This is a genomic window from Neobacillus sp. MER 74 (assembly GCF_023714155.1).
Map to the genome: position 1 here is coordinate 1 of NZ_JAMAUV010000026.1, position 50,861 is coordinate 50,861.

Genomic DNA, 50,861 nt, shown 5'->3' on the forward strand with positions numbered 1-50,861 from the left:
TCAAACTCTCCAATAAGATGAGACTTCCATCGTGGGGTGTTTTCCCCCGCGATGGTTAGTCGAATCGATCGGGTATTTACGGGCAGTTTATCCGTTAGGATATTACTGCTCGTTAATAAGCGAGAAATTTGATTAGCTCATTTGTTACGTTGGCTCATGTTTCACTATATAATAGTAGAAACACGATTGTTATTATTTGTTTGCACGATTTTGTTTGTTTAGTTTTCAAAGAACAAGCTCACTTCAGTAAAAAGCGACAAAAAATATTATACTATAAATCTCACAAACAAGTCAACTTCTATTTTTAAAATTAAATAGTTAATTGTTCGAAGGTGTTTACCTGCCCGAAGAGAACTTTTATATAGTACCATGTTAGTTACTCAAAGTTCAATGATAAATTTTTCCAATTAACTAAAAAGGGCTGTGATTCGCAAACCACAACAGCCCTTTTGTTCCCCTTTTGTTATTATTTTAAGTCTATCTTTTTCCATTCCTCATATAAAGATGGGTTTAACTCCTTCACATGTCTTAAAAACTCATCTAAATAGCCAAGTTTTTTTAATCCAGTGAATAATTTGGTCGGGACAGACCTTTCGGTAGTCATTGCCCTCTTGTGATCAATCACTTTTATTTCTCCCAGCTCATTAAAAAAAATGTGCCGAACCTCGGTGTCAAGTCTAGCAAAACCAACTTTTTTTAATTCTGTTAGCATGAATAATATTTTCATTGCAATTAGTTTGGGTAGTTGCTTCTCCTTTTTTAAGTAGGCTTTTAGATTACCTCCATTCACCAATTCCATTACAATATAATTGGATCCATATTCATAGAGACGGGGGATAACGGAACTTGATTGTCCTATTTGTAGAGCATTTAACTCCTTTTTTTGATTGTCTTCATTAACATATACTTTGACACACTTCTCAGGTGACAATTGAAAAACGGATCCATCTGCACCTTTCCCAAGCATTGGAAAGCCGTTCAAATCTTGTAACGTTATTTTGCCATTATTTTTGGCTGCTATTTTATTAAAATCATTCATCTATTATCTCCTTTAATTTCATTCGTATTTCAATTTCCCTTTATAATAGTTTAAGGTTTCAGTTAATCCTGTTTGCAAATCAAAGTTAGGTTTCCACGACAAAAGATTCACCGCTTCGGTATTGTCCAATTGACTATAACGAATATCCCCTTCGCGTTCAGGCATAGGGATAGGTAATAAATTACTATTAGTTAGGGAAGTGATTATATTAAATAGTTGATTAATGCTTGTTTTAGAATTAGTACCGATATTGAAAATACCATTTGTCCCCTTTTCAATGGATAATAGATTGGCACGCGCGACATCTTTCACATACACAAAATCTCTTGTTTGTTCTCCGTCTCCTGATATACATGGGGCTTCACCATTGAGCACTTTCTTCAAAAAGATGGAGATGACCCCGCCTTCTCCATTAGAAGATTGGCGCGGTCCATAAACATTCGCATATCTAAGAATCGTGTAAGGAAGTTGAAAAAGTTGATGAAAGGCCTGAATGTATTGTTCTGAAGTATATTTGCTAATTCCATAAAAGGATAGAGGTTGAACGGGGAATGTTTCCTTTATACTACAGTCATCTTTTTCCCCGTATACAGCACAAGACGAAGAAAATATGAATTTTTTTACGTTAAACTTGTAGGAGCAGGCCAATAATCGAATCGTTCCAAGAATATTTTGGTTAGCATCCTCGACTGGATTTTTTACCGAGTAGGCAACATCTACTTGAGCCGCCAAGTGGATCACCACATCCGGTTTTTCTCTGGCAAAAACAGACTCTATTCGGGGCGAAGCGATGTCCATTTTAATGAATTGAACGTTGGGAGGGACAAATTCTCTTTTACCTGTACGTAAATTATCTACTACGATTGGTTCATAGCCAGATTGAATTAATAAATCGACAACATGCGAACCAATGAATCCAGCTCCCCCTGTTACGAGCACCTTCATCCAGACTCACTACTCTCTTTTATTAAGCTAAAAGATGATCGTCTAATCTTATCCATTCAACAATCTCCTTTCATATCTAAATACTTTTTTAATTCTTGAGCTGTTCACTAATATAACCCCAGTTCTTTGCCCCAAACCTCTATTTTCTCGAGATATCTCTTGAGGAGAGTGCTCTTACCTCCATCCAACACCTTTTGCAAATGACTAGAGAGCTTTTTTTCAAGCGTTCTTTGTAAATAGGCTTTTTTAAGAAGATTTAATGGATCTTCATTAAAGGTTATTCCATATTTTAACATCTCTTCACAATAAACTTGCACGCAATTTCTTCGAATCTCTTCTTCACTCTGCTGCCAATCTGAGCGAAAATCTATTAATAATTCAACTAAAACGACTAAATCATACCAGCATGGATAATGTTTCGCAGACTCCCAATCAATTAAAGTAATTTTCCAATTCTCTACATCATTGGCATTTTCACAGCAAATATTATGGACATGGAGGTCGCCATGGATGAGACATTGTCCGGATTCAGTAATTTCAGGAAAAAAAACGGGACCTTTTTTTAATATTTTTTTGATTATTTTATACCTTGGTGCTATCAATTCTGTTAAATTAGGATCTTTCATTGCCCGTTCTAGGTTTTCCTTTGCCTTTTTGATTCCTTTCGTCCTTTCCTTAACCTTTTCCTCGGAATCAAAGAAGGGAAGTGAGGAGTCAAATAGGTCCGCATGCTGTAAAAATCGTTTATCATATGTTATGGCATGAAATTTTGCCACCGTGGGGATAATTTGTTCCAAATGCTTGGGGGCTAATTTTATTTGTCCACGTAACGGCTGTAAGCATTCAGTAAACATCCATGTTTCATCGCCATTAACGTTCGGTTCCAACCAATACAATTTCGGCATAAACTCTTGATAAATGTTATAGGCTTTTTGATACATATTGATTTCCAACCGATGATTTTCTTTCAGCGGCTGTTTGTATATCTTTAGTACGATGGGAATGAACTCCCGTCCATCTGTTAGAATCAACTTCCAAATACTAGTCTTTTCACGAGTATTTTTAAGGCATTCTATTTTTTCATTTACTAATTTTACTTTTTTATTCAGGACTTTTTTTAGCTTTACTTCCCAATCATATTGTTTCCAACAGCTTAAAACTTCTTCTAAACTATTCAAAAAGAATGTTCCCTCCTTCATTTATTATTTATAACTGTCTTCCCCATAAATTTCGCAAATGGGAAACAAAACTTCGAACAAATGGAAGTGGGTCATTCCAAGCAAAAAGAGCCTCAACTTTTTTACCAGATAAGCTCTTTATCCACTCAAAGAATTTCATTTCCCCTTTTTTGTGTTTTTGGCGAAAGGATAGAAAATCCCGAACAAAGTAAACCCATTTGACCCCTTCTTTCTGCTGTGTCACTGGTGTGGGATTTTGCCCGGTAAGGGATAAATAATACAAGTGAGCCAAATTAACCCCACAAGCAATTGATAAGGCTTGAGTTAAACCGATTCTTGAATTGATTTCAATAAATTTCAGTTTTCCATCTCTTGGGTCCCGTTTAAATTCGGCAATAGCTAAGCCTTTGAATTCAATATCTTTCAGAAATGTCGTAGCGAGTTGAATGACTTCTTCGTCCCTAATACTAAGGGCAAGGGCTGTTGATCCAAAATGTGGAGGAAATTGATGTAATTTTTGATTCATCCACAAGCCAACTAAATTCATTTTCTCATCAAAAAATGTTTTGACAGAATAAATGCAATCCTCATTACCAGGGATGACTTCCTGAATCATGAGTTCCCCGAATGGGCGATAAAAAAGGTACTCTTCTCTCAATTTAGAAGGCTCTTCAACAACGATTGCTTTCTTATAGAGTCTATGATCGATATTTGTGCGAAAATGGGAGGAATAAACTGGTTTTAAAATGCATGGGAAGGTAACTTGATCAATAATTTCTTCGAACTGCTCTTCGTTATTAATAGCAAATGTTTTTGGGCATGGCACATTTGATTTAAGCGCCAATTCGTATGTTAGTCTTTTATCCAATACCGCTTCTACCAGGGTGTGTTTTGGTAATAGAAACCTATAATAGTGGGAAAGGACAAATCTGTTTTTTGAAATAAACTGAACAAAGTCATCGGAACCTGCGTACAGGACTGCCTTTTGTCCTACTTTTTGTGCCAGCCTGGTAAGAAATAAAATTAATGCAGGTCCTTCACTAACTGGATTCGGACAAATTCCACTAGTGGCTAATCGAGTTTTACCAATTTCATATTTTCCTTTTGTATCAAAGGCATATACCTTTATTCCGGTTTGCGCTAAACTTCTTACAATTCCTATACCTGTTGCACTAAGATCAAGTACAACAGCAGGAACATCGTGTCGCATGTTGTTCTCCTCCTTTCATAATAATGATTGATAAACTTCTTCAATTTTCCGAACCATTTTATTAACGGTTAAATGTCGTTGTGCATATGCATAGGCATTTTGTGCTAATTCTTCCCTTAATGATTTTTTTTGTAAGAGGAGAAATAACTTGTCTGCAAGTTGCTTGTAGTTAGCAGGTTCAACGATAATTCCTGAATAGTTATCTTCAATAATCTCTGGAATCCCCCCGCAATTGGTTGTAAGGATTGCCTGATTGCTAAACATTGCTTCGATAATGGAGAGCGGCAGTGTATCACTAGTTGTTGGGAGTACAAAAATGTCTGATTCGCTTAACAACTTGGGTATGTCATTTCTGCTCCCTAAAAAAGTAATATTTTTTAATCTCAACTGTTTTACCTGCTTCTCAAGATCCTTTCTCATTTCGCCATCGCCGACAATCCTCACTTCTACATTTTTCAGTTTGTTTTTTATTAGAGCTAACGCTTCAAATAAATACTTATGTCCTTTACGAGGACGAAGCCGTGCGATACAAGTTATGACCGTTTTATTCCTGCTTTTCTTCTGAAAATTCCCTACACCAAAATCAATCCCTGTATGAACAGTAGTTATTTTATTATCAGCTGCACCTAAATTTCCTAGAATTGGACGGAAGATATCGCAAAGGACGATTACTTGATTGGCATTTTTTATGGCATGGCTATCAATCGCCCAAAAATAGTTTTGCTCAACCGAACCTTCCTCTATCAAGTTAAACTTTAATCTGTTTTGGGTCATAAATCCGTGAGGTGTAAAAAGAAGAGGTTTTTGAAAGGATTGGTTAAGCATTCCCAGTACATTAGCTGTATATCGATCTTGTGCGTGGATAATATCGTATTGAGACAGATCAAAATTTTTTAACATCATATAATAACTGGATAATTTGCTGATATTGTGTAGAATTTTTTCATTAAAACTGCCATAACGATTAAGAAAAAATTGTTTAAATTCCTCAGAAAAGTGATTGCGTAATTTCTTCATTTCCTCTGGCGAAAAAGAGTTTAATGCTATTACATCGACACTATGTCCTAAATTTTCCAAGCCAATTTTAAGGGTATTGATATATTTCTGCAAGCCGCCTATCAATGGATATTCCCAAAATGTTGTGATTAAAATTTTTAATTTTTTGTTTTGAATTTTTGTTGTATGGAAGTGCTCCCTTTTTGTTGCTAGTTCATGTTCAATAGGTTGATCGATTCCATAATATTGATCCAATGTAGAGATTAAATATGGAAAAATGGCCGGCATAAAAGGTTGGGCATTTTCGATCATTTCCATACCCTCCTAATGATTTCAAATGCTTCCCCGTATTCGACCCCAACCGTCATACCTCTGATACGTGCCAAATATCTCACACCATCATAGGAACGTGGATGTGGGAATGGTCTCATTTCTACATCATAATATTGAAGAGATTTGATTTTATCTTCTATGGTATCTGTAATATCCACAAAATAATTAGGTTTGAATTCTTTGTCATTTGTATGCTGACTCCATTCACTCGACGAAACCGTTTCAAAACAAAGAATTTCAACCGGATCTTTTCCAGGCAACGGCCGTGCTGCTGTTAACACTGCCTGAAATAATATTTGGTGGTCACGGTTGGTATCACCATAATGATGGGTGAAAATCATGTCAGGAGTATATTTGTACAGCAGGTTCTCAATCGATTTGTTAATTTCAACCAACGGGATTGTTTCCAGTAATAAATTTGGGAATTCCAGAAATAGAACCTCATCTACACCTAAGTGTTTATTTGCCTTCAGCATAAATTCTGGTATATGATGCTCCTCTTCCTTCCGCCCCTTAGCAGCAATCACAGTAATGACTTTATAGCCATGATTAATTAATTTCTTAATGGTACCTCCACTTCCAAGAATCTCATCATCAGGATGAGCGGCAATCACAAGCACATTCTTACTCATTAGAAAACCTCAACTCCTGTTAAAATAGTTTTCTTGTAATTATATGTTAATAAGAAGAAGGCGATATGGACAAATATGGTAATAAAGAAAAATAGGCATTTTTAGGAATTATTGGCTATTTCCTTCTACACTCGATTTTCAATAAAAAAACATATGCATTCCGCATATGTTCTCTAGAGCAGTATAATTTTTCAAGTATATTTTCTAAAAAGCAATCCCTTCTTATTAGAACCTCGTTAACCTTTTCATGATGTCTGTTTTCCTTTCCCTATCTTTAATTCTGGTTAAATCTAGCGCATACTCATGTCCTTTATTTTTCGATTTTAAGATTTCTCTTATTGCATTTTTTACACTTTCTTCATCATCTATAACCATAATCACCTTACGCAGCATTCTTCCCCACCTCTACATTTCATTTATTTTTCTATAAAAGTTTCAAAGCATGCCCTTTTCCAAAAAAGGGTATGAAAACCATCTAGCGGCATCCATAAAACACTGCACAAGATAAAGTATGCAATAATCGTTTCCGGTACAACCGAAAACGGTTCAAATAAAGTTTTTATGTTGTTGTAAATGCGATTGTTCCCAGGAACAATAAAAACCGTTCTCATCATTTGAGAACGGTTTTTATTGTATTAATTTATCTTGAATTATTTAGAAGCCTTCTTTTGTTGTTTATCACAGCAAGTGCATTGTCCGTACAAAGTTGATACTTTCTCATTCTCAAATTGCTCAATTGTGTTATTGCAATTTTGGCATATGATAGTTCCCATTAGAAAAACCCCTTTGTTTGAATTTTATTAGATAGACAATTTTAACCTCTTAAAATGTAAGCGGTTTTTACTTGTTGATATTATAATAGTATATCACATTTAGATTGTCAATCGTAAATTGTATAACACATTTAAAGGAATAATCTCGATTGTTAGGAAACTATAAATTTAAGGTTCTGGTGCACAAATTTCAGATAACTTGAAAAGTATATAACCACAAAGAATAATTTACATCTGTCCCTAGTATCGGCCCCACCTACGCCAGATACCTTGACGGCCACGCATGCCATCCAACCCATTATCTATTATAATAGAAAACGCTTACATTTTCAAATTTTAATTGAATTTTCAGAAAGAAAAACAAATCTAGAATTTATCATTTCCTACACAACGAAGAAAATGGCACCACATTATGGCACCATTCCTATTTTTCTTGTAAACTGCCAAGTTTAATATCACTTTATGCAATCTATCTGACACCTTACCCCACATACTTAATCATTGCGACTTCATCACAACAATCTAACTTAGGACAATTCATACAATCCACCCACACTTTTTCAGGCAAAGTCTCCCTAGCTACGATCTTAAAGCCACATTTTTTGAAAAACTCTGTTTCGTATGTGAAAGACATTACACGGCTAATTCCAAGTTTCGGTGCATCACTTATAATACGATTAACTAATTTGCGACCAATACCTTTTCCAGCATAATCGGGAGAAACAACCAAAGATCGTATCTCTGCCAGGTCTTGTCCTAAAACATGTAATCCTGCAACCCCTAGTATATTATTATCCTCTTTCATAACATACAAACATTGTATATGTTGATAAAGGGATAAATACGTACGAGGCAATACGGTTCCTTTTTCAGCAAAAATTTGGATTAAATCATAAATATCTTTAACATCACTTGTCACTGCATGGTAAATATCCATTCTGTATCTCCTTTTGTAACATTTATTTATAAATATACAACAATATGTATTTTCATTCAATCGTTTTAAGGAATTACCCTTCAATGATCTTAAGAAAGTGAATGCAACTGCAGCTGACTTTACCTTACAAAGAGATTGAACCGAATAGCAAAAAAAGGGTGTCAGGCACCGTTAGGTGCCTGACACCCTTTTCTAACACCTATTTATTCCTATTGGAGTAGTTTATAATCCCATCTGAAATGTTGGTGACTAAGTTGGTAAGATAGCCGGTGTCGGACAGGTTCTTGTCTTCGCTAGGATTGCTCATAAAGCCCATTTCAATTAACGTACTAGGCACTTTCGACCAATTAAAGCCTGATAGGTCACTGCGAAACGATATCCCATTTACTTTTACAGCTGGATTTTTTTTAGTTTCATCAAGTATAAGCTGGGAAGCCTTTAGACTATCTTCATAAATAGCCTTTGTATATGGATCATCATCTGAGGGAGTTAAGACAGAAAGCCCTTTAACACTCCGATTGGTTGATCCATCCGCATGAATCCGCACAAATAAGTCGGCGTGATTTTGATTAGCGATTTCGGCTCTTTCTTTGTTACTCATATTCACATCATGGCTTGTTCGGGTATAAATGACTTTTACTCCTCTTTTTTCAAGCAATTTTCCTAAAATTAGCGAGGCCTCTAACGTTAATTTGTACTCTGGCTTCCCTGTAGCAACTCCAGCCGTTCCACCCGTTACTTTAATTTTATTTTCTAACGCACCCGGTCCTACAGGCTCCTGTCCCAGGTTAGCAGAACGTTGGTGTCCAGGATCAATGACGACTAAAAAGTCCTTTTGCCCTTCCTCTTTTTCTTTTTCTTCTTCATCTGAAGTTTTGATTGTTTCTTGATTTTCTTTACTAAATTCCTGTTTTACAGGTTCTTCGTTCATTTCTGCTGCTGGGTTATCTTGGCCTTCTGAAGCAAGTTCATTCGTATCAGTTGTTTCTTCCTTAGTTTTTATCGCTGCGATTTTAGCAACTTCTTGTTCCAACTTCACATTCTTCGTTTTTGGGTCATTTCCTCCCTCTTCGATTGGTTGATTGAAGAGAAAGTACACAGGAATCACTGCTAGAAGGATTATGATTGTGATTCCTATTTTTACTGTCTTTGACATTACTACAGAAACTCCTTTCGGCTATTGATCAAATTCATATTGTCTTTTCCAACAATATTTAATGGGCCACAATCATATTATGGGGCCGAGCCATCTTTAATAACATATTATTGAGTAAAATTCCGAATAATTACAGATAGTATTATATTTCGACAAACTCTTTATGAAATCCTACATTTCTAACTTTGAACCACGATAAAAATAACCACCTAGCAAGTAGATGGCTCCTTTTCCTCTCAACACTTCAATTTAGCGCTGCTAATTTCCTGGATAAGTATTTTCTTCTTTCCTCGATATATTTCGTGATGACCGATAATTCCTGGTCGAATTTATCCATATCTTGTTTTTTATATGGGTCCTCTAAGACATAAGGACGAATCAATTGTGAGAGTTTTTCCACCTTCGGAATCATATGTCCTACTGTAAATTGCTGCTCCATTATCTCCTTTAGGAGCTGTTGATATTGCTTTCTAAAGGTATCCACATATAATAATCGTGCAGTTAATGTATTAAAACCATCAATCGGAACATAATCAGACTCCAACGGTTTCCCATTGACATCCCGGCCCCATGTTGCATCATAGTCCCACGGAATAATCTCAAAAAGGCGTGTTTCACCATTCCTATAAAGGGCATAGTTATGAACAAACCCATCATAGTTTGATGTAAAAATAACACCAGCCACCCAACGGAGATATTTATCAATATCTACAAATTTATGAATTTCTTTTTCAAATTCACTTTTTGAAAATGTATTGATATTAAAGATAAATTCCTGTAAGTAAAAATCATCTTCTGGCGCACCAAATTTTCTTTCATAGCCTAATCGGAGGGATTTTTTTGTTTCTTTGTCCAAATCGCTCATTAGTGAGAAGTTGGCGTCCCCATCAACGGCATAAAAGATACTCCCTTTCGGTAAGTCCCTTCTTGTTAAAAAATTCTCATCCACACTCTCAATTTCCAAATAGACCCCTTCAGCTTTCCCATTCAGATTCAAAAAGATATGATGCGATTGAGGTGATAAAACACCTAGCTCCGCAAAGAAATCAAATGATAGTTTGTTTCTAATAAATGAAGGATCCTTAAATTCCGCATTCAAATGAATATGTTTGGAACCTCTGTAGGTTTTTGGTTTGTAGAAGGAAACCTGGTATGACTTTTTTGAAAAATCACGGATATGAGATCCTCGATAGGCAATATCAATGTCGAGCCGTTTCCCTTCAATTGTTAACTGGGCTGGTATTGGGTCATCAATCCAAATGTCTCTTCTTAGTTCCCGCAGGTCGATGGGTCTAATAAATAGTTTGTATTGCGGTAGTAGTGCTGTCTCGTCCATTATTTTATTCCTCCCTCCTATATTCGTATGAGAATTGTAGGAAGGAGGTCCCCGGTTGGACAGCTTTTTTTTCATTGATAGGCCTTTTTCTCACTCAATTGTACCTGTACACACGTAATTTATTAGAAGAAGAGAGAGTTTCTTGGACAAATTTGTCAATCAGATATGTACTCCCTTTTCAAGCTTAAAGGAGGTGCTAAGTTACTATGAGCGATTTTTCAGCTGAAGATATTGAAAGAGCGGCAGATGAAGTAAGACAAGGCGAATTTTGGGACTTTATGTTCCGTGACCCTAGTCAAGACCGTCGCACTACACGAAGAAGGACATCTAGACGTAGAACATCCAGACAGCAAATGACATCACGGATGAACACATCTAGACGTAATACATCAAGAAACCGGAATACTTCTAGAAATCGTAACACTTCAAGAAACCGAAATACTTCCAGAAGGTGTACCTCAAGACGAAGAACTTCTAGATGCTGCAGATGGACAGGATGGCGTCGGGGTTATAGATGCAATTCTATCATCAATCGTTGTTGGAAGGATGGCAACATGTGGAATTTAAGAGTCCGCAATCGCTAATATGGTCTTTATAAAATAAAATGGGAAAGGAAACTTGTCTTCCTTTCCCATCCTTATTTATGAAACAATCTCTACTTTTTCTCTGGAATAACACAATTGCCATCCGCACAACTAACATCTTCCTCGGTTGAAAGATCTTGCAGAACTGGAACCGGAGACTCTTCTTCCCAAACTTTTTGCAACGCTCCGATAAAGGTTTCTGTAGGTTGGGCACCTGAAATTGCATATTTTTGATTAATGACGAAGTACGGTACCCCGCGAACACCATACTGCTGGGCAAGGGATTCATCATTGCGGACATCAACCGCAAACGCATTTTTATCATTTAAGACATTCAATACTTCTTGTCGATTTAAACCTGCTGCTTCAGCAATATCTGCAAGTGTTTCAATTTCCCCAATATGCTTCGACTCTGTAAAATAGGCACGAAGAAGTTTTTCTGAGACGAGCGCTTCTTTTCCTTGTGTTTCTGCAAATTTGGCCAAACGGTGGGCATCAAATGTATTCGTTGGCTTCATTTCATCAAAATTAAACGTCAAGCCAACAGTGGCTGCCTGCTGACCGACCCCCTGATTCGCTTGTTTCGCTTGCTCCAAACTCATCCCGTATTTATGTGCCAACACCTCATGAATACTTTGATCAATCTTTTTAGGCGAATTTGGGTCAAGCTCAAAACTTTTGAATTCTACTTCTACTTGATCCTTGTGAGGAAATTGATCCAAAGCTAATTCTAATCGGCGTTTTCCTATATAACAAAACGGACATACATAATCAGACCAAACTTCAATTTTCATTTCGGCACCTCCATTTCTTCTGATAAGTTATATAGTACCACAAGGAGAGTGAAATCCAATTCATGATGCTCACTGAAATAGTTTGGGGATTGTTAAATGGGTCACTTTAGGATATGCAAAAAATAATGCCTCAAGTAGTTGATCATCAACCGGTTAAAGGGACAATGTAGCAAGCGACAAAATCGTCGTTCCATTTTGTGAAAGAGAGTAAAAGCAGTGGCTGAAGAAGAATATACATTCAAATTATAAGAAAAGAATAAATCGTTCAAATTTGGTAATAATAACCTCGGGTTAACATAGAAAGGATGGGATGTTTGATGTCGTTAGAATGGTTTGACAGAGTATGTGGAGAACTGCAAGAACACCTGGAATCTATTTGTGAAGAATATGATCAGGTTGGTCAAATGACCGTTGAAAGAGCTGCCAAACATCCGAGGATTGAGTTTTATGTCGATACCGCAGATGTTGATACGGAAGAGTTGGAGCGTGATTATTTCTGCTCATTGTTCTTTGATCCTCAAAACGAGGAATTTTACATCGATACCTTCGATGTGGACACCGGACATACGGCGAAGGTCATCCTTTCAGATATAGAGGACATCATCGAGGAAGTTCACGCCAGTCTGCATGATTATATGAACGGCGATGACCATTATACAGATGATGGGGTCTATCTTCAGACTTCCGAGGTCTATGATGAGGATGATGGTGAGATTGAAACCGTTTATGTGGATGATGACGACGAAGAAGAGTATTACGAAGCGGAACAAGTCAACAGTGACGACATCTTTGAGGAAATTGATGTAGATTGGTCTACACCGGAGGTAACAGCCTTTAAACATGAAGATGAAGTCGAAGTCACCTATCAATTCGGATTGGTTCAAGCCACTGGTGACGGTGTCCTCAAACGTGTTAATCGAATCTGGACAACTGATGATGAATTAATTAAAGATGAATCCCATTTTATTTTTAGCAAAGAAGAAGCAACCACCATCATCGCCATGATTGCCTCGCATATGGATCAATTAAGTGAGTTTGAATTTTAAACAAATAATCCAAAAGATATAAAAGGAGCATACCATATGGATGCTCCTTTTCTCATTCTACCGTGTAATCGATTTGAATTAGATCCCAAAGAGTGATCATGCCAAGAGGAGTCTCGTCCTCTTTCCCATTTTCAGTGACGATGACAGCTTCGATTTTACGCTTTTTCTTATGTGCCTTTTCAAAAAGATTTTCAACCTCAAATATATTAATCTCTTTTGAGACGATTTCAATCGGATATTCTTTCTCGTAATTCATGATTTCCGCCACATGGATATCAGCTAAATTGACAAGGCTGCTTTCCATATTTTGCGCCATCCACTTCACAATGGAACTCGATGTAAGTAACCCCACACATTTTTTATTTTTATAGACGGGAAACTTCGAATAACCGTAGAGCTTAATGGCGTCAGTTACTTTTAAGATACTGTCGTGATAATCAAAGAACACCACTTTCTTCGTAGCAATCGATAGTGAATAATTAGGTCGGTTAAACACATTAGCGATTTTTTCAATATGAGAAACGACCTTTGCATTGGGCTCCGCAATATAAAAGCCAATTTCCATTTTCTCGTGCACAATGGCGTTCCGAAGCCGAGCATATTGCTCTAAGTCTTTTTTATACGTTTCAATCATTTGATATTTTTTTGCGCCAACCTTCACGAGGACGACGAATCTATCATCATTTATTTGAACGATATCCCGCAACGCATCATGTACTTGGTTAAAAGCTACTTCAAAACGTTCAGAAAGAAGCTGTCCTTGTTTTTTATTCATATTTATTTGCTCTCCCACGGAATTACTATTTATCATTATATTTATAGTAAAATTAATACTTCAAATTTTCAAGAAATTATTACCCCCACTTTTGCTTGAGCATTTCAATTTCTTCTCTATGAGTCATACCTTCATCATCAGGAGTTTCTAGGACTAAGGGGATTCCCTTAAAAACAGGTGATGTAATTAGTTCCATTAATTGATGGGCTTGGATCAGGCCATTCGTGTGGAAAATGTTTGCGTGCCGATCTTTCTTTGAGCCTGTTGGGTATTTTGAGTTATTTAAATGAATGGCCTTTAACTCGGCATAGTATCCTAAACTTTCCCCATTTTCGAGCAGATCACCTGAATTTCCCCCTGTCCAAAGGCCGCTCGCAAAGGCATGACAGGTATCGAGGCAAAAACCAATCTTTTCCGGATAATCACATAGATTTCTAATTTGAACCAGTTCCTCAAAGGTTGTTCCTAAAGCTCCTTTTGTACCAGCATTATTCTCTAACAGTATCAAACAGTCTCCATCCCACTGACTGAGTACTCCATTTAACATCGCAAGCATTAAATGATAACTTGCTAGTGGATCAGTTTGGCTAATTTGGCTTCCATAATGGACCACGACCCCAATGGACCCACAGGCATTGGCAATTTCTAAATCATTTAAAAGGGAAGCGATTGTTAATTTCCGCTTGTCCTCGGAAGGTGTTAAACTTGTGGAATATGGTGTATGAGCAATCGATTGAAGTTGATGCTGTTTGCAAAATTGTTTACAGTTTTTCGCATCTTCTCGGTCGAAATCCTTAATGGAAAGGCTTCTCGGGTTTTTCGGAAAATATTGAAAAGCGGATGCATCGTTTGCAACCGCTTGTTTTGCTGCTCCTAAATATCCGTTTCTAATGCTAACATGACTGCCATAGATCATCATTGAGTCTCCATCCATACTTTTTACATATAAGGTTTGTTGAGCATGACTATTCTATTCGAATTAGGTTAATTATTGATTGGCTATTATAGTTAGGATACGATCCTCTACCTTTTTCCCTTTAGTATCTTCAAGTAAATTATTTAATAGAATCGAAAAGATTAAGGTTTGTCCACTTTTCGTTTTTATGTATCCTGATATAGAACTCACCGTAGAGATGGTTCCTGTTTTTGCCTTTACCCTTCCTCGGACAAGAGGATCTTTTAAGCGATTTCTTAAGGTCCCGCCTTCCATCTTTCCAGGTGCCCCAGCGACTGGTAATGACTGAAGATAGCTCGAAAACCACTTTTCTTTCTGCACGGCAAACAACAGTTGTGTTAGTTGGTTTGCTGGAATCAGATTGACATGCGAAACACCGGACCCATCTCGAAGCACCATTGTTTTGGGGTTAACCCCAAATTTGACTAATTCGGAATTTAATACTTTCAATCCGTTTTCCCAACTCCCTTTCCCCTTCACAACCTTGCCCATTTCCTTCATTAAAATTTCTGCATGGACGTTGTTGCTCAGTTTCATAAAAGGAACCATTAGTTCAGATAATGGTATCGAATGATAGGTTGTAAACATTTTTGCGGTGTCAGGCACCATTCCTGTTTTTAGTTTTCCAGTCACTTGAATTCCGTGTTCTGTTAACGATTGTTTTAATAGGGACATGGCATATTTTGTTGGATCCCAGACACCAATCCAGTCCTGTTCCGGTTTTGCCTTGATTGGGATTGTTCCTTTGATGGTGATGGCATTTTTTGCGTGTACCCGCTCGACCGTGATATTCTTTTTACCTTCCTCTGCACCGGTGACGGCGTGATTGACGATTTTTAGATAATTGGTTTTCGGGGTCAGTTTTATGATTGGCTTGTCACCTTTTTTCGTTGCAGGTTGGACGACAACTTTGACCGATCCAGCATCAAAGTCTTGGGTTGGTGATGCTGTTAGTGCCGAAATCTGTGCCCCATAATGGGTGGTTTCATCGCTCCAGGGCAGGTCGAGTGAATAGCGGACACCATCATACCAGGTATCATCTCCGACGATATTTCCGTTTATTTTTTTGATGCCGTGTTTTTTGATTTCAACAGCTATTTGATCAAAATCGGATTTCAATAATGTTGGGTCGCCCTTCCCTTTTAAATAGAGATTTCCGTTGAGAGTTTTCTTTTTCAAGGCGCCATCTGTATATATCTCCGTCGTGAACGTGTAATCTTCGCCAAGGATATGCAGGGCGGCAGCAGCAGTTAATAGCTTCATGTTCGAAGCGGGTCTTAAGCGGACATCGCCTTGATGGGAATAGATGATTTTTCCATCTTCAGCAGAACGGATACTAACCCCAGCAATGGCCCCCTTTAATGCTGGCTCGTTATTGATTAGTTGATCCATCTGTTGGACCATTTTTTCGTGACTATACATGGCATTTACTTTTATTGAAGATGGAATCATCAATATTAAAATAAGAATGTAATATTTAAATCTTTTGCTCAAGCTTTGCTTCCAGCCTTTCCTTTTTCCTAAAAGTTTGTCCGAAAAAAACAAATAATATCATCAATGCCCTTTTTAATAGGACAACCATTAGATTTCCAGAATATGTCTAATTGTACTAAACCCTTTGAAAATGGTACAAAACATTCAATTTTTTGTACAAAAGGCAGTAAAATTTCCACAAAACTATCCCAAAATTGTACAAAACCACCTTAAAATTATACAAAAGCAAATTCCCTCACCAATCGCAGTGTAATTTTACACCATTCTCCTCACCACATTAAAATTTTTTCTAAGATATGCCCAATTCTGAGGTGCCGGTAAGCTAATTTGCCAAAAAGTCGTGCCCGCTAATCGATAAATACCCATTAAGTTATACTTTTCTATATAACTGCGAATATCTTCAAACCAAACGATATGTTCCTTCCCACCAGGCCAGTAGCGATACCATGGTGCTTTCGCTGTAGCATCAAATTCAATCGGTTCGCCAACAGCAATCGCTTGATTTTGTGCAGCATTTACAGATAGGGCACGTGTTTGATTCGTCCCAACAACCTTGTCATACCCATACAACGCCAACGCGATTTGTAACTTACGAGGATTAATCTGCGTAAGTGAGTATTGAATGACTTGCTCCAGCCACGGAATCGGGGCAATTGGATCAGGAGGTCCTCCAGGGTAACCATAATCCATTGTCATCACGGCAATTAAATCAACTACATTACCAATCCCAGCATAATCGTATGCACCGATAATTCGATTTGTCGGTATATCAGCTGTTTTCGCATGAACATTTACATGTAATATCAATTGTCCTAAACTCCTTTTTAATGCCGTAAGAAACAATATAAAGTCATTCCGTCGTGCAGGAGGAATAAATTCAAAGTCAATACTAACGCCGCCAAACCCACGTTGTTTCGTTAAATTCACAATACTTGCCACTAAATTGGCACGATATGTTGGATTTTCGAGCACCCTTCCAGCCAACTCCGCACTAAAATCAGTTCCCACCAAATTTCTAATCATCATCAATGGGACGACCTTCAATTGATTGCTTCTAGCAACTATGGCTGAATCCTCGACCATATTAAAGGCATATCCCTCCTTTGTAAAAGAATAAGCGACCACTGCCAAATAAGTAAGTTGCCCCGCAATAGAATTCAAGGTTGCCAGATTTGCAGCTACGGAGGAAGGTACTAAAAATCCAAGTGTCGTAAGATCCGATTTCATCGGAGATGGCACATTGATGATTTGACCTATTAACAATTGAGTTGGATTCAAACCGGGATTTGCGGCCAGAATGTCTGCCGGATGACTGTTAAATTGCTTAGCTATTTTCCAGATATGATCGCCGGCTTTAATTCGATACGCGTGAAGTGGAGGCAGATGATCCGGGAGATATAATGCAAGTCCTGGAGTGAGTGCATTAGATGATGGCAATCCATTCAGTGCGACAATCGTTTGGGTCGCAACACCATACTTTGTGGAAATCTTCCATAAATTTTCACCAGCAGCCACAATATGAACAGCCATGTTCTCACACTCCTTTTTTACTATCATATGGGCATGAGATGTTAAGTTATTACATAGAAAAAGCGAACTTGCAATAGACAAGTTCGCCCTTTTGTACCTATAATCGTGGATCAATTGGATCCGATTCCAACGCTAGAACTCCAAACACACATTCATGGTAACGCTCCAATGACTCCCTCCCAACAAAGCGCTTGACTGCTTCCACACCTAAGGAAAATTCCTTTAAGGCATTGCGTTGTTTCTTACCAGCATTTCGCTGCTTTAGCCGGGACAGATTCTCTGGTTGTAAGTAATCGATGCCGTAGATAATATGCAAATACTTGCGGCCTCTGACTTTAATAGCCGGTTGTACCAGCTTACCTTTATGACGGGCCACAAAGACTTTCGGTTTAACAACAAAGCCTTCATGACCCGCTTCCGTCATTTCTTCCCACCAAGCAATCGCAGCTTTCAAGGAGTCCTTATCATTCACCAGCCGATATTCCGTTTCCATAAACAAATCAGAAAGGACACTGAATTCTTTATTTTTCTCCATATGCCAGGTGTGTGGTTTATCGAAAAATGTTTCATTGCTATGGGCTAGTGTGTGAAAAGGAGCAATTTGGATTCCCGCTAACCCTTCTGTGTCCCAGCAATACCTTGGATACACATCGTTAAACACTTTTGCATTGTGAATCTTTTCATCCGTTTCCGAGAGCCAACTGGCCACATCCTTGCCGTTAGCAGCGGCTTTCTCCAGTTGTTCCTTTAATTTATTGCGATCGAGCAACGCCATTTCGCCCACATGTGCATATTGATTCACGATTAGTTCTTTTGCTTTTAGATTCCAAGGCAGAATCTCAGCATCCATCAGGACAAAATCTGTGTTGTATGTTTCAAAATAACTTTTTAAATCGGCATGCAGAGTTTGTAAAATTTGTGCCTCCAGCTCTTTTTTGAAAAAGGCCCGGCCAGTCCGCGTATAAATCGAACCTAATGTTTCTCTGCCGATATACTCTTTGGCTGCTTCCTTATGTTTAAAAAGAAGCAAAATGCCGCGGCTGCCCATATGTTTTTTCTCCACAATCATCGTATCAATGCCATTTGCCTGATAGTAGTCAAACGCTTCTTGCGGGTGCTCTAAGTATCCCGCTAAATTCGAAGGTTTCGGAGTTGGGCTCATTGTCGGCGGTAAATAGACAATCTCCTCAAGCGGCAGGGTGTAATGAGAAAAGTCGTCCAAGGCGGATTTGGCCACATCCTTATGAATAGCGATCTCCCCATACTGTTCGGTTAACACCGAGAACCCATTAATTAACTTACCTAAATTAGGAGGGGCAAGCCGCATTTGTTCCCATTCCTTAATTGGGTTGTCAGGAACATTAGCATAATCCTGTTTAGCGACCACAGAAACAAACTGTTTTTCTGGAAAACGATAGGCGGTTAGCCTCCCGCCAAATACCACTCCTTGGTCAATGTTAAGTGTGTTATTTACCAATAGTGGCTGCGGCTTTGGATCATGACCCCAAATAATTAATTCTTGTGATCTGTGATCAATGGTCCAGTCTTTTCGCCGCGGCTTGCCATTTTCATCAATCCCCTCTGAATCTCCGTACCGGCAAAAATCAGAAATGCGCTGCGATTGTTTGCCAATATACCCATCTCTTATGCCTGCATGTGTTGCGACCGCCACGTTTACACCATTTTTTTGGATAACCAAATGCGATTTCGAAGCAAGGAGAAGTTCCTTTAAATCTGCTCTTAATTGCTCAGTAGCTTCTTTACCTAATTCGCGCTCATACTCAAGAAATTCAGCTTCGACTTTCTCATCACCATGTGCCAGGTTCACCTTTCGTCCATCCAGCCAGCGGGCAATTTTCCAGCCATGGTTACTATCTATCATGTAGGCAATTCCAGCATCTACATGTTTTTTGAAAAATTGCATAGTTTCCAGCGACCTTGGTCCACGGCTCATTACATCACCAAGTGAAAGGATTCTCCTTCCCTCAGGATGATGGAACAAGCCCTCCTCGTTTTCCTCATAGCCCAGCTTAGTTATCAATTCGATAAACTCTTCAAAACAGCCATGAATATCCCCAATAAAATCAATGCCATGACCCACATCGATGAATAAAGGATTCGCAAGTCGCCCTATATCCAAAGCCTCAAGTTCCGGTTCATCTAAAATATAGGTCCGGTGGAAGCCTTCCTTCTTAATAAACCTAAGCGTTCGCTTGAAGTGCTGGTATTGTTGTTTGAGCCGATTCTTCCCGCGTGGAAAATCCCGCTCCTTATCACGAGAAAGGATTTCTTTTTCCGTTACATTTAACACAATCGCGATGACGGGGACATGATATTTCTTACCTAGACGAAGATAACGCTCACGATCCTCTTCTTTTAAGTGTGTCGCATCAATTATCGTTAGTTTATTTAAACGGCACCGCTTCCCAATTAAATATTCCATCGCATCAAATGCTTCATTTGAAATCCGGTAGTATTCATCAAATAAGGCATCCGCTTCATCCTTTGGACGCTGATTCCAGGTGATAAATTCTACATCACTGACGAGCACCCGGAATTGATCAGAACTGACAACTTCCGAAGCTAGAATCTTCTTTTCATGGACCAGTCGGTTTAATAACGTGGTTTTGCCGCTATTCGAAGGTCCGACAAAAAGGACAATGCCTGCATAGGGTAAGTGGATTTTGGTCATGATTGCCCCTCCTCTCTTGAAAAAATAGCCATCTGGGTCGGTTGACCAAAAGTCGGATGTTCTTCTCCAATCCCATGAAAATGTACTTGATAAGGATAGGAACTTGCCCAAGTTTCACATTTCCCCTTAAACTCTGCCCTTGTCCATTCAAAGCGGTGATCATGATGTCTCATTGCCTCATCCATATCATAAACCTCATTATATTCTTGATTTGGTGTGGTCACGATCAACACTTCTGGTCGATAGTCTTTAAATATCGTGTCAAATACCCTTGGTAACCGATATTCATCAATATGTTCAATCACTTCACAAAGAATCATGACATCTTTGTTGAGAAGGTGTTCATCATAATAAAATAGCGAACCTGCTAATAACTGAGGCTCCACAAATCCACGTTTTTCTTTTGCTTGATCAAATCGGTCTAATGCCTTTAACCGCGCTCGATTCGATGGCTCGACTGAAAGAACTTCCTGCACCCCTTCAATAAATCCTAACTTGACTGATAACTTTCCTTCCCCAGCACCTAAGTCAACAATGGTTTGTTTTTTGGTCAGAGCTTCGACATATTTAATAATCGCTTCATAGCGAAGATCATTTAAACGTATTTTCGGTGGCTCGTTTCCCTCCTCTTTTTTCGTTTCTTTTTCATAGAACTTTGACTGTGAAATCATCTTTTGGAACCGTAAAGAACGATTTAATATCAACGACTTATGTGGGTGGTTCTCTAACCAGCCTTCACCGTATCGGTCAAATTTCTCTAGTTCTCGTTCGTCAATAAAATAATGTTTATAGTTATCGATAACCGGAATCAGAATCGAAAGTTGTTTGAGTGTATTCTGAAGGGTTTGTTTCCCTGAAAGGGTGATAAACCTTGCTGAGCTTTTTTCACGGATAAAACTTTCCCCATATTCAATCTTGACTGCATAACCCATTGGTGCAAATAACGCTTCCAGCTCACGGTTGCTTAAATCCGTGGCCACCGGACCAAAAGATAATTCCATGTCAAATGGATGTTCGACCCATGAGGAATATTCCTCCTTCGGTTTCCCATTTAAGGCAGTCCCCAATGCTTTTCGAATCGAAGTAACAAAAATACTGCTAGCCGCAAACTCGCGGTCGTTTATGTAATGGGTAATATCAAATAAATCAGGAGAGTTCTTGACTAAGTCAATCGGGTCTGTTTTTACAAAAATGATGAACTGTACTTCTTCGCTAGAAAAAGTCGGATAAACCAGGCGGACGGTTAAACCTTTTTCTCCACGTTCATAGGGATTGTCTGGATTCTTGGCCAAAAGGTAAGAAACAAATTCAGCCCCTGGGCCTCTAACCGTTATCGATAGCTGCAATTTTCACACCACTTTCATGGTTCTATATTTTTAAGTCATATTTTATCACAATTTCCCAAAAGTGGAATTAAGGGAAAAATTAAAACCCGAGTTCCAAAAGAACCCGGGCTGACTTTTACTTACTAGATTCATTAAAGTTATAGAAGAATTTTGCTGTAATTGAGCCATCCTTGTTTACTTTAATATCAGTTACATGGATGCCGGAATCGGCAGGTGTCGAGCTGTAGCCTTTCCAGAAATAGTAGGAACCAGTATGAACATTCCCGGAAACAGGAGTAAGATTGCTGCCTGTCTTAAAGAAGTCACCGGCATTTCCACGGTTCACATTCTTTTCAAGCTCATACTTACCATCCGCTTGTAGGATAGATAATCCGTAGTGTGTTACAACATCGCCATTGCTCGCTGTTTGTGATTGATTAAACTGGAAGCGCTTATTCATCCAGTTTTCCACATTATTAGGACGGAAGCCAGCAGTTTGATAGAGTGATAGAACATTTTCATCGACATGCCAAGCTACTAGTCCATGAGCGTCTGCACCCTCACGAATTAACCCTTTGTTAAATCCTTGTTGCTGTACATTTTCAAATAAGAAATATTCTGTACCGTTTGATCCAGGTACTTCCATTTTCACAATTCCATTTGTGGAGCTTGCAGCATTGACTGGAGGCAATGTAATCGTTTGAACACCATCAACAGGCGTTACTTCTTTTGGTGTAGCCCAGCCAAGGAAGATTTTTGAATATGGATCAAAGTGGACTGGAGAGTTACCAGAATATGCAGCGGCATCTGGATATCTCATCCAAGAACCGCCTGCCATCATCGAGTAGTTACCAACACCCTCAGATGTGTAAACCGTATCATAGAAATCTGGAAGACCTAAGGCATGTCCAAATTCATGGGCAAATACACCAGGCTGTCCAGGGAATGGCCCTGTTTTCGATGCTTCGTCATAACCGCCGGTTGCTTCATTGTATCCGGCAACGTTTCCACCGATTTCCGGCTGGATATTGTAATTATCTACATAAACACCGTCAAAAGTGTGGTCTTTAACAAACTTTGAATACCAAGTAGTCCACTCTTCATCGGTTTCAACGCCATCTTGGTTTAAATCAGCTGCAGGTTTCCCTGTTTCATAATACTTTCCATAATATGAAGCACTTAGCGCATTCCATTTATGCGACCAAATTTGGGCAGGGTCTGCACTAAATTCTGCTCCTGTTCCTTCATGAACGATAAATACGTTTGGAACTTCTCCATCAACAGCATATTTTGAAAAATCTACTACACTATCAGCCGCTTTAAATACGTCTGTCACTAATTCACCATTATGGGCGTCACCATTTACGTTACCATATTTATAGGCACCATTTTCAGCGTACTTACCTTCTTGATCTAGATAGTAGGAAGCCCCTTTTGGAAGTTCGACCCAAACAAGATCGGTATTATCTTTCTTTACTAGTTTTACCTTTCCATAACTAGATTCCCTATAAATATTTTGCATGGTGCTATCTGTTGGCGCATTGATGCCATTAAATTTAGCGTACTGCTTAAATTCATCTAATTGGTATGGATCATAGTGATCACCAAAAATTAAATCCTCAAAATAATGTGCCGGTACTTGTCCAGGCACATCACCCTTTGGCTCATCACCTTCTTTGAACTTTGCCAAAATAACAAGAACTGGTACATCTCCAGTTGCTGGTTGTTTCACGACATGATTATTGCCTGCCTGTTGGAATTTCGTCCCCTTATTGTTTGCAACTTTCTCAGCTGGATCCACTTTTGATAGATCTTTCCCTAATTCCTTTGCCTTAGCTGCTAATTCGGGGGATGCCCCAATATAATGAGCTAGACTTAAATCATATGTACTTTGAGCTTTAGTTACCTTAGGCTGCAAATCGGTAGATTGATAGCCAGTTAGAGTAAGACTACCAGCTAACGCTAAGGCAAATGCAGATTTCGAGAGAACCTTTAACAAGAACAACCACCCCTTTGTTTTTATAGAATTCAAATTTATCAGAATAATCAGCAAACTAAAAGCTGCGATATACCTGCTTTTCAAAAAATTTAGAGAGTCGAAATATAGTTTGTTCTCCCTATTTATCGTTATATCAAATCCGCCTTTCGACACGATTTTTGCCTTTCTCATCCTAAACAAAAAAGGCTTGTCAGGCCTTTTTTACTAACTAATATTCATCACCATATCGATATCTTCTGTTTTTTGCTGCAAAGCACGCTTCACAGGTTGGAAATGAGTGATCCCACGGCAGTTTTTTGCCACAGTTTTTGCACTTTTTTACGAACTTTTTAATATCTGTTTTCAGGCGATCTTGAACTTTATCGCTGACCTCTTCTCTCAGTCGTTCCCAATAGATGGCTGTAGTTCCCTCTCCTAATCGATATAAAAATAAAAGATGGAGACCGATTGCCTTGTAACTTAATTCTAATTCCTCCAAGCTGCGTTCCTTCACAATCGGTTCAGGGAGTTCACGTCCCTGGATAATTGCATACATGGTATCTTCCCATTGCCTGGTTAAGATCGGCTCATTTTTTGAAAACGGCAGATGTAAAAAACCATAAAGGTCCGTTAAAGAGAGCCTTGCTTCAATTTCCGTCCCTGCGATTATTTGATAAAGCGACTTTTCCTCTGCCAGCGATGCCTTCTTCGTCCCTTTAGGACTTTCAAATTTCCCCCAAAGTTCAAAAAAGGTACCTAAATCGTGATAATAGCGTTGAAAGCGTTCAAAAACGGAATTGGTTGGTGCAATCGCAAAGGTATGCACTGGTTCATCTTCCCGCAAAAGCAAGTTCCGCATTTTTCTGATATCACTCGTAAATGCCACTTTCCCAATATTATAAATGCCCTTTCGCCCAGCGCGGCCAGCAATTTGCTTCACTTCTTGTGAAGTCAGCAATCGGCGTCGTGTTCCATCAAACTTATCATTTTCTAAAAAAACAATCCGGCGAATTGGCAGGTTTAAACCCATACCTATCGCATCTGTTGCAACAATAACTTTTGTCTTGCCAGAATTAAATTGCTGAATCTGCTTTTTCCTTGTTTCTGGAGGCATACTCCCGTAGATCATACTGACGGTATGGCCGTCATTTTGCAGTCTTGAGGCCGTTTCAAGCACGCGCCGACGTGAAAAACAAATCAACGCATCTCCTTTTTTAACGTGTTTAATATGAAATTCTTTTGTTTCTACCTCGAGTGGGGTATCGCGTGTGTATTCATGTATCTCAATATTTGATTCACCCAAAAGCTGCAACAGCATCGTTTTTGAATTCCTGCTTCCAATGATATGTACCTCTTCTGCATTGGCTTTCGTAATTGCCTTATACCAGGAAAAACCACGGTCTTTGTCGGTAATCATTTGCGCTTCATCTATTACCACTACCTCATAGAACTCTTTTTCATGAAACATTTCCACGGTGCAGGATGTATGATTAGCCCCGTGGGTCACTTTTTCTTCTTCACCCGTTTTTAAAGAACACGGCGTCCCCTCAGCGTTTAACTTATCATAAACTTCAAGGGCCAAAAGGCGAAGCGGAGCTAAATATAAGCCGGTATAGGCTTCTTTCATCCTTTCAAGGGCATGATGTGTTTTTCCTGTATTAGTTTCACCGATATGAAGGACATAGCGGATCTGTCGCTGGAGCGAAGGGTCGTATTCGGTTGCAAATATGTCCTTCATCATCCGCTCTTCTGCTTCTCTTTTTCGCTTTAGTTCTTCTTCAGCTTCCTTTTGTTTCCGCTCGCGCTCTTGGAGGTCTTTTTCAAAAATTTCCTTGTGCAGCTTTTCCTCAAAGGGAATTTCAGCCAATCTGATTAAATCTGCAAGGTATTCAGCTTGAATATCCTCAATAAAATATCCCTCAACATCATAAAGCACCTGTGCAATACTGCCTTTTACAAAAGAAGCCGATAGTTTTTCATGAAAGGTTTGAAAGAAATCAGCCTTCAGTTGATCTGGTAACTGCTCTAAAACTTTTTCCGGAATAAGGTCGGACAGAAAATCACCAATTAAGCTTTCATAAACAAAGAAATAGGTTTGATATTCATATAAACTTCTGCCCCAGTTCATCGTTTTATGAATATCACCAGTTAGTTCTTCAAAAAAGCTGGCAACCGTGGTGTAGGCCGAGGAATTAAAATGACCTTCATCAATTAATTTTTCTTCTAACGCAAAGGTATCGACAGATTGGAATTTCACGTTATTTTGTAAATCTGCCACTAGTTGTTTTGCCACGAAGTAACGTAATGATAAATAGAACCCTTCATATTGTTCTTCTAAAATCGCAACTGCGTTATCCTCAATTTCACTTCTAATGAGTTGCTTTTGTTCTTCCAGTTGTTTTTGTTCTTCGCGCTTGATAAAATTGTCCTTCGCATCCTGATACAGTTTCTGCCACACATCTGGTTTTCCTGAAAATGTTTCCTTAATCCATCCCATCGCATCAAATGGTTGATACATGCGCATTTCATCTCTAAACAATTTGTTGATCAATTTACGGTCGATTCCCTGTACCTCAAAGCCTTTTTCACTTAATAATTGCTTTTTTTCATTCCGCGGGACATCATTCGTCGATTTATTGAGCCAAACATTAATCCAAATTTGTTCGACATAATCCTTGCGGTCAGTTAGATATTGTTCAAAGGAAGGCAGTGTTTCCTTCGTTTCGAAATAATGGTTAATATCTTCATATATTTTCATTTTTGTATGTTCAATCGCTTGAGGGTATATGGTCGTTAATTTGTTCATCAAATTCCCTCCTTTTCTAAAAAGTGGTTACTATATATATAATAACACAAAAATAAAAACCGAACGAATATTCGGTTCTATAACTGATGTTCATTGCAATATTGATCCACTAAGTCTTCGATTTGGTCCAATTCAGGAAACTTTCCTGAAAACTGAAATTTAATTTCTTCAATAAAGTTTTCTTGATGGTACACATGTATTGCTCCATTCTGTTGAATGACACTAAATTCTGGTACAAATCGATATCCGCTGCGTTCAATTGCCCCCATTGGTATGAGTCCCCTTTTTCTGTTTTTTATAGTATAAGCAGAATATAGCCTACTAATCCCATATAGGTTCGCAATACCATCGGGAAAATAAAAAGGATGGTGCACTTTGCACACATCCCTTTCCTTGTTTTATGCTGTTGTATATACTTCTGCTTTGTTTAATTCATGGCGGATCGTGGCCTGTGCTGCTGCCAATCGTGCTAGTGGGACACGGTATGGCGAACAGCTGACGTAATCTAAGCCCATTTTGTAACAGAAATCAATGGATGTCTTTTCTCCGCCATGTTCACCGCATATTCCTGTTTTTAAGGAAGGCTTTGTTCCACGGCCCAACTTGACGCCTGTTTCCACAAGCTTTCCTACACCCTCTTGATCGAGAACCGCAAATGGATTTTCCGGAAGAACTTTATTTTCGATATAAGCTTGCAAGAACTTTCCTTCGGCATCATCACGGCTGTAGCCGAATGTTGTCTGCGTTAAATCATTGGTACCAAAGGAGAAGAAATCTGCTTCCTCGGCAATCTTATCAGCAGTCAAAGCGGCACGAGGAATTTCAATCATGGTTCCGATTGTGTACTCGAAGTTCTTTCCTGTTTCTTCTTGCACGAGTATTGCCGAATCAATTACTAATTTACGCATATCCTTTAACTCATTCACATGACCAACCAAAGGAATCATAATTTCCGGCTGTACATCAATACCTTTGTCTAAGAGCGTTGCCGCTGCATAGAAAATGGCTTTCGCTTGCATTTCATAAATCTCTGGATAAATCATTCCCAGACGGCAGCCACGGTGGCCAAGCATCGGGTTAAACTCATCTAATTGACGAACTTTTTTCAGCAACTGCTCTTTCGCTTTTAATTCTGGTGATTGAGGATCTAAGATTTGAAGTTTCGTCACTTCCACCAACAAATCCTCTTTATTTGGTAAAAATTCATGCAACGGCGGATCTAGTAACCGAATAGTGACAGGTAATCCTTTCATTTCTTCAAAGATTCCTTCAAAATCTCCTTGCTGCATTGGTAAAAGCTGATTTAACGCTTCCATTCTCTCATTATAATTTTCAGCAAGAATCATTTTTTGGACAATTGGAATCCTTTTCAAGTCCATAAACATATGTTCCGTACGGCATAATCCAATTCCACCTGCTCCGAATTCGAATGCCTTTCTTGCATCTTCAGGATTATCTGCATTGGCACGGACCCCTAGTTTACGCTCTTGGTCTGCCCATGCTAGCAACAACTGGAATTCATCCGATAGTTCTGGGTCAATCATTGGAATTTCTCCCAGCATTACTTCACCAGTGGAGCCATCAATCGTAATGATATCTCCATAACTAACGACTTGATCGCCAATCGTAAACTGTTTAGCCTTTAAGTCAATCTTTAAGGCTTCGCAACCGCAGATACAGGCTTTCCCCATTCCGCGTGCAACAACGGCAGCGTGGCTCGTCATTCCTCCTCGGCTTGTCAAGATAGCTTGAGATGCAACGATACCGTGGATATCATCTGGTGTTGTTTCGGGACGAACAAGGATTACTTTTTTACCATCAATGCTTAATTGCTCCGCTTCATCTGCATCAAAAACAACTTGACCAGTCGCTGCTCCAGGTGAAGCCGGTAAGCCTTTCGCTACCACCGTTTTCTGAAATTTATCGTCAATCCGGCGATGTAAGAGTTGATTAAGTTGGTCAGGGTCGACACGAAGCAAGGCGGTCTTTTTATCGATGATTCCTTCCTCGACCATTTCCACTGCAATGCGGATAGCCGCCTGTGCGGTCCTTTTACCATGACGAGTTTGCAGGATAAAAAGCTTGCCGCGTTCAACCGTGAACTCGATGTCCTGCATTTCTTCATAATGGGACTCGAGTTTCTTACAAGTTTCAGTGAATTGCTTGTATACTCCAGGCATCTCGTCTTTTAATGTTGCGATCGGCTGTGGAGTACGAATCCCTGCAACCACATCTTCTCCCTGGGCGTTAATTAAGTATTCACCATAAAGGACATGCTCACCAGTCGAAGGGTTTCTAGTAAAGGCCACACCAGTGCCTGAATCATTACCCATATTTCCGAACACCATACTTTGAATGTTTACGGCTGTTCCTAAATGGTCCGCAATTTTATTCAGGCGGCGGTAGACAATCGCCCGCTGATTATTCCAAGAATTAAACACAGCATGAATAGCAAGGAATAATTGCTCTTTTGGATCTTGTGGGAAATTCTTTCTAGTATGTTTTTTGACGATTTCTTTATAGCCAATAATGACTTCTTTCCAGTCTTCCGCACTCATTTCCGGGTCAGAAGAATAGCCTTTTTCTTCACGAATCTCTTCTAATAATTGTTCGAAAAAGTAGGTATCAATATTAAGGACGACATTACTAAACATTTGAATGAAGCGGCGGTAAGAATCATAGGCAAAACGCGGATTATTCGTTAAGTTTGCCATTCCTACCACGGTTTCATCATTCATCCCTAGGTTCAAAATGGTATCCATCATACCAGGCATGGAGAAAACAGAACCAGATCGTACAGAAACTAGTAAAGGATTCTCCGGATCGCCGAGCTTTTTCCCCATTTTCTCCTCAAGACGCGCGAGGGCTTCTAACGTTTGAACTTCAACAATGGTAGGAATCGTTTTGCTAGCTTCATAGAATGCATTGCATGCCTGTGTAGAGATCGTAAAACCATAAGGCACCGGCAGTCCAATTCGCGTCATTTCCGCTAGGTTCGCACCTTTCCCCCCGAGCAAACCTTTCATATTGCCATTTCCTTCATGAAATAAATAAACGAATTTCTCCATATTATAAACCCCTCTCCTTTTTTAACACGTCTAAGATTAAACCTGCTGTTTCTTCTACGGCTTTATTTGAGACATCAATGACTGGACAGCCAACACGCTTCATTACTTTTTCAGCATGATCAAGCTCTTCAAGTATTCGCTTAAAGCTAGCATAGTTCGCCTGTGAGGCTAACCCCATTGCTTTTAGACGTTCTTTGCGAATTTCATTCAACTTATCTGGTGAAATAATTAATCCAATACAATTTTTGCGCGGTATATTGAACAATTCTTCTGGAGGTGCCACCTCTGGTACTAGCGGTACATTAGCCACTTTAAAGCGTTTGTGAGCTAAGTACATAGACAAGGGAGTTTTCGATGTACGTGACACACCAATTAGTACAATATCAGCCTTTGTAATCCCTCTTGGATCACGGCCGTCATCATATTTGACAGCAAATTCGATGGCTTCAATTTTCCGGAAATATTCCTCATCTAATTTTCTCATTAAACCTGGACGATGGTGCGGCTGTTTATGGAAGCTCGTTTCAAACGCATTCATTAATGGACTCAATAGATCAACTGCCAAAATTCCTTCTTCTTCGGCACGGTGATCTAAATAATTTTTTAATGCCGGTACAACGATTGTATAGGCTATAATAGAAGGGCTTTTTTTCGCCAATAAAATCATATCCTCAATATCTTCGAAGTCATCCACATAGGAATTCCGCCGAATTTCAACCTGCCCGCCATTAAACTGTGTTGCTACTGCTTTGACAACAAACTCAGCGGTTTCTCCTACTGAATCGGATACAACATAGACTACTTCTTTATGTACCAAAAGACAGCCACTCTCCTTCGCTTCATTTATTTTCCATCATTTCTAAATATGCTCGTGTAATCGTTGTTTTAGTGATCCGGCCAAGAAGTAAATATGTATTTTTTTGGCCATCTACTTCTTTTACAACTGGTAAGGAGTCAATGTGATTATGAATCATCTTTTTAGCTGCCTCGAGCAAGGTTTCTTCAGGATTAATCGTCATAATATTTGGCATTCTCGTCATGATCACACTAACAGGCAATTCATGGAGATTTTGATTTCCTAGTGATGCTCTGAGCAAATCCTTTCGAGATACAACCCCAGCTAAATGGCCTTTAGAATCAACAATATAGAGTGTTCCAACATCCTCTAGGAATAGTTGAACAATTGAATCATAGACGGAAGTAGATTTTTCAACCACGATCGGAAGGGCCTTATAATCTGTTACCTTTTGATGGATGAATTTCTTCGCTTGTTGCTTTGATTCATAGCTTTCATTAAAAAAATAACCCACCCGAGGCCTTGCTTCTAAGTTTCCAGACATCGTTAATATAGCGAGGTCGGGTCTTAATGCAGCTCTTGTTAATGAAAGTTTCTCTGCGATGTCTTTCCCTGTGATCGGTCCATTTTGTTTAACAATCTCAAGGATTTCGTCCTGGCGTTTAGATAATTTAATCATTACCACCCCCTTAATCACATTAAATACGTTATATTCATTAGGTTTATTATAAATGTGTTATACTTATTTGTATATAGTATATTACATTAGGACGAAAATCGAAACAATAAGTTTTATTTTTTTTAACAAAATAACAAAGTTTAATTTTTCAAAAAAAATCTCGCCGCATTCGACGAGATTCTGTAAACTATGTTTGACAAATAGGGCAATAAAAGGTTTTCCTTGATGATATTTTTTCCATTTTGATAATAGACCCGCATCTATTACATTTTTCACCCTCACGATGATACACCTGATACAACGCATTAAACCCTCCTGTTAATTTATCATCCTTAAAGAGCGGATTATCCATGTAACCGCCATGTTGGATGCCTTTTTGGAGGATTGTTTTTATCGATTGATACAATTTCTTTCGAACCGTTCGTTTTGGCTTATCTGCTTCAGTCCCATAATATATCCAACCTCCAAGCATTAAATGGAGTAAAAGAGTTTGACCATTTTGCAAGTGAAAAAGTAAATGCTTTCCCCTTCTGTTGATATCAATTATTTTTTGATGGTGACACGTTTTAATAAATAGGACAGGGTTTAAATTGATTGACTTTTCTCGATTTATTTGTACTTCTGTTATCGTTTGACCTGCAATTTTTTGATTTAATAGGATTTTATAGTTTTCCATCTCAGGAAGCTCTGGCATCAAATGACTCCTTTCATATTAAGTATGTGTTTAATACAATTCCCCATTTAGTAAAAAAGAAGCCTCTTAGTTATAAAGAAAATCCTGCCCTAGTAAAAAAAAAGAGCAACCCCGCGGGATGCTCTACTAATTAGTACTCATGCATATTTCAAATTTTTCGAATGTTTATCATCAATTTTCGTCTCAATTCTTTCGATTGCTTTAAAATCACTTTCTATTTCCTGTTTATTATCCTTCACTAATTCCTTAAAGCTAAGATTACGTTTTCTCATTCATTCCTCCACCTTTCTTTGTTTCTATTATACCCAAATCAGAAACCTCAGAATCATCACAAATATTACAATTGTTTGAACATTAGTAACCTTTTAAATATTTATTATGATAAAAACAAAAAAGATCAATGCTTTGAACATTACAAAGCATTGACCTATAAGGACTATAACTTTTATTGATACCGATAATCGAGGGACCAATAGGCCTTTCTCTATCAGTTTCTACCTAACTGTGCAAAACCTTATTCATACTTCCACTCTTATAGCCAATGAGATCCATCGTAACATAGGTGTATCCAAATTCTTGAAGTTTTACTGTAATTTCATGATGATGTTCCAATAAACGTTGCATCTCATGCGGTTCTACTTCAATTCTAGCAATCTCACCATGGGTACGTACCCTTAATTGCCGAATTCCAAAAGCTCGAATAGCTTGTTCTGATTTATCTATTTTTTTCAGTTTTTCTATGGTAATATGCTCTCCATAAGCTATCCTTGACGATAGGCAAGCAAAGGAAGGCTTATCCCATGTTGGTAGACCCATTTGTTGTGATAGCTCACGAATTTCACTTTTATATAGATCAGCTTCCTGGAGCGGGCCCCTTACATTATATTCTCTCGCTGCCTTTGTACCTGGCCTATGCTCCCCAAGATCATCTGCGATAAGGCCGAAAGCAACATTATTGTAATTATGTTCTTTCATAATCGGTACAAGATGCTCGAACAAGCTTTTTTTACAAAAATAGCATCGGTTTGATGTGTTCTCAGAATAACCTGGAATATTTAATTCCGATGTCTGAATCACTTCATATCTTGCTCCAAGCTGTTCGGCGAGATGAATTGCTTCTTGCAATTCATCAAACGGATATGTTTCACTATCAGCTGTAACAGCCAATACATTTTCCCGTCCTAGAGTGTCGAGTGAAGCCTTCAATAAAAACGTACTATCTACGCCGCCCGAAAAGGCGATGACTACTGTTTTCATTTCCCTTAAAATTTCTTGAAGTTTGTTATATTTCAATTCTAGCATCCTATCACCCTCTTCAAATGTTTTGGGAACATTTCAACTGTTTGTCTAATCGACTCAACTAATCTTTTTCAAAGGATATAATTTTCATTTCTACGCCTCCAAATTTAAATAAGGTTCTCCCCCAAACATTGAGGAGAACCAATCATGCTTAACCTTTTACGAAAACAGTTTTTATAGAAGTAAAGAACTCTATAGCCGCCTGCCCCTGTTCACGTGAGTGTGAGCTTGATTGCTTCATTCCTCCAAATGGAGCCTGAAGCTCAACACCGGCTGTTTCAGCATTTACCCTTACAAGGCCTGCTTCAATATCATTGATGAATGCAAGGATATTTGAAATATCTTTTGTATAAATAGAAGCACTTAAGCCGTATTCTGTATCATTAGCCAATTCAATCGCTTCTTCAAAAGAATTGACCCGGATTAAGGCTAGTACAGGACCGAAAATTTCTTCCCTGGCAATGGCCATATTATTGTTAACATTATCAAAAATAGTTGGCTCAACATAAAAACCATTTTCAAGGCCATTACCTGTTACTTTGTTTCCTCCAAATAAAAGTTCCGCACCTTCTGCCTTTCCTTTTTCAATATATGAAAGAACTGTATTTAACTGGCTTTCACTAGCACAAGGACCCATCCAGGATTCACTTTCGAGTCCATGGCCAACCTTAATCTCTTTCACTTTGGAAACTAGTTTTTCCCTAAAAGTTTCATAGACTTCATTGTCGACAAAAACCCTGCTGGTTGCCGTACATTTCTGCCCAGTAGATTTTAGACCGCCACTAATGGTTCCTTCGACAGCCAAATCCAAATCTGCATCCTTAGAAATGATAACAGGGTTCTTCCCGCCCATTTCAAGCTGATATTTTGCACCTCTTGCAAAAGCTGCAGCACCGACTCTTTTTCCTGTATAGTCTGAACCGGTAAATGTAACCCCGTTTACATCCGGATGTTCAACAAGGCCTTGCCCAATCACGGAGCCTGAACCAGTTACAAAATTAACAACACCAGCCGGGAACCCTGCTTCATGGAAGCATTCAATTACCTTAGCAGCTGTAACTGCAGTTTCTGTAGCCGGTTTTATAACAATAGTGTTTCCATATATCAAGGCCGGCGCCATTTTCCAAATTGGAATGGCAACAGGGAAATTCCATGGGGAAATGACCCCAACGACACCAAGCGGCGTCCTTGTTGTAAACATGAGAGCTTCATTATCAGAAGAAGGGATGACATCCCCGATTTTTCTCATTCCTTCGCCAGCATAGTAACGGAGAATAGCAATACCTCTCGCTGTTTCCCCTTTGGCCTCGGGCAATGTTTTTCCCATTTCGCGTGTCATTGTTTCTGCAATTTCATCTAAACGACTTTCAAGGACATTGGCTGCTTTGTAAAGGAAATCGCCTCTTGCAGCACCAGAAAGCTTGCGCCAGTTAGTTTTGGCACTCTTTGCTGCAGCAACAGCCTGATCAAGGTCTTCTTTTCCAGAAAGGTATACATAACCCACAATTTCATTCCTGTCTGCTGGATTGACGCTTTTTACTGTCTTATTTTCTATAGAAGAAACCCATTCTCCATTAATATAGTTTTTATATGTTTTGGCTTGTGTTTGTGTAGTCATTTGGTTCTCCTTCTTATTTGAAATAGATTAAAAAGTAGGGCCAATTCGCCAAATTCCAAAATCATGCTGTTTTAAAATTTCAGCTTTGGTCAGTTTTCCTGAGCTCACTTGGCCAATTTCTTGAAAGATTCTTTTGCCGACTTCATCGACGGATTCTTCGCCATCAATGATGGTTCCAGCATTCATATCAATGTTTTCACTCATCTTATTAAAAATAGGTGTATTCGTAGAAATCTTAATAACTGGAACAATAGGAGATCCGGTTGGTGTCCCTCTTCCGCTTGTAAAAAGAACAACCTGGGCTCCGCCAGCAGCCATCCCTGTCAATTGTTCAATATCGTGGCCCGGGGTATCCATCCATACAAGCCCCTTTTGAGTAGGCGTCTGGGCGTAATCAACGATTTCGGTTAAAGGGCTGGTGCCGGATTTCGCTGAAGCACCAAGGGACTTTTCTTCCAGGGAACTTAATCCGCCCTCTATATTACCCGGGCTTGGGTTTCCTGTTCGAATGTCGACACCCATTAAAATTGCTCTTTTTTCCATCATGTCAATGATTTCATAAGCTCGTTTTGCTACTCTGTCATTCGTTGCCCGTTTGGCCAACAGATGCTCGGCACCGATAAGTTCAGTTGTTTCAGCAAGAATTGCCGTCCCTCCTGCCTCGACAATCATATCGCTTACAACGCCAACTGCAGGGTTTGCTGAAATTCCTGAACAAGCATCCGAACCCCCGCATTCCGTACCTATAGTCAGTTCGCTGAAATAGCAAACCTCCCGCATTTGTGCAGAAGCTTCCTGGACCATTCTAGCCGCCGCTTTGGATCCTTCTGCAATGGCCATCAATGTTCCACCGCTATCTTGAATGGAAATAACTTCTACAGGCTTGCCGCTTTTGGCTATTTCTCCTGCAACACTTCTTGCCTGGTGTGTTTCACACCCTAAGCCAAGCACTACTACCCCATAGACATTTGGGTTAAGCCCCATACCAACATATGTCCTGAAAGTTTGTTCATAATCAACTCCCACCTGTGCACAACCATGCTGGTGAATAAAACTGACTGTTCCATGGACAAGCTGGGTAATCTGGTGTGCAGCCTGAGTCGCACAAGTAATCGTTGGCAAAATTAATACATGATTCCTGACCCCTACTTTACCATCAGGCCTTCTGTATCCCATGAAGGTTAAGTTTTGATCAAGTGGCAACCTTATCTCCCCTTCCCCTTATCCCTTCCAGGTTATGAACATGAACATGTTCACCCGCAAGGATTTTTTTAGTGGCGAGACCGATAACTTCGCCGTATTTTAATATTTCTTCTCCCTGCTCCATATCAATCACTGCAAACTTGTGGCCAAATTTTATTTCTTCTGAAATCATTACTTTAAATGTTTTGTCCTGGCACGTTACTTCCACTTCCGAATCGGGTGGGATGGCCATTAAAGCAATGGCCACCTTATCGATTGGTTTCATCATTACCGTTTTTAAATTGCTTGCCATGATTACACCACCAAACACAGAATAAGTAGAATTGTAAGTTTACTTCGCTTCCCTCGTAAAATACCACTTATTCTATTATTTTACAGCCTCTTTACTTCGCTGCTGTTCTTTTACTGGATTGGACAGTACACCAATAGTTGATACTTCAATTTCAATTTGGTCATTGTCTTGAAGAGTGAACTCATTTGGAGGAACAATGCATGTTCCTGTCATAAGAACCGTTCCATCAAAAATGTCATTATCTTTTTCAAGGAAAGAAACGAGTTCGTCGAATTTTCTCTTTAACTGTGATGTATTGGCTGTTCCTTCAACAACCAATTTATTATTTCTATAAATACGGCAAGTTATTTGAAAATTATATGGATCATCGACTGTTTCAGCCAGGCGGATTGCAGGCCCAACCGAACAGGAATGTTTCCAGATTTTCGCCTGAGGCAAATAAAGAGGATTTTCCCCTTCAATATCGCGGCTGCTCATATCATTGCCAGCAGTATAACCGACAATTTTACCTGACTTTGAAATGACCAAAGCTACTTCAGGTTCTGGAATTTGCCAATTGGAATCACTTCTTAAGTACACAGGCGTGTTTGGCCCGACTGTCCTTGCAGCCGTAGATTTAAAAAAGATTTCTGGCCTTTCTGCATCATAGACTTTGTCATAACAAGTTTCGACATCGACTTTTCCACCCGTAGCTTCATAGTTTCTTGCATCCCTGCTTTTCTCATATGTTACGCCGGAGGCCCAAACTTCAGGAGCTTCAATAGGTACGATAAGTTGAAGATCTTCGACCCTTTCTTTAAGCGCGGTAACGCCGGAAATGGAAGTTTCAACAAGTTTTAGTGTTGAAATTCCAGATTTTTCAGCTAAATTAACCAACTCCATAAAATCCTTAAAAGGAATTGGGTAAACCTCTTCCTGATCGGTTAAGGCCGCAAGTACAATTTGTGAATTATTGTCAAGGAAACGAATGATTCTCATTTTAAAACCCTCCTGTTTTATATTATAAAACCACGTTTTACTTTCATGTCATACTCTGCCCTTTTGAGCAGAATTATTTAAACGGGTAGAAAGAGATTTTATCTCCTCACTTCTACTCCCTGTTTTGGAACTCCCAGGCCAATGGCTCCTTTTTTAGAGGTTCTCAAATGCGGTGCATATCGTTTGATCATATCTAACCCGATCTTCGCTCTTCTTAACCGTTCTCTTGAAAGAGCAACTGCAGTCTTTTCAAGATGTGTGCCTGAAGGGTAAATATTTGGTGCATTCTTCAGCCCGAATTTAATATAAACAGGGGCTGCAACACGGATGATTTCAGGAATTTCATAGTGCCTGATAAAACCGCCGATATCATCCGGAACTTCTACATAAATATCAATAGGGATATCAATTGCCTGCCTGATTGCAGCGAGACGGGCAAGAGTTAAATCAGTAGGAACATTGAAAGTAGAAGCTCCAATATCTTCCATCAACTTAATGGATACAGGGTTCGCCTGCCCCATTTGTACGGAAATTTTAACAACAAGGTCCTCAGGAAGCTCTCCTTTTTTCTTAAACTCATTTACCAGCCAAAGCAATCCTTCATCAGCAACCAGTATGCTTCTGATTCCAAAATCACAGGCCCTCTTAATATCCTCAATAGAATATACGAGCTGGTCCATACTTTCGACCCTGAGCCCGATCACCTTACCAGCGCTTGCCCAGGACATCGGTGTAACATCCCAAGTCCCTCTTGGACCGACAAATAAACTAACTTCAAGGTTGTTATCCTGTCCTAGTTCAGCCATTTCTTTCAACTCGTCATCTGTTAAGAGCATGATTCCGCTTCCCTGTGAAATTCTGTGAATTTCTACATCATAATCCTGGGATGCTTGAATGACTTCCCTGAAGGCAGCAGGTCCCTCGACACTTGGAATTTCGATTCTATATTGAGCCCCATCTGGAAAAGTTTTCTGTGAATCTGGCAGGCTGTTAAGATCTCCACTTGGGAATCCAAGACTTTCAATGAACTTTCGTGTTTTTTCCATAGTTACTCTCTCCCATCGATATACTTTTCTTATGCCAATTCTTCCTTTACAGGGAATAGGACGTCATTTTTATAATCAAAAACAGCATCTTCCGCTACAGCAAGTGGTACTACACCGTTTGCTGCATCCGTATGCCCTGCCATCCTATTGCTTGCTGCTACAAGTCTCTGACGCTCGCGAATATTAAGAAGCCTCTGCTCTCCAAGCGCCTGTCTTGCATTCTTTGTATCTTCAAAATTGAAAGATAATCTTCCATTCTGGAATTCTGTTTCATCCAAAAACTCTATTTTCTTGCTTCGGAGTTCAAGATAAAGAACATCGCCAGTTTGCAAATAAAGGATACCTCCGCCATTCTTGGCTTCTGGCGTCATATGCCCGATAGCTGCGCCATATGTAACACCAGAATATCTTCCATCACTTATAAGAGTTGCAATTCGTTTAAGTTTTCTGTTGGCATTAATATGCTGCATAGGTGTAAACATTTCAGGCATACCAAACGCTTCCGGCCCTTGCCCGGACACAATAATCGATATTTTCAAAGTGCCCTCCTCAACCATCTTTTCAAATAGCTGATCATATTCCAGCGCCTTATATTTATCGTACTTTTCAAGGGCATTTTGCTTTAGCATTGCAAGCATAGAATCATAGCTGAATTCTTTGTTTTTCTTAATCTTATCCAATAGATTTTCATCCAACAGGCTTTCATTGGCAGTTTCTTCATTATCATAGAAAAGAACGAATGATGCTTTTTTGTCGAAAGTATCGAGTTGATCTGTTGTCATCCCGCTAATTTTTACCACAGCACTCTCAAAAAAATTGCCTTTAATGACATCAACTCCGCTAAACAGCCTTCTTGGCTTTGATAAAATGATTGGATTCTCTTTTACTCCTAAAGCGGACAATTTATGCTTTTCTGATAGCCTTTCTGCCCAGGTTGAGCCTGTAACAGTTGGCGCATCCAAATTCATGGGAACGCCATTTTGAATAAGTTCATAGAACAAAGTCTCCATCCCTTTGATTTGGCCGCTGCAGCATTGCATCGCAAGGGCAAAAATGTCCCGCCCTTCGGTAAGGCTGTAATTGAACAAATCTGGAATAGGAATTTCGTGGTGTATCTGGTCGTAATCCCATAAATCAAATTTATAGCCGCCATAAAGCATCCCAGCAACTATATGCATCATTAAGTTCGTGGAACCTCCTGAAGCACTGTGAATTCTAATCGCGTTCTTTATATTGGCTGCCATGATGTTGGCAACACCAAATATAGGATTATTTATCATAAGCGCAAGTGAGTCAACCGCTTGGTTTACTTCAAACTGCGTAGGCGGAGCAGTCAAAAGCTCCAATGCCGGGTGGACAAGCCCCATTCCAGCAACAAGATGCCTTGAACTGTTTCCGGTCCCATTGAATGCACACACACCGCCTTGGCCATCGCAAGTTGCAACTGCAAGCCTTTTCTCATAATCTTCATGCTGCTCTTTGGAAATAATGCCTCTTTCCCTTGCTCTCTCTAATACTCCCTGAAATGCCGTGTTAGAAGAACATTGGAGTATGTACGCTAATGCATCCCTTAAATCATAGGCAATATCCTCTGCGCCGGAAGCTTCTGCATTTCCCGCCACTTCTTCAAGTTCTGCAAAAAGATTATCAGGAATAGTGCCTCCTTTTAGAACATGGGCAGGTGCAAAAGTCGCAATAAATGGCGCTTCATTTCGATGTCTTCTAATTCGGTCCAGATGTGCAAGTGCTGAAACAACACCCAGAGGCTGCTTATCACATCCCTGAATAACAAATGCTCCATGGTAGCTGTGCGCTTCCATCTGGTTTACGACCATTTGGGCAACGGCATTTCTGCTCTGAAGGGAATAACTCATCCCCTGGTTGCTTTGTGCAGTACCATCACACATAACAGGGGTTGAAAACTGGAATGGAACACCGCCGTTTTGCCAAATACGAATGGCAGCCCTGGCAACCGTCTGAAAATCCATGATATGCGCAGGATGGTCAGGAGACCCGCCAATTATGGCAATACGCGGAGCATTGTTATGAAGCCTGTCATAAATTTCTTCAAGTGTCCAGTCCGGCTTGACCCCTTTCATTTCTGTACTAAGGATTTGCTTGGAACGATCCAATAAACCCGCAACACAAATAGGTTCATTTGCCTTGCCCTGGACGTTATCCCGATAAGGATTTACCTTATTTTCAATATTAGGGTACTTTACTGTCATGATTGATCCTCCTTTTACCTAAAGCAAAACTGCTTTTTAATATACTTGCTCCGCAGTCTTTGACGAAAAGTTCATTTCTATAGGCTCAGATAGTATCTCAATAAATTCATTCTGTTTTGCTTCTTCAAGCAGGGATTCTGAGATCCATATTTCATGAATATCAAGTGTATTTTTTATTCTTACGACCCGGGCTTTGCTTAAGTCAAAGGCGTTGCACGTTTTGATGGCTGCCTTTACAGCCAGTTCCTCGTTCTCTAAAATCATTGGAAGCTTCACCACATCAATCACGGTACTTGTTAAGGCGTTCGCATATCCTTTTTCCAAAGCTGTTTCATCAAGAACTTTTTTAGTGGACATATCAGCCATTCCAATTCCATTTGCATTCCCGTGTGTCTTTTTTGTTAAGCCCAAAACAGCGATCCTTGTTACCTTCGGTCCGCCGCTTGCATAAGGCGTTGCATATCTTCCAGTAATATTTGGATCCATGCCATCGCCGGAAATATCTTTTCCAATTTCATTAACAACTAGAACATCAATTGGATCAAACATAATTCTTGGCATCAGCGATTTGGCTTCCAGCAATAATGAGGGTTCTTTTGTAAAAATTTCTTCAGAAGGTATGGCGACTATTTTCGCCGGCCGATCATAGGCATTCTCCAACGTCCCAAGCCCAAAAATAATAGGAACCCTGGCAATTGCAATTTCAGCCATTTTTACAACATGCTCGGCCATATATTTAAAGCTGTACGCATGGGCCGCCTCCGCACCTTTTTGTTTTCCCAGGCCAATCGTAATCATCTTCATCAAGCCGCTTTCAACAGGCCCCCGAAAGGCAGTATGTGGTTTAATCCTGTTAATAACAATTACCTTATCAGCCTCATAAGCATGTTTATCGATATAGATTGGAAGGCCATTTTCAAGCCTTCCAATCTCTACGACCTCCATACTGGATTTGACAGGGGCCCCTGTTGTTCCTTCCGTTACTCCCAGCTGCTCAAGCACATCCTTCTGGCCTTCAGCTGTGGCTCCGCCATGGCTGCCCATTGCAGGTACGATAAAAGGATTTCCTCCGGCTTTTTTTACCGCATTTGCCGTTTCCCTTACCAAAATTGGCAGGTCTGCTACGCCCCTTGATCCTACTGCAATCGCTACAAGATCTCCAGGTTTGATCCGGGCCATTACCTTTGCCTCGGCAATTGCTTCTCGGACTGCTTCTTCCACATTTTCTATTTCAGGAGCATGAAATTTTTGCCTGACTTTTACCATCTTAGGAATCGGAATTCCCCGCAAGAGCTCATTAATAATTTCCATTTCCCATCATCTCCCGGGATCATTTAAACTATTTTCGTACCTTATCAATTTCTGCATTTAGCTCATCAACCAAGTCTTTTCCGAACTTTTCTGCAAACTTTTCTGTTACTGGTGCAATGATTTCTTTCATTTTCGCTTTTTCTTCATCAGAAACCTCATTAACCTTCATGCCATCAGCTTTAAGATCTTCAACTGCCTTCTTATCTTCTTCGCGGCTTAATTGGCGCTGATATTTTCCAGCTTCAATAGCTGAATCCTTCAGGATTTTTTGCTCTTCTTTAGAAAGACCATCCCAGAACTTCTTGCTAACAAGGAAAACAAACGGAGTGTAAACATGCTTTGTAAGGCTTAAATAATCCTGAACTTCATTGAATTTATTTGACTTAATAGTTGCAAGCGGATTTTCCTGTCCATCAACAGTTTTGCTCTCCAAGGCTGTAAATACTTCGGAGAACGCCATTGGAGTAGGGTTCGCACCAAGATCCTTGAAAGCGGCAAGGTGGACTTCGTTTTGCATCGTTCTAACTTTCAAGCCTTTAAAATCTTCCGCTGTTTTAACGGGGTGTTTACTGTTTGTCAACTGGCGGAAACCATTTTCCCAGTATCCCAGTCCAATAAGCCCATGCTCCGGAAGTTTATCAAGAAGCTTTTGGCCGACAGGACCATCTAGAACCGCATCTGCCTCTTCACCATTATTAAATAGGAATGGGAAGTCAAAAATTCCATATTCCTTGATCATTCCTACAAGAGGAGAAGTGGATGGAATGGTAATTTCCTGCAGTCCTCCTTGAAGTGCTTCAGTCATTTTTTGGTCATCACCCAGAGTTGCAGCGTAGAAAGGCTTAACTTTTAATTTTCCTCCGCTCTTCTCTGATACAATTTCAGCAAATTTTTTCAATCCAAGCCCTTCTGGATGATCTTCATTTAATCCAATACCTGCTTTGATAGTTCTTTCCTGGATACTGCTTGATTTTCCTTCACCATTAGTACTGCTGCTAGTTGAGCTTGAACCACATGCACTTAACAGGAGCAAACTTGGCAGGATTAGTCCCACACCGATTTTCTTAATCAAAGATTTCATTTTTTATCCCCCTTTTATTTAACCAGTTGGCCATATCTTTCTAATGAAACGCCTTCTTCCAGTCTTGAATGCATTTTTACCTCTTTGTTTACAAGATATTTCGGATACTCGCCGTGAATAAGGACATCAACAACACCCATTGCTGCCTTCAAACGCATTTCTTTTTCTGCTTCTTCTGAATACCATGCTACATGTGGTGTAACGATAACATTTTCCATCGATAGGAAAGGATGGTTATGGATAATTGGTTCTTCTTCAAGAACATCCAATGCTGCACCGGAAACTTTTCCGTTTTGCAATGCCTCAATAAGTGCCTGCTCGTCAATGACCGGACCTCTTGCTGTATTGACAATCAATGGAGCTTTTTTCATCCTTGCAAAATGCTCCTTGCCTATCATTCCTTTAGTACTTGGTGTAAGCGGGGCATGTACCGAAATAACATCTGATTGTTCAGCAAGAGTTTCCAGAGATACCAGAGTAACACCTTTTTTCTTTGCTTCTTCGGCAGGAAAGTATGGATCCGCTGCTATAACATTAAAGCCTAGGGGTATTACTTTTTCAGCCAGTGCTTGTGGAATCTTGCCAAACCCAACCAGTCCAAGAGTTTGGCCTCTAAATCGTTGAATAGGCTTTGTCACTTTAAAATCCCAATTTCCATTTTTCACTTGGTTGCTTGCCAACACAATTTTCCTCGTCCAGGAAAGGATAAGGGCTAATGCATGATCTGAAACTTCATCCATGCAATAATCGGGTACATTTGCTACACAAATCCCCTTTTTCGTAACCGCTTTCAAATCTATTGTATTTACACCCACTCCATACCTGGTAATAACCTGACATTTTTCAAGAGATTCTATTACTCTTTTACTTAAAGGTGCATATTGATTAATGATACCGTCAGCATCTTTGCAAGCACTTATTACTTCTTCCTCAGTACGGCACTGGGCACCGACCAATTCAATTTCACTATGCCCTTCAAAAACCTGCTCTTCATAGCAAAGGTCATCATATTCCCAATCGGTAATGACTACTTTAAATTTACCCATATCCACATCCCCTTTACGTTATATAAACCATTCGAGCGGAACTAGTACAAGATCAGGGAATAAAATTAGTAGAATCAAAACCACCACTTCTACTAGAAGGAAAGGCCAAATCCCTTTCATGATATCTTCCATGCTTATCTTACTAACTCCACAGACAACATTTAACACTGTACCGACAGGCGGCGTTAACAAACCAATAGCATTATTAAGGATAAATAGGACTCCAAAATAAACTGGATCAATCCCAGCCTTCTCAATTAAAGGCATTAAAACAGGAGTAAGGATAAGAATCGTAGGTGTCATATCCATCGCAGTTCCAATAATAATTACTAAAAGATTAATCATCAAAAGAAGTAATAATGGATGATCCAATAACGGTTCCAAAAGAGTAATAACTTGTTCAGGGAGGTTGGCAACGGTAATTAACCAAGATGAAACCAATGCAGCAGCTACTAGAAACATAACAACACTCGTCATTTTTGCTGCTCTCACAAGAACGTGAAATAGCTCTGAGAGTTTCAATTCACGGTACACCACCAGCCCAACGAATAGCGCATAAGCAGCAGCAACTACAGCCGCCTCAGTTGGAGTGAAGATTCCTCCTCTTAGCCCTCCAATAATGATCAAAGGCAATAACAGGGCCCAAAAACCATTTCTAACTGAGATCAAAATTTCTTTCATAGATTTTCGAGGCTGTACAGTCACTTGATCTTTATGGGCTACAATCGCCCAGGTAACGCAAAGCCCTACCCCAAGCAGGACTCCTGGTACAATTCCTGCCATAAAAAGTTTGGTAATCGACACTCCGCTGGTTACTCCAAAAATTATAAATCCAATACTCGGAGGAATTATTGGTGCAATGATTCCTCCTGACGCAATCAACCCGCTTGACCGGTTAACATCGTAACCGCTTTTTACCATCATCGGAATTAATATGGCACCTAGTGCAGCAGTATCTGCTACAGCTGACCCAGATAAGCTGGCAAACAATACACTTGCAATGATAGCAACGTAACCAAGGCCGCCTCTGATATGTCCCACCATAGACATCGCCATTTTAACGATTCTTTGGGAAAGCCCGCCAGCGTTCATTAATTCCCCAGCAAGCATAAAAAAGGGAATAGCCATCAAAGGAAAGTTGTCTGCTCCACTTATTAAGTTTTGGGCAATAATCTGACTATCAAATATCCCAAGAAAGTACATTAATGCAACGCCACTCAATAAAAGTGCAAAAGCAATTGGCATCCCAAGAGCCATCGTCCCAAGCAGAGAACCTAAAAACACACCAATCATGCTTGTTTTCCCTCCTTTATCAAGTCTTTTTCGTGGAAATCAATCATTTCTTCAGAATCATTAATTAGCACTAATTCTGCATCCGTCAGTTTATTAGTTAAGAGTTTAATAAGATTATTGATTAATATTAACCCCATTGAAATACTGACTAAAATCCCTGTCCCGTAAACAGCAGCAAGCGGAAGACCTGTTGCAGGAGCTTTGCTATGTAAATTGATCAAGGTCATTTTCCAGCTTCCATCAAGGACCAAATAAAGAACATATAGCATTAATAAATCACTGATAACCAGTGCTACCTTTTTCAATCCGGTTGGCAAACGTTTTACAAGCATATCAACTCCAAGATGCTCTTTATCCTTAAAAGCACCTATCGCTCCTAAAAAGGTTAGCCAGACAAATAAATAGCGGGATATTTCCTCTGACCATGTTATGCCTGAATTAAAGAAGTAACGTAAAACAACATTTCCAAAAACAAGAATGACCATTAAGGAAAGAGCAAACGCCATAAAAATGTTCAACATCGTTTCCAAGTATTTTGATAACTTTTCCATCTTCTTCCCGCCTTTCTCTATAAAGAAGAGCTTTAAGAAAGTGCATGCCTTTCTATTGCTCATCCTTAATTCGTTTTACCAAATCTTCTGCCCAGTCATATTCCTTATAGATATCTTTATATAAAGGCTCGGCAGCTTTCTCCATTTCTTTTACAAATTCATCAGATGGAGTATTAAACTTTACATTTTTTTCTTCAAGGAATTTTTTATCATCTTCATAGCTTTTTTCCATTAGTTCAAATTCATAATCTGCATATTCCTTGGAAGCATCTTCGATAATTTTTTGCTGTTCTTTTGTTAAGCTGTTATAAAACTTGCTGTTAATAATGAAAATATTAGGGCTAAACATATGTTTTGACTCTAAAACATCCGACTGAACTTCATACCATCCAGAAGCCCTCAAAGTTGCAATTGGATTATCCTGGCCATCAACAACCTTTTGTTCAAGCGCTGTAAATACTTCTGAAATAGGAAGCGGACTGACATTTGCGCCAAGAAGTTTTCCGAGAGTAATATAGTTAGGAATGTTTGGCATCCTTAATCGTAGTCCATCAAAATCATCCTGACTCTTAATTGGCTTGTTTGAAGAAAACATACGGAAACCATTTGCACTCCAGGCGAGCGGTTTCACACCATGTTGTTTTTCAAGATCTGCTGTTAGTTCTTTACCAATTTCTCCATTTAGAACTTTTTTGACATGCTCATAATCTTTAAAGAGGAATGGCCATTCTGGAACACCCATTTTTGGGATGTCAGCTTGCATAATTAAGCCCGGAATGCCCATTTCAATTGTCCCGTTACGAACCCCATCATAAAATTCCTTTTCCGCTCCAAGCGTACTATTTGGGTATATTTGAACCTTTAGGCTTCCTTTTGATTCTTCTTCAACAATCTTTTTGAACTTTTCTCTTAAAGCAACGTTTTGCGGATGGTTTTCAGCAAAATAATTTGCCACTTTTATTGTTTTAGCCGGTCCGGCTGAAGCTTCATTGGAAGACGATTTTTCTGTTGCTCCCCCGCAAGCCGAAAGAAGTAAAGAAGCACTAAGAATTACACCAGTCGCTACTGAAAATAACTTTTTCATTTAATCGCTCATCCCCCAATTAAAATGGTTTTTGTTTTTTTGAAAGCGGTATCATTTATACTAAAAAAAATTTATCACCACCTTTAGTTTTATATTATAAAACTTAGTTTTCATAATAAAACTAAAAACAAGAGACAAAATTAGTCTCGGAGTTTTATATTATAAAACTATATATAACTATTTAAAACTCTAACATCATCTTAATCTTTAACTTTCCGAATTGTCAATATCTTAATTTTCTTTATTTTTGGATATTTTTTAAAACAATTGTAAAGTGCTATATAATTCCCATAAAAAGGAAAATATTTCCTGAGATTATACCCCCAATTTTAAAAGTATAAACAAATTTTCTAACCCGAATGGATAACATAAAAATTGTAAATGAATAATTTGTGACATGTAACATTTCACATTTCATATTTCACAAGGTAATGTTAGAATAAAATAAATAATCAGTCAATTCTTTTTTATTGTCTTTTTTGTAATTTACTTTCACACAAGAAATTGACTACAAGTATATAATTCCCCTATAATTTATTAATAGTGTGACATGTTACATGTTAGGTATTGCAAATTACCTATGAATTTTGGGAGGTTAATTTACTATAATGATTGATACTTCTGCTCTTGCAACACAAGTATATAAAGAACTTCGAAATGAAATTATTTGCGGGATTTTTTCACCTGGAGAAAAATTGGATATCATTGAATTAGCAAATAAATATGGAGTAAGTCGATCACCCGTAAAAGAAGCGGTAAATCAATTGGTACATGATGGGTTAGTCGAAATATTTCCAAGAAAAGGAACATACATCACCCAATTACGTTTCAAAGATTGTATGGAGGCTCTCGATGCTCGATTTATGGTTGAAACATGGGCGGCAGCACAAGCTATTGAGCATTTATCAGATGAACAGATAGAAGATATGAAACAAATAATTGAAAAAATGGATTCACTATTGAGAGTACAGCCCTTTTCTTATGAGTCTTACAGTAAACTAGATAAGGAGTTCCATCAATTATTGGTGCAATATGCTAGGAATCATAAGGTTCAAAACATTTATGACAGTATTAACCCTATAATTTCACTAGCACGAGTTGGGTACAGTGAAGTTTTTGAAAATAGCTTAAAAAGACACAAAGATCATCATAATATGTTTGAAGCATTAAAAAATCGTGACCTCTCCTCCTTAATTGAAGCATTGCAACAACATAAGCGTTCCTTAGAAGAGGACATAAGGTTACATTGGAATGAACAATTATTTGGACCTATTGAAGAATCAAATTAGAAGCTGCAAAGTTTGTTTTCTATGGTGACCGACAAAACTGAAGAAAGCTCAGAAACATTGATATATCAACATTTCTGAGCTTTCTTTTCATTTAAAACGAACTTGAACTTAAAAAGTTCTATTTTGCTATTTAAATAATGTTATTCGTTTGTTAATTAGATAGGTTCTAGTATACTTACCTGTATTTCTTAGAATATATAAATTCTGTAATCGGAACTGTAACAAAAGTTATACCCACTACTATAACCAATGGATAATTATCAATTTCATTGAAACTGCCTGTACCTTCAGAAATAAACAATATTAAACCAGATAAAATCATGAGAACATAATAACCTATTTTGGCACTTTGGGTTTCAATATGCCTGTCTAATTCATCTTTCTCACCACCACCTTCATGATGGCCCCAATTAAGCAAATTAAAAAAATAGCTTAACGCTAGAAAACTAAAGAAAATACCAGCTGCATCTATAGTTCCATAACTAACCCATTTGTATAAGGTAAATCCTACAATGGATAGAAAAACAATAAAGACTAAAATAACGATAATACTTTTGGTTTTATTCATTCCTTTTTCCCCCAATCTCAGAGATAAATAAATCTTCCATGGCGACTCCCAATGTCCTTGCGATATCAAATGCTAACTGCAAACTTGGGTCATATTTATTGTTCTCGATAGCGTTAATCGTTTGCCTGCTTACATTGCATAATTCTGCTAACTTCCCTTGAGAAAGACTGCTTTTTTCTCTGTACTCCTTAATTCTATTTTCCATTCACTATGCCACCTTTAGATTTTATAAGGTGTAAAAGGTTTTTTACATCTTGATTATAAAATATGATAAATGGGGTGTCAAAGATATTTTACACTTCAAAATGCCATATCGATATTTACCCCCACCAGTGAACACGATTTGAAGTAATTTTGTCATGAAGGAAACTGCAAAGAATAACTTAAAGACAAACAAAAAACGCCTACTTACATTACTGTAAGTAGACGTTCAAAACGTTGATATAACTCAATTCTACTGCTAATTGACGATAAGAAAAAGTAATAAAATAAAGATACCGGTGATCGGGGTCGAACCGATACTCCTCACGGAACACGATTTTGAGTCGTGCGCGTCTGCCAATTCCGCCACACCGGCATAATAAAAATTTCATAAATAAAGCTATGAAATTTTAGTGGACAATATTCAACAGGGGCAGTAGGAATCGAACCCACACTGAAGGTTTTGGAGACCTTAGTTCTACCTTTAAACTATGCCCCTAAATGGTGGAGGGGGACGGATTCGAACCGCCGAACCCGGAGGGAGCGGATTTACAGTCCGCCGCGTTTAGCCACTTCGCTACCCCTCCACATATAAAAAACAAATGATAAAACTGGAGGAGGAAGAGGGATTCGAACCCCCGCGCGGTGTTACCCGCCTGTCGGTTTTCAAGACCGATCCCTTCAGCCAAACTTGGGTATTCCTCCATTATAATAATTAAAAAATCTTAATTGGTAGCGGCGGAGGGGATCGAACCCCCGACCTTACGGGTATGAACCGTACGCTCTAGCCAGCTGAGCTACACCGCCATAATATCGTCTTTAAAGTAATTGGTGGAGTCTAGGGGGATCGAACCCCTGACCTCCTGCGTGCAAAGCAGGCGCTCTCCCAGCTGAGCTAAGACCCCATAAGTTATTAGAAGAATGGTCGGGAAGACAGGATTCGAACCTGCGACCCCTTGGTCCCAAACCAAGTGCTCTACCAAGCTGAGCTACTTCCCGATAAAAAATGCGCCCTGAGAGATTCGAACTCCCGACCTTTTGATTCGTAGTCAAACACTCTATCCAGCTGAGCTAAGGGCGCAAATGAATTTAATTATTTTGTGGTGCCGAGGACCGGAATCGAACCGGTACGGTAGTCACCTACCGCAGGATTTTAAGTCCTGTGCGTCTGCCAGTTCCGCCACCCCGGCAATATCATGGAGCGGAAGACGGGATTCGAACCCGCGACCCCCACCTTGGCAAGGTGGTGTTCTACCACTGAACTACTTCCGCAAATTATGGTAAGTTATTTTGCTATCGCAAAAAACTTTGTTTATTTTACTTCGTAAAAAAACTTGGTGCGGGTGAAGGGAGTCGAACCCCCACGCCTTGCGGCGCCAGATCCTAAGTCTGGTGCGTCTGCCAATTCCGCCACACCCGCATATTATATTAAGTATGCTTCCGCTGATGTAATTCCAATAATTAAGAAGCATGGTGCCGGCGAGAGGACTTGAACCCCCAACCTACTGATTACAAGTCAGTTGCTCTACCAATTGAGCTACCCCGGCATATAGGTTTAAAATTTAAGAAACCGCCTGGCAACGTCCTACTCTCACAGGGACGCGTGTCCCAACTACCATCGGCGCTGAGAAGCTTAACTTCCGTGTTCGGTATGGGAACGGGTGTGACCTTCTCGCCAATGCTGCCAGACTATTTGAGGCTTCATTCCCTCAAAACTAGATAATGCTGAAGAAGTTTGTAAACTTGAGTTCACCTAGTATAATTGTCTAGCTCCAGCGTCCAGCAACTAGTGTCCTTCGGTCTTTTCCCTATGATAAGTCAACATCGAATCGCTATCGCTCTTCGTGTTTCCTTTATCTCAGTCAAAGCCCTCCAGGCCATACGTTGCTATGCGTACGCTTCCGCTTTTCTATTTGGTTAAGTCCTCGAACGATTAGTATCAGTCAGCTCCACATGTTACCACGCTTCCACCTCTGACCTATCAACCTGATCATCTTTCAGGGTTCTTACTAGCTTGCGCTA

At 39.3% G+C, this 50,861-nt stretch carries 44 protein-coding genes, 12 tRNA genes and 2 rRNA genes; 3 read left to right on the top strand and 55 right to left on the bottom strand.

The features are described 5' to 3' along the window. Positions 1-466 precede the first annotated feature (466 nt). The 11 genes from M3610_RS23945 to M3610_RS23995 all read right to left on the bottom strand — a co-directional run bounded on the left by M3610_RS23945 (position 467) and on the right by M3610_RS23995 (position 10,535). Entirely contained in the window at positions 467-1,039 is a 573-nt protein-coding gene (locus M3610_RS23945) for a kinase (RefSeq protein WP_251463143.1), read from the bottom strand. An 18-nt stretch (positions 1,040-1,057) separates the two neighbouring features. Next, a complete protein-coding gene (locus tag M3610_RS23950; protein WP_251463144.1) occupies positions 1,058-1,984 on the bottom strand; it encodes an NAD-dependent epimerase/dehydratase family protein in 927 nt (308 codons plus the stop codon). Between the two features lie 107 nt (positions 1,985-2,091). Next, entirely contained in the window at positions 2,092-3,162 is a 1,071-nt protein-coding gene (locus M3610_RS23955) for a phosphotransferase (RefSeq protein ID WP_251463145.1), read from the bottom strand. Between the two features lie 28 nt (positions 3,163-3,190). Further along, the gene (locus M3610_RS23960) at positions 3,191-4,372 is read right to left on the bottom strand and encodes a carboxylate--amine ligase (RefSeq protein WP_251463146.1); all 1,182 of its coding nucleotides are present in this window, start codon (positions 4,370-4,372) and stop codon (positions 3,191-3,193) included. A 15-nt stretch (positions 4,373-4,387) separates the two neighbouring features. Continuing rightward, positions 4,388-5,680, bottom strand: coding sequence for a glycosyltransferase family 4 protein (locus M3610_RS23965; protein ID WP_251463147.1), 1,293 nt, complete (start codon positions 5,678-5,680; stop codon positions 4,388-4,390). Continuing rightward, a complete protein-coding gene (locus M3610_RS23970) occupies positions 5,677-6,333 on the bottom strand; it encodes a PIG-L deacetylase family protein (RefSeq protein ID WP_251463148.1) in 657 nt (218 codons plus the stop codon). Before M3610_RS23970 ends, M3610_RS23965 begins: the two co-directional genes overlap by 4 nt. Before the next feature lie 225 nt (positions 6,334-6,558). After that, positions 6,559-6,726 carry a hypothetical protein gene (locus M3610_RS23975; RefSeq protein WP_180230099.1) on the bottom strand — a complete coding sequence of 56 codons (168 nt, stop codon included), beginning with the start codon at positions 6,724-6,726 and terminating at the stop codon, positions 6,559-6,561. A gap of 257 nt (positions 6,727-6,983) precedes the next feature. Further along, a complete protein-coding gene (locus M3610_RS23980; RefSeq protein ID WP_251463149.1) occupies positions 6,984-7,106 on the bottom strand; it encodes a GapA-binding peptide SR1P in 123 nt (40 codons plus the stop codon). Between the two features lie 481 nt (positions 7,107-7,587). Continuing rightward, complete coding sequence (locus tag M3610_RS23985) at positions 7,588-8,043, bottom strand: N-acetyltransferase (RefSeq protein WP_098573775.1); 456 nt, start codon at positions 8,041-8,043, stop codon at positions 7,588-7,590. Between the two features lie 199 nt (positions 8,044-8,242). Further along, on the bottom strand, positions 8,243-9,199 hold the full coding sequence (locus tag M3610_RS23990) for an N-acetylmuramoyl-L-alanine amidase family protein (RefSeq protein ID WP_251463150.1): 957 nt from the start codon (positions 9,197-9,199) through the stop codon (positions 8,243-8,245). Between the two features lie 244 nt (positions 9,200-9,443). After that, a complete protein-coding gene (locus tag M3610_RS23995; protein ID WP_251463151.1) occupies positions 9,444-10,535 on the bottom strand; it encodes a CotH kinase family protein in 1,092 nt (363 codons plus the stop codon). 206 nt (positions 10,536-10,741) lie between these two features. On the opposite strand from M3610_RS23995, the gene M3610_RS24000 reads away from it, so the two are divergent. Beyond that, positions 10,742-11,119, top strand: coding sequence for a CotG/ExsB N-terminal domain-containing protein (locus tag M3610_RS24000; protein WP_251463152.1), 378 nt, complete (start codon positions 10,742-10,744; stop codon positions 11,117-11,119). Between the two features lie 71 nt (positions 11,120-11,190). Here the strand turns inward: M3610_RS24000 and M3610_RS24005 are convergent, their stop codons facing one another. Beyond that, positions 11,191-11,913 carry a DsbA family oxidoreductase gene (locus M3610_RS24005; protein ID WP_098573781.1) on the bottom strand — a complete coding sequence of 241 codons (723 nt, stop codon included), beginning with the start codon at positions 11,911-11,913 and terminating at the stop codon, positions 11,191-11,193. Positions 11,914-12,230: 317 nt separating this feature from the next. Here M3610_RS24005 and M3610_RS24010 point away from each other — a divergent pair, with 317 nt between their 5' ends. Further along, positions 12,231-12,959 (top strand): hypothetical protein, encoded by a 729-nt coding sequence (locus M3610_RS24010; RefSeq protein ID WP_098573783.1) that lies wholly within the window; start codon positions 12,231-12,233, stop codon positions 12,957-12,959. A gap of 52 nt (positions 12,960-13,011) precedes the next feature. Here M3610_RS24010 and M3610_RS24015 read toward each other — a convergent pair whose 3' ends face one another. The 27 genes from M3610_RS24015 to M3610_RS24145 form a co-directional block, all read right to left on the bottom strand. Beyond that, positions 13,012-13,734, bottom strand: a complete 723-nt coding sequence (locus M3610_RS24015; protein ID WP_251463153.1) for a CBS domain-containing protein — start codon at positions 13,732-13,734, stop codon at positions 13,012-13,014. Between the two features lie 79 nt (positions 13,735-13,813). After that, the gene (locus M3610_RS24020; protein WP_251463179.1) at positions 13,814-14,650 is read right to left on the bottom strand and encodes a deoxyribonuclease IV; all 837 of its coding nucleotides are present in this window, start codon (positions 14,648-14,650) and stop codon (positions 13,814-13,816) included. Between the two features lie 72 nt (positions 14,651-14,722). After that, complete coding sequence (dacB, locus tag M3610_RS24025; RefSeq protein WP_251463154.1) at positions 14,723-16,183, bottom strand: D-alanyl-D-alanine carboxypeptidase/D-alanyl-D-alanine endopeptidase; 1,461 nt, start codon at positions 16,181-16,183, stop codon at positions 14,723-14,725. Between the two features lie 255 nt (positions 16,184-16,438). Beyond that, positions 16,439-17,713: a LysM peptidoglycan-binding domain-containing protein gene (locus M3610_RS24030; protein ID WP_251463155.1), complete on the bottom strand. Its 1,275-nt coding sequence runs from the start codon at positions 17,711-17,713 to the stop codon at positions 16,439-16,441. A 97-nt stretch (positions 17,714-17,810) separates the two neighbouring features. After that, positions 17,811-20,405: a polynucleotide kinase-phosphatase gene (locus M3610_RS24035; RefSeq protein ID WP_251463156.1), complete on the bottom strand. Its 2,595-nt coding sequence runs from the start codon at positions 20,403-20,405 to the stop codon at positions 17,811-17,813. Further along, the gene (locus M3610_RS24040) at positions 20,402-21,751 is read right to left on the bottom strand and encodes a 3' terminal RNA ribose 2'-O-methyltransferase Hen1 (protein WP_251463157.1); all 1,350 of its coding nucleotides are present in this window, start codon (positions 21,749-21,751) and stop codon (positions 20,402-20,404) included. The genes M3610_RS24035 and M3610_RS24040 overlap by 4 nt, the downstream gene beginning before the upstream one ends. Positions 21,752-21,866: 115 nt before the next feature. Beyond that, positions 21,867-23,729, bottom strand: a complete 1,863-nt coding sequence (locus tag M3610_RS24045; protein ID WP_285851469.1) for a M6 family metalloprotease domain-containing protein — start codon at positions 23,727-23,729, stop codon at positions 21,867-21,869. A 208-nt stretch (positions 23,730-23,937) separates the two neighbouring features. After that, complete coding sequence (locus M3610_RS24050; protein ID WP_251463159.1) at positions 23,938-26,514, bottom strand: DEAD/DEAH box helicase; 2,577 nt, start codon at positions 26,512-26,514, stop codon at positions 23,938-23,940. Between the two features lie 77 nt (positions 26,515-26,591). Further along, complete coding sequence (locus M3610_RS24055; protein WP_251463160.1) at positions 26,592-26,783, bottom strand: YbxH family protein; 192 nt, start codon at positions 26,781-26,783, stop codon at positions 26,592-26,594. Between the two features lie 129 nt (positions 26,784-26,912). Further along, entirely contained in the window at positions 26,913-29,582 is a 2,670-nt protein-coding gene (gene ppdK, locus M3610_RS24060) for a pyruvate, phosphate dikinase (RefSeq protein ID WP_251463161.1), read from the bottom strand. 1 nt (position 29,583) lies between these two features. After that, positions 29,584-30,399 (bottom strand): pyruvate, water dikinase regulatory protein, encoded by an 816-nt coding sequence (locus M3610_RS24065; RefSeq protein WP_251463162.1) that lies wholly within the window; start codon positions 30,397-30,399, stop codon positions 29,584-29,586. A gap of 22 nt (positions 30,400-30,421) precedes the next feature. Beyond that, the gene (ccpN, locus tag M3610_RS24070) at positions 30,422-31,057 is read right to left on the bottom strand and encodes a transcriptional regulator CcpN (protein ID WP_285851470.1); all 636 of its coding nucleotides are present in this window, start codon (positions 31,055-31,057) and stop codon (positions 30,422-30,424) included. Positions 31,058-31,244: 187 nt separating this feature from the next. After that, positions 31,245-31,751, bottom strand: coding sequence for a DNA-formamidopyrimidine glycosylase family protein (locus M3610_RS24075; RefSeq protein ID WP_251463164.1), 507 nt, complete (start codon positions 31,749-31,751; stop codon positions 31,245-31,247). 137 nt (positions 31,752-31,888) lie between these two features. Then, the gene (locus M3610_RS24080; RefSeq protein WP_098573813.1) at positions 31,889-32,023 is read right to left on the bottom strand and encodes an FbpB family small basic protein; all 135 of its coding nucleotides are present in this window, start codon (positions 32,021-32,023) and stop codon (positions 31,889-31,891) included. Between the two features lie 226 nt (positions 32,024-32,249). Further along, entirely contained in the window at positions 32,250-33,053 is an 804-nt protein-coding gene (gene larE / locus M3610_RS24085; RefSeq protein WP_251463165.1) for an ATP-dependent sacrificial sulfur transferase LarE, read from the bottom strand. A 148-nt stretch (positions 33,054-33,201) separates the two neighbouring features. Then, positions 33,202-34,668 carry an alpha-ketoglutaric semialdehyde dehydrogenase GucD gene (gene gucD, locus M3610_RS24090; protein ID WP_251463166.1) on the bottom strand — a complete coding sequence of 489 codons (1,467 nt, stop codon included), beginning with the start codon at positions 34,666-34,668 and terminating at the stop codon, positions 33,202-33,204. A 27-nt stretch (positions 34,669-34,695) separates the two neighbouring features. After that, complete coding sequence (locus tag M3610_RS24095) at positions 34,696-35,844, bottom strand: UxaA family hydrolase (protein ID WP_251463180.1); 1,149 nt, start codon at positions 35,842-35,844, stop codon at positions 34,696-34,698. A 16-nt stretch (positions 35,845-35,860) separates the two neighbouring features. Beyond that, the gene (locus M3610_RS24100) at positions 35,861-36,163 is read right to left on the bottom strand and encodes a UxaA family hydrolase (protein WP_251463167.1); all 303 of its coding nucleotides are present in this window, start codon (positions 36,161-36,163) and stop codon (positions 35,861-35,863) included. A gap of 75 nt (positions 36,164-36,238) precedes the next feature. Next, on the bottom strand, positions 36,239-37,141 hold the full coding sequence (locus M3610_RS24105) for a fumarylacetoacetate hydrolase family protein (protein WP_251463168.1): 903 nt from the start codon (positions 37,139-37,141) through the stop codon (positions 36,239-36,241). A gap of 98 nt (positions 37,142-37,239) precedes the next feature. Then, the gene (locus M3610_RS24110) at positions 37,240-38,187 is read right to left on the bottom strand and encodes a U32 family peptidase (protein WP_251463169.1); all 948 of its coding nucleotides are present in this window, start codon (positions 38,185-38,187) and stop codon (positions 37,240-37,242) included. Positions 38,188-38,216: 29 nt separating this feature from the next. Continuing rightward, the gene (locus tag M3610_RS24115) at positions 38,217-40,415 is read right to left on the bottom strand and encodes a dihydroxy-acid dehydratase domain-containing protein (RefSeq protein ID WP_251463170.1); all 2,199 of its coding nucleotides are present in this window, start codon (positions 40,413-40,415) and stop codon (positions 38,217-38,219) included. Between the two features lie 36 nt (positions 40,416-40,451). Next, a complete protein-coding gene (locus M3610_RS24120) occupies positions 40,452-41,726 on the bottom strand; it encodes a nickel pincer cofactor-dependent isomerase, group 22 (RefSeq protein WP_251463171.1) in 1,275 nt (424 codons plus the stop codon). A 28-nt stretch (positions 41,727-41,754) separates the two neighbouring features. After that, entirely contained in the window at positions 41,755-42,807 is a 1,053-nt protein-coding gene (locus tag M3610_RS24125) for a TRAP transporter substrate-binding protein (RefSeq protein ID WP_251463172.1), read from the bottom strand. 14 nt (positions 42,808-42,821) lie between these two features. Beyond that, complete coding sequence (locus M3610_RS24130; RefSeq protein ID WP_251463173.1) at positions 42,822-43,853, bottom strand: C-terminal binding protein; 1,032 nt, start codon at positions 43,851-43,853, stop codon at positions 42,822-42,824. An 18-nt stretch (positions 43,854-43,871) separates the two neighbouring features. Further along, positions 43,872-45,146 carry a TRAP transporter large permease subunit gene (locus M3610_RS24135; protein WP_251463174.1) on the bottom strand — a complete coding sequence of 425 codons (1,275 nt, stop codon included), beginning with the start codon at positions 45,144-45,146 and terminating at the stop codon, positions 43,872-43,874. Next, positions 45,143-45,697: a TRAP transporter small permease gene (locus M3610_RS24140; protein WP_251463175.1), complete on the bottom strand. Its 555-nt coding sequence runs from the start codon at positions 45,695-45,697 to the stop codon at positions 45,143-45,145. Before M3610_RS24140 ends, M3610_RS24135 begins: the two co-directional genes overlap by 4 nt. 52 nt (positions 45,698-45,749) lie before the next feature. Continuing rightward, positions 45,750-46,781 (bottom strand): TRAP transporter substrate-binding protein, encoded by a 1,032-nt coding sequence (locus M3610_RS24145; protein WP_251463176.1) that lies wholly within the window; start codon positions 46,779-46,781, stop codon positions 45,750-45,752. Positions 46,782-47,389: 608 nt separating this feature from the next. Between M3610_RS24145 and M3610_RS24150 the strand changes: the two genes are divergently transcribed. Beyond that, positions 47,390-48,070: a GntR family transcriptional regulator gene (locus M3610_RS24150; RefSeq protein WP_098573840.1), complete on the top strand. Its 681-nt coding sequence runs from the start codon at positions 47,390-47,392 to the stop codon at positions 48,068-48,070. Between the two features lie 175 nt (positions 48,071-48,245). Here M3610_RS24150 and M3610_RS24155 read toward each other — a convergent pair whose 3' ends face one another. The 16 genes from M3610_RS24155 to M3610_RS24230 form a co-directional block, all read right to left on the bottom strand. Further along, positions 48,246-48,638, bottom strand: coding sequence for a DUF2178 domain-containing protein (locus M3610_RS24155; protein WP_251463177.1), 393 nt, complete (start codon positions 48,636-48,638; stop codon positions 48,246-48,248). Further along, on the bottom strand, positions 48,631-48,843 hold the full coding sequence (locus tag M3610_RS24160; protein ID WP_251463178.1) for a helix-turn-helix transcriptional regulator: 213 nt from the start codon (positions 48,841-48,843) through the stop codon (positions 48,631-48,633). The genes M3610_RS24155 and M3610_RS24160 overlap by 8 nt, the downstream gene beginning before the upstream one ends. 290 nt (positions 48,844-49,133) lie before the next feature. Next, positions 49,134-49,215 (bottom strand) — tRNA-Leu (locus M3610_RS24165). A gap of 52 nt (positions 49,216-49,267) precedes the next feature. Then, positions 49,268-49,338, bottom strand: a tRNA-Trp gene (locus tag M3610_RS24170). Between the two features lie 3 nt (positions 49,339-49,341). Then, positions 49,342-49,426, bottom strand: a tRNA-Tyr gene (locus tag M3610_RS24175). Between the two features lie 25 nt (positions 49,427-49,451). After that, positions 49,452-49,544 (bottom strand) — tRNA-Ser (locus tag M3610_RS24180). A gap of 25 nt (positions 49,545-49,569) precedes the next feature. Continuing rightward, positions 49,570-49,646: transfer RNA gene (locus tag M3610_RS24185), tRNA-Met, on the bottom strand. Positions 49,647-49,668: 22 nt separating this feature from the next. Then, positions 49,669-49,744: transfer RNA gene (locus M3610_RS24190), tRNA-Ala, on the bottom strand. Between the two features lie 17 nt (positions 49,745-49,761). Beyond that, positions 49,762-49,838, bottom strand: a tRNA-Pro gene (locus M3610_RS24195). Positions 49,839-49,846: 8 nt separating this feature from the next. Beyond that, a tRNA-Arg gene (locus M3610_RS24200) sits at positions 49,847-49,920 on the bottom strand. A 20-nt stretch (positions 49,921-49,940) separates the two neighbouring features. After that, positions 49,941-50,029: transfer RNA gene (locus tag M3610_RS24205), tRNA-Leu, on the bottom strand. Positions 50,030-50,036: 7 nt separating this feature from the next. Beyond that, positions 50,037-50,111, bottom strand: a tRNA-Gly gene (locus tag M3610_RS24210). Between the two features lie 63 nt (positions 50,112-50,174). Beyond that, positions 50,175-50,259: transfer RNA gene (locus tag M3610_RS24215), tRNA-Leu, on the bottom strand. Between the two features lie 51 nt (positions 50,260-50,310). Then, positions 50,311-50,386 (bottom strand) — tRNA-Thr (locus M3610_RS24220). Positions 50,387-50,411: 25 nt separating this feature from the next. Further along, a 5S ribosomal RNA gene (gene rrf, locus M3610_RS24225) occupies positions 50,412-50,528 on the bottom strand. Between the two features lie 224 nt (positions 50,529-50,752). Continuing rightward, positions 50,753-50,861: ribosomal RNA gene (locus M3610_RS24230) — 23S ribosomal RNA — on the bottom strand; the annotation flags it as partial.

Bases quoted from the DNA above. Each gene is read 5' to 3' on its own strand.
- M3610_RS24160 (WP_251463178.1), bottom strand. From the start codon at position 48,843: ATGGAAAATAGAATTAAGGAGTACAGAGAAAAAAGCAGTCTTTCTCAA.
- M3610_RS24015 (WP_251463153.1), bottom strand. From the start codon at position 13,734: ATGAATAAAAAACAAGGACAGCTTCTTTCTGAACGTTTTGAAGTAGCT.
- M3610_RS24110 (WP_251463169.1), bottom strand. From the start codon at position 38,187: ATGGAAAAAACACGAAAGTTCATTGAAAGTCTTGGATTCCCAAGTGGA.
- M3610_RS23985 (WP_098573775.1), bottom strand. From the start codon at position 8,043: ATGGATATTTACCATGCAGTGACAAGTGATGTTAAAGATATTTATGAT.
- M3610_RS24005 (WP_098573781.1), bottom strand. From the start codon at position 11,913: ATGAAAATTGAAGTTTGGTCTGATTATGTATGTCCGTTTTGTTATATA.
- M3610_RS23975 (WP_180230099.1), bottom strand. From the start codon at position 6,726: ATGCTGCGTAAGGTGATTATGGTTATAGATGATGAAGAAAGTGTAAAA.
- ccpN (WP_285851470.1), bottom strand. From the start codon at position 31,057: ATGATTAAATTATCTAAACGCCAGGACGAAATCCTTGAGATTGTTAAA.
- M3610_RS24100 (WP_251463167.1), bottom strand. From the start codon at position 36,163: ATGGCAAGCAATTTAAAAACGGTAATGATGAAACCAATCGATAAGGTG.
- M3610_RS24130 (WP_251463173.1), bottom strand. From the start codon at position 43,853: ATGGGTAAATTTAAAGTAGTCATTACCGATTGGGAATATGATGACCTT.
- M3610_RS24155 (WP_251463177.1), bottom strand. From the start codon at position 48,638: ATGAATAAAACCAAAAGTATTATCGTTATTTTAGTCTTTATTGTTTTT.
- M3610_RS24125 (WP_251463172.1), bottom strand. From the start codon at position 42,807: ATGAAATCTTTGATTAAGAAAATCGGTGTGGGACTAATCCTGCCAAGT.
- M3610_RS24120 (WP_251463171.1), bottom strand. From the start codon at position 41,726: ATGGAAATTATTAATGAGCTCTTGCGGGGAATTCCGATTCCTAAGATG.
- M3610_RS24020 (WP_251463179.1), bottom strand. From the start codon at position 14,650: ATGATCTATGGCAGTCATGTTAGCATTAGAAACGGATATTTAGGAGCA.
- M3610_RS23965 (WP_251463147.1), bottom strand. From the start codon at position 5,680: ATGATCGAAAATGCCCAACCTTTTATGCCGGCCATTTTTCCATATTTA.
- M3610_RS24115 (WP_251463170.1), bottom strand. From the start codon at position 40,415: ATGACAGTAAAGTACCCTAATATTGAAAATAAGGTAAATCCTTATCGG.
- M3610_RS23990 (WP_251463150.1), bottom strand. From the start codon at position 9,199: ATGTCAAAGACAGTAAAAATAGGAATCACAATCATAATCCTTCTAGCA.
- M3610_RS24135 (WP_251463174.1), bottom strand. From the start codon at position 45,146: ATGATTGGTGTGTTTTTAGGTTCTCTGCTTGGGACGATGGCTCTTGGG.
- M3610_RS24050 (WP_251463159.1), bottom strand. From the start codon at position 26,514: ATGAACAAATTAACGACCATATACCCTCAAGCGATTGAACATACAAAA.
- M3610_RS24105 (WP_251463168.1), bottom strand. From the start codon at position 37,141: ATGAGAATCATTCGTTTCCTTGACAATAATTCACAAATTGTACTTGCG.
- M3610_RS23970 (WP_251463148.1), bottom strand. From the start codon at position 6,333: ATGAGTAAGAATGTGCTTGTGATTGCCGCTCATCCTGATGATGAGATT.
- M3610_RS24030 (WP_251463155.1), bottom strand. From the start codon at position 17,713: ATGGCTGTTCATATTGTGGCTGCTGGTGAAAATTTATGGAAGATTTCC.
- larE (WP_251463165.1), bottom strand. From the start codon at position 33,053: ATGCTAGAATTGAAATATAACAAACTTCAAGAAATTTTAAGGGAAATG.
- M3610_RS23950 (WP_251463144.1), bottom strand. From the start codon at position 1,984: ATGAAGGTGCTCGTAACAGGGGGAGCTGGATTCATTGGTTCGCATGTT.
- M3610_RS24010 (WP_098573783.1), top strand. From the start codon at position 12,231: ATGTCGTTAGAATGGTTTGACAGAGTATGTGGAGAACTGCAAGAACAC.
- M3610_RS24095 (WP_251463180.1), bottom strand. From the start codon at position 35,844: ATGGGATACAGAAGGCCTGATGGTAAAGTAGGGGTCAGGAATCATGTA.
- M3610_RS24075 (WP_251463164.1), bottom strand. From the start codon at position 31,751: ATGCCAGAGCTTCCTGAGATGGAAAACTATAAAATCCTATTAAATCAA.
- M3610_RS23945 (WP_251463143.1), bottom strand. From the start codon at position 1,039: ATGAATGATTTTAATAAAATAGCAGCCAAAAATAATGGCAAAATAACG.
- M3610_RS24140 (WP_251463175.1), bottom strand. From the start codon at position 45,697: ATGGAAAAGTTATCAAAATACTTGGAAACGATGTTGAACATTTTTATG.
- M3610_RS23995 (WP_251463151.1), bottom strand. From the start codon at position 10,535: ATGGACGAGACAGCACTACTACCGCAATACAAACTATTTATTAGACCC.
- gucD (WP_251463166.1), bottom strand. From the start codon at position 34,668: ATGACTACACAAACACAAGCCAAAACATATAAAAACTATATTAATGGA.
- M3610_RS24145 (WP_251463176.1), bottom strand. From the start codon at position 46,781: ATGAAAAAGTTATTTTCAGTAGCGACTGGTGTAATTCTTAGTGCTTCT.
- M3610_RS24000 (WP_251463152.1), top strand. From the start codon at position 10,742: ATGAGCGATTTTTCAGCTGAAGATATTGAAAGAGCGGCAGATGAAGTA.
- ppdK (WP_251463161.1), bottom strand. From the start codon at position 29,582: ATGGAGAAATTCGTTTATTTATTTCATGAAGGAAATGGCAATATGAAA.
- M3610_RS24150 (WP_098573840.1), top strand. From the start codon at position 47,390: ATGATTGATACTTCTGCTCTTGCAACACAAGTATATAAAGAACTTCGA.
- M3610_RS24055 (WP_251463160.1), bottom strand. From the start codon at position 26,783: ATGGGGGCAATTGAACGCAGCGGATATCGATTTGTACCAGAATTTAGT.
- M3610_RS24035 (WP_251463156.1), bottom strand. From the start codon at position 20,405: ATGACCAAAATCCACTTACCCTATGCAGGCATTGTCCTTTTTGTCGGA.
- M3610_RS23960 (WP_251463146.1), bottom strand. From the start codon at position 4,372: ATGCGACACGATGTTCCTGCTGTTGTACTTGATCTTAGTGCAACAGGT.
- M3610_RS24080 (WP_098573813.1), bottom strand. From the start codon at position 32,023: ATGAGAAAACGTAATCTTAGCTTTAAGGAATTAGTGAAGGATAATAAA.
- M3610_RS23980 (WP_251463149.1), bottom strand. From the start codon at position 7,106: ATGGGAACTATCATATGCCAAAATTGCAATAACACAATTGAGCAATTT.